Source organism: Priestia aryabhattai B8W22 (genome assembly GCF_000956595.1).
Classification (GTDB): Bacteria; Bacillota; Bacilli; order Bacillales; family Bacillaceae_H; genus Priestia; species Priestia aryabhattai.
This window is the reverse complement of sequence record NZ_JYOO01000013.1, coordinates 57,672-115,342: the sequence shown is the minus strand read 5'-3', so window position 1 is coordinate 115,342 and position 57,671 is coordinate 57,672. Positions and strand designations below refer to the sequence as shown.

Genomic DNA, 57,671 nt, shown 5'->3' with positions numbered 1-57,671 from the left:
AGAATATATCAAACAGTCAAAGGCACTTTTAATATCTGGAACGGCTCTTGCGCAAAGTCCTTCTCGTGAAGCCGTGTTTTTAGCACTAGAACACGCACGAAAGCATGAAGTTGTTGTATTTTTTGATATCGATTATCGTCCATACACGTGGGAATCGGAAGCTGAAACGGCAGTCTATTTTAATTTAGCCGCTGAAAAATCAGATGTGATTATTGGTACGCGAGAAGAGTTTGATATGATGGAAAAATTATTAAACTATGAAGAATCTAACGACCAAGTAACAGCAGAACGATGGTTTTCTCATCATGCTCAAATCGTCGTGATTAAGCACGGTGGAGAAGGATCTATTGCTTATACAAGAGACGGCGAGTCTCACCGCGGAGGAATATTTAAAACAAAAGTTCTTAAAACGTTTGGCGCTGGTGATTCTTATGCTTCAGCCTTTATTTACGGATTGATGCAAGGGCTTGAAATTCCACAGGCAATGCGATTGGGCGGTGCCTCAGCTTCGATTGTAATTTCAAAACACAGCTGTTCAGATGCTATGCCAACAAGTATTGAGCTCTTCAACTTTATGGAGACAGCAACGGAAGTTTTGCAGGAAGCTTAATAGATAAAGGAGAAATCTTAAAAGATTAAAGGAATAGAAGCTTATTAAAATCAGATAAAGGGAGAGATATTCTATGACACAAACAGCAGTAAAAACAGTAAAAAACTATATTGGTGGACAATGGATTGAATCAACTGCATCAAAAACAGAACCTGTGTATAACCCAGCGACAGGTGAATTAATCGCACAGGTGCCTCTTTCTACAAAAGAAGATGTAGATCAAGCGGTGCAAGCAGCAAATAAAGCTTTCAAAGGATGGGCAAAAACAGCCGTGCCTAAACGTGCACGAATTTTGTTCAAGTATCAGCAGCTATTGGTAGATAACTGGGATGAATTAGCAAAGTTAGTGACAGTTGAAAACGGAAAAAGCTTTAACGAAGCGCGAGGTGAAGTGCAGCGCGGAATTGAATGCGTAGAGTTTGCTGCTGGAGCTCCTACGTTAATGATGGGTAAACAGCTTCCTGACATCGCAACAGACATTGAATCTGGCATGTACCGCTATCCAATTGGCGTTATTGGAGGCATTACGCCGTTCAATTTTCCAATGATGGTTCCTTGCTGGATGTTCCCGCTTGCGATTGCTTGCGGCAATACATTTGTGTTAAAGCCGTCTGAGCGTACACCGCTTTTAGCTGCAAGGTTAGCTGAGCTGTTTGAAGAAGCTGGTTTGCCAAAAGGCGTGCTAAACATTGTAAACGGCGCGCACGATGTGGTAAACGGTCTTCTTGAACATAAATTAGTGAAAGCTATTTCGTTTGTAGGTTCACAGCCTGTAGCTGAGTACGTGTATAAAAAAGGTACGGAAAACTTAAAGCGTGTTCAAGCTTTAGCCGGTGCTAAAAATCATTCAATTGTATTAAATGATGCAGATTTGAACGTAACAACAAAACAAATTATCGGAGCCGCTTTTGGTTCAGCAGGTGAACGTTGTATGGCAGCATCTGTTGTTACTGTACAGGAAGAAATTGCGGATCAGCTAATTGAAAGATTAGTAGAAGAAGCCAACAATATCGTAATTGGCGACGGCTTAGAAGAAAACGTCTTCTTAGGACCGGTTATCCGTGAAAATCATAAAGAGCGTACGCTTAGCTATATCGAATCAGGCGTGCAAGAAGGTGCCCAGCTAATCCGTGACGGTCGTACAGACGCAGCGGTAAATGGCAGCGGATACTTTGTTGGACCAACGATTTTTGATCGTGTTACACAAGAAATGAAAATTTGGCAAGATGAAATTTTTGCACCTGTGCTGTCTATTGTGCGTGTGAAAACATTAGAAGAAGCTATTGAAGTAGCTAATAACTCTCGTTTTGCAAACGGTGCTTGCATTTACACAGATAGCGGCGCAAGCGTACGTGAATTCCGTGAAAATATTGAATCCGGCATGTTAGGAGTAAATGTAGGAGTGCCGGCACCTATGGCGTTCTTCCCATTTTCTGGTTGGAAAGACTCTTTCTACGGTGATCTTCATGCAAATGGTACGGATGGAGTGGAATTTTATACAAGAAAGAAAATGGTAACAACGCGCTGGTAAGTGATTCGTTAAAAATCGCATCTCATTTAAAAAGGAAGTATCAGGAATTAAAGATATTCCTTATGCTTCCTTTTTTAAAATCGTAATCTAGTACTAGAAGGGAGAAAGAAGCATGGAAACGATTAGAATGACCACAGCACAAGCATTAGTGAAGTTTTTAAATCAGCAGTATGTTGAATTTGATGGAAAGCAGCACCAGTTTATTAAAGGGTTTTTTACAATTTTTGGGCACGGGAACGTGGTAGGTTTGGGACAAGCTTTGGAAGAAGACCCAGGAAATCTAGATGTCTATCAAGGGCGCAATGAGCAAGGAATGGCCAATGCAGCGATGGCTTTTGCCAAACAAAAACATCGAAAGCAGATTATGGCTTGCACATCTTCAGTGGGCCCAGGCTCAGCAAATATGGTTACAACGGCAGCCACCGCTTCAGCTAATAACATTCCCGTTTTGCTGCTTCCCGGTGATGTATTTGCAACTAGACAGCCGGATCCCGTTTTGCAGCAAATTGAACAGTCATATGATTTATCTATTTCTACAAACGATGCTTTTCGTCCAGTAAGCAAGTACTGGGATCGCGTAAGCCGACCTGAACAATTGATGACAGCTATGATTAATGCAATGCGTGTGTTAACAAACCCTGCAGACACGGGAGCTGTAACTATTTGTTTGCCTCAAGATGTGCAGGGAGAAGCATGGGATTTTCCAGCTTACTTCTTCCAAAAGCGCATTCACCGCATTGAGCGCCGTCTTCCGACTAAGGACAGTCTATCAGATGCGATTCAATTAATGAAAACAAAGAAAAAGCCAATCATCATTTGCGGAGGAGGCGTTCGGTATTCAGAGGCAGCACAAGAATTAAAACAATTTGCTAGTGAGTTCCATATTCCATTTGGAGAAACTCAAGCTGGGAAAAGTGCCGTTGAAAGCGACTATCGCTATAATCTTGGCGGAATTGGTGTAACAGGGAATTTAGCTGCTAATACAATTGCTAAAGAAGCGGATTTAGTAATTGGAGTAGGCACACGATTTACTGATTTTACAACAGCATCTAAACAGCTTTTTCAACATCCGGAAGTACAATTTCTTACCATTAACACGTCTGAATTTCATGCAAATAAACTTGATGCTGTGAAACTTGTAGCTGATGCAAAAGAAGGTCTGCTTGCTCTTAGCGAAGAGCTAAAATCAATTGGTTATCAGTCTGGTTATACAACAGAAATTACAAGTGCTAAAGACGCATGGGACATAGAATTAGAGCGTCTGCATAGCATACGTTTTACCGGTGCAGATTTTGTTCCAGAAATACAAGGTCATTTAGATGAAAGCTTAGCTGAATATGTAGAATCACTTGGTACTCAATTAACGCAAACAGAAGTGATTGGAGAGGTGAATAAGCTCCTTGATGACAACTCCGTCATCGTTGGTGCAGCAGGAAGTCTTCCAGGCGACTTACAGAGAATGTGGAAGTCTAATAAACCTAATACCTATCATATGGAATATGGATATTCATGTATGGGATATGAAGTATCAGGCGCACTTGGAGTTAAGCTAGCGGAACCAGCTAAAGAAGTGTATGCGATGGTTGGAGATGGAAGTTATCAAATGCTTCATTCAGAGCTTATTACAAGCCTTCAAGAAAGAAAAAAGATAAACATTTTACTGTTTGATAACTCCGGATTCGGATGCATTAATAATCTTCAAATGTCAAACGGTATGGGGAGCTTTGGCACAGAGTTTCGCTATCGAAACGATGAAACAGGAAAACTAAACGGAAACGTGATGAAAATTGATTTTGCAGCCAGCGCCGCAGGGTACGGTGTAAAAACGTATCGCGTAAGTTCTCTTGAAGAATTAAAAACGGCGATAGAAGATGCACAAAAACAAGAGGTTTCTACGCTAATCGATATTAAAGTGCTGCCAAAAACTATGACGAACGGTTATGAATCATGGTGGCATGTAGGAGTAGCAGAGGTATCTAAAAATCAGCATGTACAGGAAGCTTATGAAGATAAGGTGAAAAATCTTGAAATGGCAAGAGTTTATTAAGAAGCAGGAGAAAATGAGGTTGTTGAAGAGAAACATTCGATAAATATAAAAGAGGTTTTCATTTCATATAAGGGAGAGGAAGAGATGTTCAAGGAAAATACGGTCAAACTGGGGATTGCTCCAATTGCTTGGACAAATGATGATATGCCTGAACTGGGAGCTGAAAATACATTCGAACAGTGTATCAGTGAGATGGCTTTAACCGGTTTTAGAGGAAGTGAGGTCGGAAACAAATATCCGCGAAATGTTTCAATCTTAAAAAAGGCATTATCGCTTCGGAATTTGGAAATTGCAAGCGCGTGGTTTAGTACATTTTTAACAACAAAGCCGCTGGAAGAAACGGTAACGCCATTTATTGAACATCGCGATTTTTTATACCAAATGGGAGCAAAAGTAATTGTTGTGTCTGAACAAGGGCACAGCATTCAAGGGCTGATGGATGTTCCTTTATTTAAAGAAAAGCCTGTGTTCACGCCAACAGAGTGGAGCAGACTTACAGAAGGCCTGCACCATCTTGGGAAACTGGCACGAGAAAAAGATATGCATATTGTCTATCATCACCATATGGGAACAGGTGTACAAACAACAGAAGAAATTGAGCAGCTAATGGAGCTTACCAATCCGGAGCTTGTTTCGCTGCTATTTGATACCGGTCATCTTGTCTTTTCAGGAGAAGAACCTCTTCATATCTTAAAAAAATATCTGCACCGTATTAAACATGTTCATTTAAAGGATATTCGTCAAGAAGTAGTTGATCGGGTCAAAGAACAAGACCTAAGCTTCTTGCAAGCGGTAAAAGAAGGAGCTTTTACTGTTCCAGGTGACGGAATTATTGGATTTGATGAAGTGTTTACTACGCTTGCCGCTTCTGATTATAACGGCTGGTTTGTCGTAGAAGCAGAACAGGATCCAGCGCTTGCTAATCCTTTTGAATATGCGCTAAAAGCGAGAAATTTTATTAAAGAAAAAAGCGGTCTTTAATTTCGAATGTAAAAGACTTAATGCCTTTTATATGCTTATCAAGTGAAAGGAGGAGGGGAAATGAAGCCAACCATTTATAGTGTGGCTGAAGAAGCAGGTGTATCAATTTCTACCGTATCAAAAGTCATTAATCAAACTGGTCATATTAGCGAAAGAACAAGACAAAAAGTAATTGAGGTTATGGCGCAGTTGAATTATCATCCAAGCGTCGTAGCATCTGCTTTAACAGGAAAACCCACTAAAACGATTGGGCTTCTCGTACCCGACATCTCCAACCCTTTTTTTGCCGACTTGGCGAGAAGCATAGAAGACCGAAGTCATGAGCAAGGTTTCCATGTAGTAATGTGCAATACCGATAACGATGCGGAAAAAGAGAAGAAGTATCTATCGCTGTTAATTCGTCAAAGAATCGATGGTTTAATTGTAGCATCTGCTTTTCGCAATGCTAATCTTTTAAAAAATATGCTTAAGCAAGATATACCGATTAGCGTTATTGCTTCAGAAATTCCTCACATATCCGTTAATACAGTGACAGTGGATGACTACAAAGGGAGCTCTTTGGCGACTGATTATTTGCTGTCTTTACATCATGAAAAAATTGCAATTATTACAGAAAATGCAAAAAGTAATCACGCTCGTTTAGATGCTTTTCGAGACGCCATGCAAGAAAACGGAATCATCGTGTCACCTCAACATGTTATTACGACCGAAGCAAGTATTCAAAAAGGATATGAAAGTGCTAAGCGGATTTTTTCAATGAAGGAGAAAGTGACGGCTATTTTTGCTTGTAACGATTTACTGGCTATCGGCGTTATGCAGGCGGCAAAAGAATTCAAAATTGATGTGCCGAAGGACTTATCAGTGATTGGCTTTGATAATACCGTTCTTTCTACTACTATTACGCCCATGTTGACGACGGTAGCACAGCCGACAAAAGAAATGGCTGTAAACGTAGTGGATTTGCTGGTTAGAGAAATGGAATACCCAACGATGCATAAAGAACATTTGCTTCTTGAGCCGAAATTAATTATCCGGAAATCAACGGCTCCGTTACGAAGAGACGCTACAGCATCTGCAAATAATTGAATACAAGCAAGAGTATTGCTGTTAATAAAAACTCATCATAGTCACATATTCAAAAGAATCTATAGAGTCTATAAAGAAAAAATGAGTGATTAGTAAATTCTGATTGCGCTACTACATAAAGGAGGAAGTTAAGCATGCTAGTTAAATTAGGTGAATTAAATAAAGGATACAACGTACTTACAGAAATGGCCGGTCAGCACAAAGATATGTTGATGGATATTGGGATCTATAATATGTCTCAAGGAAAAGAGGAAACCTTGCTAGACAGCAGCAGTGAAACGGCTATTCTTTTACTAGAAGGAAAGGTAAAGCTAGAGTGGGAAGGACATTCGAAAGAAATTCAGCGTCAGTCCCTTTTTGAAGAAGAGCCTTGGTGTTTGCACGTTTCAAAAAATGTGGAGGTTAAAATTACCGGGCTTGCCGATAGTGAAGTACTAGTTCAAAAAACGGATAATGAAAAAGAGTTTTCATCAAAATTATATACGCCTGAAGATTGTCAAAACACAGTGGCTGGTGAAGGAGTATGGGAAGGTACTGCTCAGCGTGTAATTCGAACAATTTTTGACTACAATAACGCTCCTTATTCTAACCTTGTTATTGGAGAAGTGATTTCTTATCCAGGAAGATGGTCGAGTTATCCGCCTCATCATCATGACCAGCCCGAAGTGTATTACTATCGTTTTGACAAGCCGCAAGGATTTGGCTGCGCAATGGTTGGAGAAGATGCGTACCGTGTAGTTGATAATAGTTTTATTACAATTCCTGGTGAATTAGATCATCCTCAAGCAACGGCTCCTGGCTATGCGATGTACTTCTGCTGGATGATTCGCCATCTTGATAATAATCCGTGGACAGACCGTATTATGGAAGAAGAGCATAAGTGGTTATTAGAGCCGGGTGCAAAAATTTGGCCTGAAAAATAAATAAAGATCTTTATACGAAATGGGTTTCAAATGTTGAAAAACCCCTAATAAAAAATAATTATGCGTAAAATAATAGTTTATTTTTGTAAAATATGTTTTTATATGTTAAAGTATAGCTTGTATTAATATTCAGGCGATGATATCGCTCTTTTTGGCAGATTCCTTTTTTAGGAGTCTCTTTTTTTTCTAAACAGAAGCAAGAGATCGTATGTCAATCAAGAAAAGGAGATAAGCGTAGCCGCTTATCTCCTTTTCTTTTTAGCATTATCTAACGCTAGGTTCTTTTTCACTACTTTTTCTAAAGCAACCTCCACGTGAACATTTTTTTCATCGATGTCATTCACAAGCACGACGGTTCCTTTTCGTCCCTTAATCTTTAAATCATCACCCGTAGAAGGAATGTTTTCCCGCAGCTGGCTTAATAGAAGCTTTCTGTTTTCAAAAAAGTGGACAGCCACCATTTTATCTCACCTAATTTCATATGATATGTGTGATACAAAGATGTGTATATGAAATCCTTCCTATACATTATGTCGTCAAGGGTGGTTTTAGAACACATTGGATAGACAATTGTTTCATCAATTTATGAAATAAATAGAATGACATAGTTATAAATCTCCTATCCTTGGACATACTTATACTACTAATCTAAAAAGGGATGTGGATGAAAATGAAGGTAGCTATCGGATTAAGTGTATTTACGGTCGTTACAGGAGCAATTGCTTTAGGGGCAGTTTACTTTTTAGCAGGTATCTTTTCTTTTTTCTTAACGGTTTTTTCATAAAAAAATCCACCAAGAGGTGGATTTTTTTATTTAGCAGCGGCTTTTGTTTCATGAGGTGAATTGCCGATAAATCCAAATTTCCCGCCGACAACTTCTTTTACTTCGTGGATGACAATAAAAGAATTCGGGTCAATTTGCTGGATTTTCTTTTTAATTTTTAATAGCTCATTCTTTTTAATAACAACGTAAATGATACGTTTATCTTTATTGGCGTAGTAGCCATATCCGTAAAAGATTGTGGCTGCATTTCCAAATTCACTGGTGATGACTTGCGCGATGTCTTTATATTGATCGGACATAATCGTCATTGCTTTTTTGTTGTGGAAACCTTCGATAACAATATCGACGATTTTGGCGCAAAGATAGACGAATATAAAAGTATAGAGCGTGTTGTTGACGCCAATGGCAAAAAACGATGCTAAAATAATGACGCTGTCCATGTAGAACATACTTTTAGAGATATTATAGCCTTTTGTGTAGTTTAATAAATAAGCTAAAAGAGTTGTACCGCCGGTAGATCCATCCGCGATAAAAATGAGTGCCAGTCCTGTTCCCATGAGTAAGGCGCCGAATACAATTCCTAAAATCATGTCGTGAACGTGAAAGGGAATATAGCTGACCAGACCTAAGAAAACGGACGTCATGACAGCTCCTAGAATCGTATAAAGAATGGTTTTTTTAGTTAGGAATTTATAAGCTAAGGCAATGAATACAAGGTTCACAAGAAATGTGCTGATACTTGTAGGAACATGAAATAAATAATATAAAACAAGAGCGATACCAACCGTACTTCCGTCACCTAATTTATTTGGAATAACAAAAAAATCAATCGATGCAGCAACTAAAAGCGCTCCGGCAATAATTAAAATGATGTCTTTATAGATTGTTTTCAATATGCAAACCTCCTTGATCATTAGGATATTTTCACGTAGATAGTCTTTCACAAATGATAAAATAAAAAACGTCTTAGAAATTGTCTAGTTATAAAACTGATCAACTTCTAAGACGAAGAATTACGATACGTGTATATGTCTTGATCCTGCTTTTCTATGCTTTGATGTCACCGATTATATAAACCTCTGACCGCTATGTCAACGCTATAAGAGATGTTCAACTTTTCAAAAAATAGAAGGCGGTTTCCTTCATAAAAAAAGAATCCTTTGCGACGGCGCAAAGGATTTTCAAATTTATTGGAATAGGGGGAATACGTTATTAGAATTGCCATTTTCATAAATTAATATACCTTTATTTTTAAAAAATTATTTGTTAATGACGATTGAAAGTTTGTAATTCACATGCTGATTTAGCTCTGTCAAAAAATCATTTAATTCTTCATTTGAATGAAATTTGCATTCTAGTAAGTAGCAGCCATCGCCGCTGATTTTAAAGTTGTTGATAACGTACTTCTGCTGACTTTCTATAAATGTAAGGTAGGGGTGGTGATGAATGCTCTGTGTATAGATATTTAAAAATGCATGGACGGTGTAGCCAAGTTTTCGTTCATCAATGTTAATTGTGTAGCCTTTTATAACGCCTTCATCTTCTAATTTTAATACTCTAGCAGAAGCGGCTTGTCCGGTTAGATGCACTTTCTCTCCTAATTCTTTCATCTTCATACGTCCGTTTTTTGACAGCTCTTCTAGTATGCGTTGATCTGTATTATCTAATAACATCGCTACAAATCCTTTCGTATGTCTAATCAAAAGGGTTAACTACTCGATTTCAACCATGTATACGGATATGTCTTCTATTTTATACTAAAGAAAAGTAAGAAAAAAGAGCAGTCAATGTTCAAGATATAGAAAGCGACATTAGTTTGTAAACAGCTAGATTGACGAAAGCTTAAGCTTGCTGTATGATTCTTTGAGTGTTTACGTGGTTCGTAACCATCCCACGTTAAAAAACTAAGGAGAGAATAGTAAGATGAATATAAGAACACTTTGCGTCAACGGACTTTTAGCGGCTATGTATATTGCTGTTAGCATGTTAATTCAGCCGTTTGGCTTCACCAACATCCAATTTCGTATATCAGAAATGTTCAATCATTTAATTGTGTTTAATAAAAAGTACGTGTACGGCATTGTACTAGGGGTATTTCTCACGAATTTGTTTTTTTCACCAATGGTCGCTTATGATCTGGTGTTTGGGGTAGGACAATCTGTACTATCATTATTTATTACCATTTTTTCTATGCGATACATTAAGAGTATGTGGGCTCGTATGCTTATTAATACACTTGTGTTTACGTTTACGATGTTTATTATTGCGTTTGAACTGCACCTAGCATTTGATTTACCATTTTTCTTTACATGGTTAACAACAGCTGTTGGTGAGTTCGTTGTTATGCTTGTTGGAGCACCAATTATGGCGGCAATTAATAAACGTGTACAATTTAATAAGCTAGTTGGATAAAAAGATGCGAATGTGATAAATCTCACAGCCGCATCTTTTTTTCTCTGTTATTCTATAGATGTAGTGATAAACCCCTTATTATTGAAGAGCTTTTCACGCATGGACAAATTACCCATATCTAGCATGTGAAAAGAGCAGGTCGCATTTGCGTTCTGCTTTTTTTGCGTAAGGAAATAGCAAGTATTCGATTAGATTGTTTTGAAAGAAGGAGTGACAAATCTCACAGCGCACTCTTTGTTCTTTTGTTACGATATACATATAGTTGGCAAACTCCTTATCGAAAAGTTTTTCGCACAACAACACATTACCTATGCGTAGCAATTAAAAAAGCAGACTGAAGAGGTTTGCTTTTTTAATTGTTTGTTTTTACCATTAAATAACTTTTTTGAGTTATAATTGTAAAATAATCTTTGTTACGAGAGAGGGGATTATTTTTTTGAATAGAAAGTTAGGAATTCTCGTTTTATTAGCGTTAGCCATCTTATTTGCCGGGGGTTCAAAAGAAGAAGACAACATTCCTTTAAGAGAACTAGAAAAGATACATATTAACGTCATCAAAGAACAAAAAATGAAGCAAGGGATTTCATATGAATTGGAATTCGTAAACAAGAGCGATTTGACCATCAAACAAAACGACGTATTTTTATCGTATCCACTAAAAATAAAAAACGGTTATTCTGAAAATAAATTTAAGGTGTTAGCGGAAGGTAATAAGTTAAATATTAAGCCAAAACAAAAGGTGAAGTTAACTGCTTTTCTTCCTTATAAAGGGACTAATAAAGAAGCGTTAGCTATTGATGAGCCTGACGTAAAGTGCATAGGATATTGGAATAAGGTCGATGACTACCATCAATTTTCTTTTGGAGGATCTTTGAAGCGAGAATAATAGAAAGTTATTTGTTAAATAGTGGAACTTAAAAGGTGTGAAATCGTATATAAACCAAGGGGGAGATTTCATTGAAGAGATACGGACTGTTTATCATTAGCTTCATCGTGTTGCTAGGTAGCTTTCAACTGCTATCAGGCATGATTCTTACGCTTTGGTATGTTCCAGAAAGCGCAGATATGTAGAGTTCAATTGAAGGTTTATCAAATGAAGTCATTTTCGGCAGTCATTCACCTAGCTTTGCTTTTGCAATTCCCATTGTAGCAGCTACAGCCGCTTTTTTCATCTCTAAAAAATGGGTTAGGAAAAGTGCATAAGGGATTTATAAAGGTGGTGAATGAACAGTGAGTGTAGATACGGATAGGTTAGTTAGTTTCTTTATTTTATGGGGAACACCGGCTGTTTTTAGTATAATAGAGTACTTTAAACTGAGTAAAACTGAAAAAAAGAAGTTATCCGAGACTTAACATCTTTAAAATCTATTGTAACAACAGGATTTATATTGATTGGAGGAGTGTTGGCGAGTTTAGGCAGGTTGTTATCTCTGCTGTCTCTGCACCTTATAGGTACTTTTATTTTAGTCATTGGTGGTGTCGTTGGCGCTATTGAAGCATGGAAGGTAAAAAGAAAGAATAGTATTGTTATCCTTGTTTTAATAGTATCTATGATTGCTTTTACATTTATAATATAAATTCTGCATATAACAAGAGCTGCTCAAATTATGAGCAGCTCTTATCAGTTTCTTACTTATTGTGTTTCAAGCTGCTGATCTTTTTTCTTTAACGTAAGAGCGAGCAGGAACGAAACGATGGCGAAAGCGATGGCTACATAATAGACGGTATGGACCCCGCTTGTCATACTTTTTATTTGTAACAGCGTTTTATTTGTTTCATTTGATTGTTGAATAAAGTGCTGAGAAGCCATAGTCATAATACTTGTATACAAAGCGGGTCCGATCGCACCTGACACTTGGTTAATCGTATTTGAAATGGCTGAACCGTGAGCGTGAAGAGGTTTAGGTACTTGATTTAAAGCAAGCGTCATCACGGGCCCTATGCTTAAACCTACCCCAATTGTAAAGGCGGCGTATAAAACAGCTGCGGTCATCGTAGTTGTTTCGCTTGAAATGGTAGTGAACAAACTTAAAATAAATGTTAAAAGGATTAAGCCTGTTAAAAGCAGCGGTTTAAATCCAATTTTATCAAACAAACGTCCTCCGACCATAGCTGTTAGAGCCAGCGTTACTCCTCCTGGAGGCATAAGAAAACCTGATGGTAGCAACTCTATACGGATCAGTCAATCTAGACGTTTAGGTCTTGTATAGGAGTGGAGATTGACGTTAGTTTGACAGGTGTAAGCATTGCTTGAGATGTTAAGAATAAGATTATAAAGTATTTTGGAACTATACTTCTATTACTGTTAAAAAAATATGATCCAGTAATGAAATTAAAAGAAGACGAGAAGCGTATAGCATGTTACGATAGGGACGGTATAGAAATTGACACATATCTGTTTCTAATAGAAGAGACAAATTTTAAAATTTTTAAATGTAAGGTTGTGATTCACCTGAGACTGAATAAATTTATTAGCGAATCTGGCAAAGCGTCAAGACGCGGGGCAGATAAGTTAATTAGTGAAGGAAGAGTAACCGTTAATGGAAAGGTTGCAAAAATCGGAGATCAAGTTGAGCCTGGCGATGATATTCGAGTAAGCGGCCAACAGCTTCGGATTGCTCGAAATAATGTATATATTGCGCTTAATAAACCAGTCGGCATTACAAGTACGAGTGAAAAAAAAGTAAAGGGAAACATCATTGACTTAGTCAATCACCCTTTGCGTATTCACCATGTCGGACGACTAGATAAGGATTCAGACGGCTTAATTTTACTTACAAATGACGGCGATATTATTAACGAAATTTTACGTGCAGAAAACAAGCATGAAAAAGAATATATTGTTGCAGTAGATAAGCCCATTACACCGGAGTTTATTAAAAACATGTCTGAGGGAGTAAAGATTCTAGGTACAAAAACGCTTCCTTGTAAAGTGACACAGCTGTCTAAGTACGAGTTTCAAATTATTTTAACACAGGGCCTAAATCGTCAAATTCGCCGTATGTGTGAAGTGCTGGGATATGAAGTATACCGTCTTCAGCGCACGCGTATTATGAATATCCATTTAAACAACTTACCTGTTGGGCAATGGAGAGATTTAACGAAAAAAGAGCGTACGCAGCTATTCAAAGAATTAGACTATGAACCTAAAGAGTGGTAAATCAAAAGACACCAGCCTGTTAGACTGGTGTCTTTTTTTATTCGCATACAACTACTTGTCTAGAAAATACGCTTTTGCGCGCTACGCAGCGATCTGAAATAGAAAAGCCAGCTTCATGAATCATATGGTCAATCGTATCTACTGTAATCACGACTACTTTATCCGCAAAGCGGCGAGCGTGTTTCAAAATAGAAAGCTGATCTTCAGGCGTCGCGTGGGTGTAGAGATTGTAAGGCATGTCGATGATAGCTACATCATAGTGAGTTGTAACATCCGAAATCGGTCCAGTTTTGACATCACCGCTTAAGCCGAAATGCGCAATATTTTCACGAGATCCGTCGGTCACAAGTGGATTGATATCGCGTCCTACAATATCAATGCCCATTGAAAGAGCCTCTACTAGGACTGTACCAATACCACAGCATGGATCAATCGCTTTGATTCCTTCAGGCTTTGGAACGGCAATGTTAGCTACAGCTCTTGCAAGGCGGGTACTGAGTGCCGTAGAGTATTCACGCGGTTTCTTCAAATGATGCAGCCATACAGCTTCGCTTTTTTGATATTTTCCAAAATACCAGCGTCCTTCAAATGTAACAATGCCAAACAAATGGTCAGGGTTATGCAAGTCTGCTTCTGCTACAAAATGCCAACCCACATCACGTTCAATAGCACGCTGACCTTTATAACTTATTTTTTGATCTTTTTCCAAGTCATTAATTTTCATAAAAATGAGTTTGAATGTTTGATCTCCAAGGTCAATATCTTCTACTTGTTTGCAAATATCTGCAAGGTCATCTGATTCATACATAATATCTAATCGCTCTTTGATAAAAGGGCTTCTGCTTGGATCAAGTTTAACGGCACTTTTTATGATAGGTTTCTCAGTTTCAATTTCAAAAAGAGAGCGTCTCTCTAATTGACATAGTGAGAGTTCCTCTTCGCTGCATGCGTATGTGTAGATATACTGGGGCAGCTGCGTATGGTTATTCAATATCGTATCATCCTTTATCGTATCTAATTATCCTTCTTCTCAAACAATAGCGAGAAAAGAAGAGAAAAGCAACGAATTTAAATATATTTGGCCGTGAATACTAAATTGAAGCGCTACATAGTCCACTTATTTGACAAAACATGCTAAAATAACTGATGATAACCTGCATGTGCTGCTGTTTATACAAAAGAACTGGATCAAAGTTTCTCAAAAATCATTTACACACTGCTGACATTTTGATGAATAGGAGAGGCTACGTGATGTCTAAAAGTGATCATGAAAAGCAACAGATGAGTCGGGCTGATATGAAAAAACAAGCCAAAACATCCTCGCAAAACCTTGTGATGAACGTACTCATTGCCATTGTATCTGTATGTATTTTAGCTCTTATTATAAATGTTTTTATACTAATGAAATGAGCCGTTATGCTGCTCATTTCTTTTTATTAGGTTCAGCTTTTATTGAAGTTTTTGAGGTCTCTTTCAGTAGAGAGCACATTTTGAATAGCATATCTTTTTTTTACAAATGATAGTTGTGATATGATGAAGCAATAATACATTAGACAAAAAGCTGGAGGTTACTTAGTATGCCATTACTCAGATTTGATGTAATAGAAGGAAGAGACGAAAAAGAGTTAAAAACATTACTAGACGCTGCTCACCGAGCAATGCTAGAAGCCTTTGGCGTGCCAGAACGTGATCGTTATCAAATTGTACACCAGCATCCTGCTCATGAAATGATTATTGAAGATACAGGTCTTGGCTTTGAGAGAAGCAAGGATTTGGTTATTATAAGTGTGACGAGCAAACAGCGAACAGAAGAGCAAAAACAAGCTCTTTACAAATTAATTGTAAAAGAGCTGGGAGAAAGCTGCGGTATTCAGCCAAACGACATTATGATTTCAATTGTTGAGAACGGTAATGCTGATTGGAGCTTTGGCATGGGGGAAGCTCAATTCTTAACTGGGAAATTGTAAAACGGTTTATTATCTAGAGAAGCCCTTATTTCTAAGGGCTTTTTCTCATTTTGTCTATAAAAATATTATTCTCTTAGTCACATCTTACTCAAAATTAAATACAGACATCTGTCAAATGAATGATACAATAAGCTTATATGCCGTTTTGAGTGGGAAAACCAAAAAAAGTTCGGCGTACTAACTTCAGAACAACAATAATTTTACATAAAGATGTAAAGATTTAAAGGTTAAAAGAGAAATGTATAAAATCTGTAAAACAAAAGAACAGTTACGCGTTAAATATAGGAGTAAAAGGTTCTTCACGTGTTTTTTCGGATAATAAGAGAAAGTAATTTTGATCATTGAGGAGGAACTTAGAATGTTTGGATTTGATGCAGATGTATCGCCGTTAGTGCGAATTAAAGTAATTGGAGTCGGCGGTGGAGGAAATAACACCGTTAACCGTATGATTGAACATGGTGTACAAGGGGTAGAATTTATTGCCGTTAATACGGATGCTCAGGCGCTTAATTTATCTAAAGCAGATGTGAAAATGCAGATTGGTGCAGCATTAACGCGAGGATTAGGTGCAGGAGCTAATCCAGAAGTAGGAAGAGAAGCAGCCGAAGAAAGCAGAGAACAAATTCAAGAAGTACTGCAAGGCGCAGATATGGTATTCGTAACAGCTGGCATGGGGGGAGGCACTGGTACTGGAGCAGCTCCGGTTATTGCCCAAATTGCCCGTGAACTAAATGCTTTAACAATTGGAGTAGTTACTCGCCCTTTCAAGTTTGAAGGAAATAAACGTACGAAGCAAGCAGTAGGCGGTATTACTGCGATGAATGAATCGGTAGATACCCTTATTGTGATTCCAAACGACCGCTTGCTTGAAATTGTCGATAAAAAGACGCCTATGCTTGAAGCATTCCGTGAAGCAGATAATGTTCTTCGCCAAGGTATTCAAGGTATTTCAGATTTAATCGCTGTTCCGGGGCTGATTAACCTTGACTTTGCTGATGTAAAAACAATCATGTCTAATCAAGGATTTGCGCTTATGGGTATCGGACGAGCTTCCGGATCAGATCGGGCAATTGAAGCAGCGAAAAAAGCGATTTCTAGTCCGCTGCTAGATGCATCGATTGATGGAGCAAGGGGCGTGCTGTTGAACATTACGAGCGGCAGCAGCCTGAGTCTTTACGAAGTACAGGAAGCAGCAGATATTGTCACGTCCGCTTCTGATCAGGACTTAAATATGATTTTTGGGTCCGTGATCAATGAAGATTTAAAGGACGAAATGATGGTAACCGTTATTGCCACTGGATTTGATGATGAAGACATTTCACCATCAGCTTCTACTTCTAGAGTTTCAAGAGCACGCTACTAAATTAAATAACAAGCTTTTATGGTGGTAATTGTTTTTCAATTGCCTTAAAAGGGAATCCGGTGCAAATCCGGAGCGGTCCCGCCACTGTAACAAGGAGCCTTATGTCAAGAAGCCACTGTCTATTTAGAGACGGGAAGGCGGTATAAGGCAGTGACTTGAAGCCAGGAGACCTGCCATAAATCGCAGCACACAATAACCTACGAGGATAGGGAGGTGTTTTGGCAGAATCAAAAATACGATAAACAAGGGATACGTTTATCTAGATTTGTTGTGAAGGCAAGCACTTCTTTTTTAAGAAGTGCTTTTTTGTGTATTTAAAATAGAAGGTGGAAAAATGAATGACAAATAATAAAAAACTTGTATCTATATTACTTTTTGTTTTACTTTGTCTTACTGCTTGCACGTCTCATGAAGAGAGTATGAGTATGAAAAAAGGAGAGAAAACGGATAAAAGCGCTACATTTTTATTTAATTTCACACCTGCAACCCTTGACCCCCATACCGATGATGATTACACGGCAGTTCGTGCCGGAGTGGGAGAGACGCTTGTTAAGATTAGCGACGATTTAAAACTAAAGCCTTGGCTTGCTGAAAAGTGGGAAACAAAAGATAACGGTCTTACGTGGACATTTGCAATAAGAAAGAACATCACGTTTCAAAATGGAAAAGCGCTGGATGCAAGCGCCGTGAAGTCTTCTCTTCAAAGAGCAATAAATCAAAGCTATGCGATGAGAAACGCTTTAAAAATCAAAGAAATGAAAGCAAACGGTCATATGCTCACAATTACGTTAAAAGAACCAATCCCTAAATTTCCTTCTGAATTAGTGCATCCAAATACAGCTATTATAGACGTTCATGCTTCTAATATAGCTAAGAAGCCCACTGGTACGGGCCCATTTCGCGTCTTGTCTTTTGATCAAGGAAATCAAGTGAAATTAGGGAGATATGAACATTATTGGAATGGGAAAGTGAAATTGAAAAACGCGATTTTTGCATTTAACGAAGATGCTAATGCGCGAGTTGCTGCTCTTCAATCTGGAACAGCCGATATTATTTATCGCCCGCCTTTAGAAAGCTTGAGCACTTTACAAACAGATCCGTCTTTTAAGGTAAGTGGAGTACCTAGTGTGCGTACCCATTTATTGCTTTATAATCAAACCAATGACGCATTAAAAGATGAAAATGTAAGAAAAACTATCGATGCTTTATTGAACCGAAAAGAAATTGTCAGCAGCATAATGAACAATCAAGCGGCAGCGGCTCGAGGGCCATTTTTACCCCAATTTCCTTTTGCTGATAGTACTGCTAATGATCAAAGAGGTATCGTATCTGCTAGAAAGTATTTGGAGAAGGCAGGTTATCAAATCAAAAATGGAAAAGCAATCAGAAACGGAAAGCCATTATCGCTCTCTCTTGTCACATACAGTTCTTTGCCAGAACTTCCTTTGATTGCTCAGCTTATACAGTCTAATGCGAAAGAGTTAGGAATCAATATTAAGATTCATCTCGTTGAGGACAGCGATGAATATTTAATGGCAAAAGATGATTGGGATTTAGCATTGTACAGCCTTATCACAGCACCTAGAGGGGATGCCAGCTATTATTTAAGTACGAACTATTTGCCCGGCGGTGGTTTAAATGCCAGCCGGATTAATGATGATAAGCTAACAAAAATGATTCACCAGTTAAATTCCACAGTAGATGACGCAAAACGAGATCAGTTAGCCAAACAAGCAACCGCCTTGATTAATAGAAAAATGCTGACGTCATCGATTGTACACCCAAACATTGTTGTTGCTTATAATCAAAAAGTGAAAAACTGGACAACAAATCCAAGCGAGTATTATATGCTGACTCAGCATTTAGATGTAACCTCATAGTCAATATTGAGGCATAGATAGGGAAAAGAGAACGTATAAAATGACAGATAAAAGGACGTGACAGTAACCGTGCAAGAAGTACAAATGTATCAAATTAAAGAAGTAAGAGAAAAGGATGCTGAAGTGGTTCAGTTTGTCATGAATATGCGAAATGAACTGTTTCCTATGCTGGAAAAAAATCAGCTTCCTGTGGATTTGCTTCATTTTAATGAACATTATGTTCAAGCGAAAGGCGCTGCTTTTTTTGCAGCTGTTACGGAAAGTCAACAAGTAATTGGGACCATTGGTTTATACGCTTACGATGGACGGTTTCATGCATTAAAAGAGCGATATGAACATAGAACTGCAGCCGAGATTGTAAAGTGCTATGTGGATCCAGCGTACCGACGTCTAGGCATCGGACAGCAGCTGTTAAAAGCGGTTGAACAATTTGCCCAAAGTCATTTTTATGACACGCTGTATCTGCATACTCATCCTTTTTTACCTGGAGCTATTCCTTTTTGGGCTTCACAAGGCTTTATCAAAAGGCTAGCTGAACAGGATGAACCATGGAATACGCTGCACATGGACAGAAAAATACAATGAGTCATAACGTAACGAGATAATACAGTAATTACCATGGAATCTATATACGGGCTCGTGCTATAATGAACGTAACTTACATTTATAGCCTGTAGGGCAAGTCCTTACAGAAAAGAACCACGTTTCGAATTGGCTGAAACGTGGTTCTTTTCTATGAAAAACAAATAAAAAAATATTTTTGAAAATATATATATGAAATCGCTTTCAATATAATGAAATATATTATATAATTACTAGTGTTGTGTTGTACTTTGTTAGTGTTAAATCAATATCCTACATGTGTGAGCCGATTGCCTTATGGTAGTCGGCTTCCTTTTTATGGTAGGATCCTAAAAGGAAATAGCATTCGTTAAAATGGCTGTAATCGTCATGATGATAGTTGTCCCAAAGGCCCATTTAAAAAGGAACTTTTGATGCTCGCCGAAATCTACTTTAACCAGTCCGATCAGAATGAAAGTAGCAGGCACTAAAGGGGATAGAGGAAACCCAGTTGTGGAATGTCCCAATAAAGCTGCTCGTCCTATTTCTACCGGTTCTACGCCAAAATTAGCGGCTGTATGGCTAATAACAGGCAAAATGCCAAAGTAATAAGCATCAGGTGAAAACACAAAGCTAAGAGGAAGGCTCGTTATTGCTACAACTAAGGGTAGGTGAGAGCCTAGCCATTCAGGAGTAAGACTGACAATTGTATTGGCCATAGCGTGCATCATTTTTGTTTCTGTAAAAACGCCTGTAAAGATTCCTGCTGCAAAAACTAATGTACTAACCATTACAAAGCTGTTTGCATGACTTAAGATTCTTTCCTGCTGCTCTTTTGGATGAGGAAAATTAACAAATAAAGCAATGGCAAAGGCAATGGCAAATAAAATGGGAATAGGGAGTATGTCTAAGATCAAGAGAGCCATTAAGCAAAGTGTCAATAAGGCATTAAACCAAAAAAGTCTAGGCGGCTTTGCAGGTGGCTCATGAGCTGAAAGCTGTTCAGCAAAAGCCATGGATGCCCCTTTTAAATGAATGGTTCCTAAGCGCGCTTTCTCTTTTTTTCCAAGTAAGTATGCTGAAAATAAAGTCCACATCAATCCGGCTGCCATAGCTGGAATCAGAGGGTTAAATAAATCTGATACTTCTAATTGTAGACTTGCTGCCGCTCTTACTAGAGGACCTCCCCAGGGAATCATATTCATAACACCCGCGCTTAAACTAATAACACACGCAAGTATTAGTCGGTTCATTCCTAATTTTGTGTACAAAGGAAGTAAGGCAGAAACCGTAATTAAAAATGTAGAAGAGCCATCTCCATCCAAGCCAACGAGCATTGTAATAACGGCAGTTGCCATTACAACTTTTAAAGGATCTCCTTTCACAATGTTTAGGATACGAGAAATCATAGGATCAAATAAACCGACGTCAATCATTAATCCAAAATATAAAATAGCAAAAACGATCATGATGGCCGTAGGAGCTACTTTCAAAATACCTTTCATCATCATATCTCCCATATCAGCACTAAAACCTCCAATTACCCCAAAGAAGATAGCGACAAAAATAAAAGCAACAACCACGGACAAGCGTTTACTAATAACAAGAAAAAGAAACGTTACAATCATTCCAAACCCTAACAAAGAAAGCATTATTCATCACCTCTTAAAAAAGTTAGAAAATTCTATTAATTTATATTATAGCATTAGAATTAATGTTAAAGTTTGGTATTTTTAAATAAGATAGCTTCAAACTAAAACTACAAACTAAAAAAGCCGCCTTATAGGCGACTGATTTAAGCTAGGTCAGCTGTTATGGACTGCTTTTGAAGATGATCAGAAAGCAGGCTGTAGGCGATAATCTTCTTTTTGTATTGTTTCACGACGTCGACATGATCATGATAGCTGTATACGCATAATCGAACATCGTTTTTCCCTTTTTTCGTATCGATAACAAGTGGAGTTTCACTGTCTTCTAGGCGTTTATAATAGTCCTTATTTCCTTCATGGACATAATATTGTTTTAAAAATGTTGCTTTATTAAAATAATCAATCACTTGAATTTTATCTTTGCCTTCTAAATGTTTCCCATCAACTGTGACAGTAGCGTTTTGATCATCAAGTGTTGGATGTAATTGGAACTTGCTCAAGAGCCATTTGACAACTGGAGTTGGAAGACACGTTACTAATATTTTGAGCGCACTTATAAGAATAATGGAAAGTAGTACAATCCATGTCATAGTTAATCATCTCCGCTTAAATTAAATAAGATTACATACTTATTTTACCACAGAGAACATGATTGCTTTTTGTACATTATGTGAACCTTCTTTAGTGAAAAGATGTATATGAAATGCGTTTATTTATGCATATTTAGGGAAATATAAAATTATAACAAATACTACATATAAAAAAGGAGAAAAAATTATGTTGTGGACGATTATTGGACTTTTATTTATTTTTTGGTTATTAGGATTAGTTTTTCATATTGGCGGCGGCATCATTCACATTCTTCTTGTCATTGCAGTGATTGTGCTGATCGTAAAACTTGTGAAACGAATTTAGATATAAAAGGCCTTTCCTTAGGGAAAGGCTTTTTATGTGGAGAGATTATAAAAACAAGCTGTATTTCGATATAAAAAATCATATGTTTCCGTTACAGAAACCCTTTTGAGACGTGCTATTTCCTGAACGGACTGATGCATCATTGATGGAACAGTTGTCTGGTTTTGAAAAGGTCCTTCAAATGGCCACGGACCATCTGTTTCAATCATCAAATAGTCAAGAGGGTAATCCGTGGCAAGCGCTTGGGTTTTAGGCTTATATACAATATCAGGTGTAACGGAAATATAGTAACCGTTGTTTTTCATTCGTTCAACGGTTTTTTTAGCTCCTTTGAACCAGTGGAAGTGAGCTTTAGACACAGAATATTTTTCTAGTAAGTCGCACACGATCTCAGCATCTTCATATACAGCATGCAGAATTAACGGCTTTCCCCACTTTTTTGAATGAATAATAAAAGCTTCAAGCAGCTCCAAATAGGGCTCTAGAGAAAGAGTATATGTCTGCCTTAAGTAATAAGGTAGGCCAACCTCACCAACAGCGATCATTTCTTCATTGTTTTGATCAATCCAAGCAAGCAGCTCCGCTAATTCATTTGAAGAAGGCAGCATTTGTTCAGGGTGAAATCCGTAGGCGGGTTTCACGCAGGAATATAACTTGCTGATTTTTTGATTAAGTTGGCATGAGTGTAATGTAGAAGATACAGAAATAAGCGCTTTTAACGAAGGATCCTGCTTAATTACGTCTTTCCAGCTTTTCGGTTCATATTGATCGAGATGAATATGAGAGTCAATGATTAGTTTCATAATTCCCATTCCTTCCAGCCCAATTTGTTTAGAGATAATACGTAAAAAAAATGTATAAGTCTGCTATGCTTTCATCTCATTCTTTATTTGCTTTTTAGTTGCGTTTCCCCGTTTGGTAATAGATGAACACGTATAAATAATAAGAGCTAACCAAATGAAACTAAAAGCAATAACATGAGCTTTTGTCAGCGATTCATGGTATAGAACCACTCCTGCTAGTAAAGACAAGGTTGGTGAAATATATTGAAGAATACCAAGCATTGATAATGATACTTTTTTAGCACTTTTTGTGAATAATAAGAGTGGTAGAGCTGTGACCATTCCACTTCCCATTAATAAAAGACTTGTTGAAAAAGAATCAAAAAACTGCAAGTGTGATTGAAACGTGAGGTAGCCTATGTACACTAATGCAATAGGAGAGATGACCATCGTTTCAAGAGTTAATCCAATTGTTGAATCAGCTTTAATCTTTTTCTTTGCCAACCCATATAATCCAAAGGTAAGAGCTAAACTAAGTGAAATCCACGGAACTACACCATAATGAAGACTGAGTGTTAATACTCCGATTCCTGCTAGTATAAAGGCAAAAATTTGAGTCACGCTTAATCTCTCTTTTAAGAAAATGATACCTAATAAAACACTTGTTAGCGGATTAATATATTGGCCAAGGCTTGCCTCTACTATTTTCCCCTCGATGACAGCCCACATAAAAATGCCCCAATTGGCACTAATAAGTACAGATGCAATAAAAAGGGACCAAAATAAGGATGGTTTTTTCACTATTTGTTTTACAAACGTAATGTATGTACGCCATTTCTTTGTCATTAATAAAAGAATAAGCATAAAAATAAAAGACCAAAAAACGCGCTGAGCTAAAATCTCACCTGGTGCTACGTGGTGAACCAGCTTCCAATAAATTGGCGTGAGTCCCCACATAAGATAAGAAAGGACCGCATACGTCACACCATCTTTGTCATGATTTAAGTTCATTTAAAATCTTCTTCCTAGCATAAGATAAATTTGGTAGTAAGAGTCATAGATTAACATAAAAAAGCAGCATAAACGATTATATCACAGAGAAAAACGATTCTTTACATGTTGAATGGCTCAAAAAATCGCTATGCGCAAGACCATTGCTTTTCCATATCTAAAATAAAACCAAATCGCATGTTCCTACTAAGGTAAGTGCTTACAAAAGTGCGCATGATAAGCGTTCCTTCAGCTTATATTCAAGTGGTTATGAAAAACAGTTGATTTCCCCATTAGAAACTGTCAAGCTTAAGGAAGAAAAAAATCTTAGAGGAAAGAATATATAGGTGACGAATATGATCGAAATAAAAGTGTCTGCAATAAGCGACGGAGAATTTAATAGAGGTGTATTTGCTAAGCAGGATATAAAAAAAGGAACGCTTATTCACGAAGCTCCTGTTATCGCTTATCCTAATAAAGAGCATGATTTTATTGAGAAAACAACACTAGCGGATTATGCTTTTGAATATGGAGTGAATCATACGGCTATTCTTTTGGGGTACGGTATGCTGTTTAATCACTCGTATACACCCAATGCTACGTATGAAATTAATTTTGACAATCATACCTTTGATTTTTATGCATATACGGATATCCAAGCAGGAGAAGAAATTCTCATCAACTATAATGGAGATGAAGATGATCAAGAGCTCCTTTGGTTTGATCGTGAAGATGAAGAAGAACAAAAGTAAAAAGTTAAGCCCATCGAAAATCGATGGGCTTTTTATTATGCTTTTTTATCTGGATACATAGTAGAATTCAAACGGATGAATTGGTAAATATGCGTAATAATAACTTTTAAAACGGCATATCCAGGGACGGCTAAAATGATACCGATGATTCCGAATAAGTTTCCGGCGGTTAGAATGACAAAAATGACTGTAATCGGGTGAATGTCTAGGCTTCTTCCCATAATTTGCGGAGATATTACTTTCCCTTCAAGCAATTGAACAACTGCCCAGACAATGGCTAGTTTTACAAGCATGAAAGGAGAGGTAATAAACGCAATAATAATGGCTGGGATAATGGCGATAATAGGACCAAGGTAAGGCACAACATTGGTTACCATGGCGATAATCGCTAGAAGTAATGCATAATCTAACCCAATAATCAGATAGCCAATGAAAAGCAGTACACCTATACAAATCGCAACAAAAATTTGTCCGCGAATATATGCGCTTAATGCGTGGTTCATGTCGGCTAAAATGAATTTTGCTTCAGAACGAGAGCGGTTTGGAAGCAGTTTTACAATGTAATTAGGCAGATTTTTCCCATCTTTTAATAAGTAGAAAAGAATAAAGGGTAAAACGGCAACCGATAATATAATTTCAGTAATGGTGCCGACAAAGTTCACAATACCGCTTGAAAATCCAGAAACATATTTACTCAAGTGTTTTGATGCATCTTTTGAAATCTTATCTAGGTCCGTGTTAGCCGACTGAAGACCCTGTTCGACATATCGGTTATTTGAAAGATTCGTCACCGCATGCTGAACGTCATGCGTCAGCTCTGGGATATTATCAATAAGGCGGTCAACTTGATTTTTTAGAGGCGGAATAACCGATGAAATAATAATGGCTAATGCGCCGATAATCACTATGTATAAAACAAGAATGGAAATAATTCGTTTTACACCTTTTCGTTCTAAAAAGTCAACAAGCGGATTAAATAAATAAAAGCAAATTCCTGCTAAGATAATCGGCAGTGCGATTGTTTTAATAAAAATAGAGATAGGAATTAAAATAAATCCGATTTTTGATAACGAAAAAATAGTCATGCTGAGAATAAAAATAATAATTGTATATACAACAAATTTATTATTTAAGATTTTTTCTCGGAAAAAAGTTCCTTTCTGAGGTCTAGGTTCCAAGCTGTTCAACTCCTTTTAAAAATAAATGTATAGTTATCATACCCTGATTTAGCCTAATTTAAGAGGTTTTTTTACAAAGAAGTGTGCATACTAGTAGAAAATCTTCTAGAAAGAAGGGGTGAAATCATTGAAAGAACACAAACAGCCATCGTATCGTGATTTCTCTACAGTAGAAAAAAGCCACGAGTATATAACCGCTGAAGAATTTCCAGACGGTCCCTTCGGCTCTCCGGTTAATCAAAAACTGGGGAAATCTACTTCATGGGAAGAAGGGCAGCGAACGTATAGCGCATTTAATTATGAAAACAAAAACCTTCATGAAAAAGCTCAAAGGTTATTCCCAGGGGCCCACCCTGTACATGATAACCCAAAGGAACATGAACAAAATCCAAGTTAATGTCTTTATTATGCTCTGAATATATTGCCCTATCTTTTTGCTGAATTATATTGACAATAAGAAATTTAGCCTGTAATATAAAACGTAACTTATCACTGTTTCTACAGGATTCGACAAAATTTGATTTGCTTAAACTTGTGATCTCAACTTCTATTTACAGCTATTAGAGCGCTGTAAGTAGAAGTTTTATTTATGTTATCGATGAAAAAGAAAAAGCAGGTCTGCTTCAGCAGACCTGCTTTTTTTATTATTGAACAGCGTCAAATTTATTTACTTTCCACTGTGAACCAGATTTATAGAATGTGACAGTGCGTTTTACGCTGCCTCCATCTACAGTTGGAACTGTGAATTCATAAGAGCGAACTGTTGCTGTTTGATACACAAGTTTTGTTTTTGCTTTTGACCATTCTAACATGCTGAATCCGTCGCCGATTGGGTGTGCAAGTTTGCCGTTATATGTGATATAGCCGTAATTTGTTAGTCCTTTTTCTACTGCACTATTTGTAAATGTTTCAGATAAGTAGCTTGATAGCTCAGCTTTTGTATCAAATTCAGGGCAAAGGTACACGTACTCAGTTCCTTTATATTCAAATGTACGTTCTGTACATGGTTTGTTTTTATAACCGTGCAGAGCACTCCAGAAATGATTGCTGGCACTAGCTGCAATTTTGACAGCATTTGCATCCGTTAGTGTTGTAGATGTTGTTTGTGCTGTAACTCCAGTGCTTAGTGTAAAGAAAATAGCGATTGATGATAAAACTAGTCCAATTTTTTTCATTTCTAACTCACTCCTAATTAATTAACCTTATTTATGTAACAATTATGTGTTTTATATTTCTTTTGTTACATTTATATTACAATAAATCTGTAATAAAAGAAAGTGTTTTGTCTTTTTTTCTTAAATTTTTTTAGATTTTTACTAGTTTCTGAAGTAGATATAATAAATAAATTGCGAATAAATGTTGATTTACCAGGGCTTTTAAATCGATTTTTCTATTTTTTATTCGTTTTGTTACAAACAATCTTTTTGTAACAAAACTGTAATAAAAGAAGCTGAATACTTTTACGATACAGAAAAATAAAGATAAAACGGTGAAAAAGAGATTCCAAAAGTTTATTTTCCTTTTTTTGGGCATATTTCTTTTGCGGTTTTGAGCTTTTTAGTAGAGTAGATTAAGAGGAGGCGAAATCATGAAAGCCATTATACATAGTGAGAAAAGCGGGATAGCAGGCATGAATTACAGAGATTTTCAGGAGATGCCCCCTGAAAGAGGAGAAGTAAAAGTAAGGTTAAAAACAGCAGGTTTAAACCGGAGAGATTTATTTGTTATGAATAATCGAGGCAAAGGAGATAAGCCGTTTATTCCCGGTTCAGACGGTGCAGGTATTATAGAAGAAGTGGGAGAAGGGGTAAAAGGTTTAAAAACTGGAATAGAAGTGATCATTAATCCAAGTCTGGAGTGGGATCGTATAGAGGACATTCCGTTTACGCCTAAAATTTTAGGTGGTCCATCGAATGGAACGTTTGCAGAGTATGTAATCATAAAAGCGGATAATGTTGTGCAAAAGCCGCCTTATCTATCTTGGAAACAAGCGGGAGTTCTTTCATTATCGGCTTTAACTGCGTATAGAGCTCTCTTTACAAAAGGGCAGTTAAAAAAAGGAGAACATCTGCTTATTCCTGGTATAGGGAGCGGAGTCGCGACTTATGGCTTGTTATTCGCAAAAGCTATCGGAGCTGACGTAACGGTTACTTCTAGAAGTGATGAAAAAAGAAAGCAAGCCCTAAAGTATGGAGCTGATTGTGCATTAGACAGTGGAAGTAACCTAACAGAAGAAATCAACGATAGAAAAGTAGATATCATACTTGATAGTGTAGGCGCAACTTTATTTCCGTCTTATTTTGAAATATTAAAGCCAAATGGAAGAATTGTTAATTTCGGGGCGAGTTCTGGAAATGAAGTTGAATTGCCTCTAAGAACCATTTTTTATCCTCAATTCAATATACTTGGTACGTCTATGGGAAGTCAGGAAGAATTTGTGGACATGATGGATTTTATAGAGAAACATCAAATTAAACCAATCGTCGATAGATTTTATCCGTTGTCTGAGGCAGTTGCAGCTTGCGAACGATTAGATAAAGGAAAACAATTTGGCAATATAGGTTTACTTATTTCAGAATAAAAAGATCCCCAGCGCTAACTGGGGACCTTTTTATATAATCAAACGTTTGTTTAAATGAAAAAAACAAGGTAATAACAGGATTTTTAGCAGTTTTGTATCATAACCACCAAGCTAACAAAAAGGTGACAAATCCCCCTAGTATCAAAAATCCCATGCTGTATTTGAGCGTGTATTTGAACAGTTCACCTTCTTTTCCGGCTAAACCTACTGCTCCAGCAGCGACAGCAATTGATTGAGGAGAAAGCATTTTAGCCATCACGCCGCCGGCAGTATTAGCCGCTACAAGAATAATTGGCAAGACATTAATTTGCTGTGCTGTAGTTAGCTGCAAGTTGCCGAACAGCGCATTATTCGATACGACAGACCCCGTTAGAAATACGCCAATCCAGCCAAGAAATGGAGATAAAAATGGAAAATAAGCAGCTGATGTAGCGAGTGCCAATCCAAGTGTAGAAGACTGTCCTGAATAATTTGAAATAAAAGCAAAAGCAATAACCATCATTATCGTCATAATAGGTCTTGATAGTTCTTTTACGGTTTCCAAAAGAGTAGTCCATGCCACCTTTGGCGATACGTTAAGCAAGAAAACTGAAAGGATACAAGCGATAAGAATTGCTGTACCTGTTGCTGCAAATACGTCTATTTTTAAGACAGCAGCATAAGGCGTAGGATCCTTTACTAAAGGAGCTGCTTTAATTACATGATTGTGTAAAAATGGGACGTTAATAAGCAGGTTCATATGTTCAAGCATCGTTTTGACAAAAGAAACGCTCCAAGCCGTAACGAGTATCGTTAATAGAATAAAAGGAGACCAAGCCTTTAAAATTTGTTTTGGTGACAGGCTGAAGCTTTTAGCTGCTGCCGGGCTTGTTCGTTTAATATAAAAAGCAAGAGCAAGCAAACTCACAATAGAAGATGTGATGTTTGGAAGTTCAGGGCCGATGTATGTAACAGTTAAGTACTGCGTCAGTGCATAGGAAATGGCTGTGATGCTCGTTGCTTTCCATACGTCTTTTAATCCTTTTATTCCATCCATAATAAAGACAAGTAAAAAAGGGATAAGAAAAGAAATAATCGGAAGCTGTGTGCCAAGAAAATGAGCAATTTCTTTTGGATCAATGCCAGATACTTGTCCTGCGACAATGACAGGAATCCCCATGGCGCCAAACGCTCCTGAAGCTGTATTAGCAATTAAACATAGCGCAGCTGCTTTTAACGGTTTGAATCCAAGCCCAACTAGAAGCGCTGCTGTAATGGCAATTGGAGCTCCAAATCCCGCTGCTCCTTCCAAAAAAGCATTAAAGGAAAAAGCAACAAGCAGCATTTGCAAGCGGGGGTCATCGGTTATTGAAATAATAGATTGTCTAATGGTAGTAAACTGTCCGCTTTTGACAGTTAGCTTGTATAAGAACACCGCGCCGATAATAATATAGCTGATGGGCCAAAGTGCATACAGAAACCCATAGCCTGTGGCTCCTAAGACCATTGAGGCAGGCATATCATAAAAATAAATAGCAATAATCATAGAAAGAAGTACCGTAATACTGGCAGCAATGTGTCCTTTTAATTTCAAAAGAGTTAAAGCAATAAAGAAAAAGATGATGGGGATGAGTGCAATTAGTGCAGAAAGCCAAATGTTATTTAACGGATTATATACCTGAGTCCACGTCATATTCATACACCTCTACTACATATTTAAAACAAGGGAGCGGGGGAGTCCCCCGCAAAAATCTTTTGATGTTACACAAAAGCTCTGTCGCGAGTTTGCTTAAGAATGCTAGCAGAGTGCTCGAGCTGCTGCTGTTCGTGAGGAGTTAAATTCAATTCAATAATTTGGCGCACGCCGTTTTTATTAATAATGGCTGGTACGCCTATATACACATCAGAAATACCATATTGTCCTTCTAATAAAGCAGATACCGTTAAAATAGAATTTTCATCATCTAAAATAGCCTTGGTGATGCGTACAAGTCCCATCGCAATTCCGTAATAAGTCGCTCCTTTTCGATTAATAATATGGTAAGCCGCATCGCGGGTTTGTTCGAATAGATGCTGCATATCCGGCTCTTTTTCAATAGCGGCAGTATTAATAAAATGTTCGAGCTTCACACCGCCAATTTGCGCATGGCTCCACACAGGAAATTCCGTATCTCCGTGTTCGCCCATAATATAAGCGTGAACGTTGCGAGAATCTACTTCGAAATAGTCGCTCAGCAAGTAGCGGAAGCGAGCTGTGTCAAGAATCGTTCCTGAACCAATTACCCGTTCGTTTGGTAACCCTGATACTTTTTGTGTAACGTGTGCAAGAATATCCACTGGATTTGTTGCGACTAAAATGATGCCGTCAAATCCGCTGTTCATAATATCTTTTACAATGCATTCAAAAATTTTAACGTTTTTTTCAACTAGATCTAAGCGCGTTTCCCCTGGAGCTTGATTAGCGCCCGCTGTAATAACTACTAAATCAGCGTCAGCACAGTCTTTATAATCTCCAGCCCAGATTTTCATTGGTGTGGCAAATGGCATTCCATGATTGATATCGCGTGCTTCGCCTTCTGCTTTTTCTTTGTTCATATCGATTAACACTAATTCATTGGCAATACCTTGATTCACCATTGAAAAAGCGTAGCTTGAGCCAACAAAACCAGTTCCGATAACGGCAACTTTTCGTGTTTTTGGTGTGAATTGTGTTTTCATTTGTATCATCCTTTGAATTTTATTTTGTGATGTATTTCACAATGTTAGTGTAACAAGAATAGATACCCTCGGCTGTGATAAAAATCACACCCTTTAAAAAATAGTAAACAATTTTACAGGGCAATTTTAAAAAAAGGTCCTTCTACATGAAGTGCCACATTCAGAAAGATCTTAAACGTTTAAAGTGTTGAGTAAAGGCAACTTGTTTTGCAGAAAGCTAAAGAGTTTAACGTTCTCTATTTGTATGTTAACAGCCAATAATGTTTCTATAGACCCACACGAAATCCATTTGTTACACTAAGTTTGCTTATTTTGAATAAAGGAGTTGAAGGGATGGAGAACTACTATGAGCAAGCCCAAAAAGGCGCTTGGGTTAGTATCTTATCATATATCTTTTTATCAGCATGTAAACTTACTATTGCAGGTGTCACCGCTTCCTCTGCATTAAAAGCCGACGGTCTTAATAATGTCACAGATATTATTGCATCAATTGCCGTCTTAATCGGTTTAAAAATCTCTAAAAAACCTCGCGATAATGATCATCCTTACGGACATTCCAGAGCGGAACATATCTCTTCACTTATTGCTTCTTTTATCATGATGGTCATCGGACTAGAAGTATTGGTCGATGCGGGTCAGTCATTATTTATGGATAAATCTGAAGCGCCTAATTTACTGGCTGCTTGGGTAGGTCTTGGAGCCGCTGCCGTTATGGGTGGTGTCTACCGATATAATATTAAGCTTGCTAAAAAACTTGATAGCCAGTCTTTATATGCGGTTGCTAAAGATAATTTGTCTGATGCACTTGTGAGCATAGGGGCTGTTGTGGGAATTTTCGGCTCACAATTCGGCCTGCCCTGGCTGGACGTGGTAGCTGCTTTTGCTGTGGGGATTATTATTTGTAAAACAGCCATCGAGATTTTTAAAGAAGCGGCTCATTCTTTAACGGACGGATTTGATGAAGAAAAGTTAGGGCACTACAAAGAAAGCATTGGGCTTGTAAAAGGGGTAAAAGAAGTAGAAGATGTGAAAGCGCGCAAGCTTGGTAATCAAGTCGTGATTGATGTAACGGTTAAAGTAGATCCTCATTTAAATGTTATTAAAAGCCATGAAATTGCTGATCAAATTGAACATATGATGAACGATGAGCATCAGATTAAAGATACGCTTGTTCATATTGAACCTGATGCATACGAAAAGCAAAAATAAAACCAGCACGTTCTTTCGCTATGAAAGGATGCGCTGGTTTTATTTTGCGGGAATTTGAAATAAATCACAAAAACTTCTTCAAAAATGAAAATAAAAAGCCGTTATTAGTAATATAAAGATTTTTGTAGAAGGGTGAGGGAATGAAGAGGTTGAGTGCAAAGCTCGTAGTATTTTTTAGTATTTTTATAGCTAGTTTATTATTAGTTGTTTCAGGGGCTGTTTATCAATTTACCAAAACACAGATAGAAAAAGATGTAGAAGTTCAGTCTCAAAGTCAAGTGAAAGAGCTAAAAGAAACGATTCATACGTACTTAGACATGTATAGTCGTTCTTTGCTGACGTACAGTGAGAACGATGTAATCGTTAATTTTGTTAAGCAGGAAGGAAATGGAACAAATCAAGAGAAAAATCCTTATTTTACATGGAATACAGTTCAAAAAGAGTTTACACAGTTTAAAGAAAAGTATCCTAATTTAGTACTTGAATACATAGGTACAAAAAATAAAGGAATGTATTCTGTTCCTAAGCAAGAGTACGGATCAGGTTATGACCCGACTTCAAGAGTTTGGTACAAACAAGCAGTGGCATCACCTGATCAATTAATTTATACGGATCCATATGAGGATGCAGCAACAAAAAAGACGGTCGTGACGATTGCAAAGGCTATTTTAGATCCAGCTACTAAAAATGTGCTGGGCGTTATAGCTACTGATTTAGACTTAGATGCATTAAAAAACATTGTAGGCAAAGCAGAAGTAAATCACGGTGGGTATGCATTTTTATTTGATCAAAATGGCACAGCGCTCGTTCATCCAACAGAAGCTGGAAAAAATTTAATGAATCAGCCATTTATGAAAAAAATGTACGAAGCAGACCGGAATAGAGATTTCATGAAGTATACCTTTCAAGGTGAAGAGAGAGTCATGGCATATGATACTCTCGAAGGAACGAATTGGAAGATAGGAAATGCCTTTATTTATAATGAAATGCTCTCAAGCGCTCATCATTTACTGACTGTTATTGTCTGGATTGCGTTAATTGGCATCTTATTATCAGTGGTGTTAACCATCTTTTTCTCAAGAATCATTACAAATCCAATTCGCCGCTTGAAAAATGAAGTAGCCAAAGTAACAGCTGGCGATTTAACAGTTCAGGTGAAGACGAAGTCAAAAGATGAAATTGGTGAGCTTACTCATTTATTTAACGACATGGTAGCTAAAATGAAAACATTGATTGGCACGGTTCAGACGTCTGTTGAGACAGTAAAAACGTCCGTTGAAGACTTGAGTGCTGTATCTGAAGAAGCAACTGCATCCAGTGAAGAAATTGGCCGGGCTATCCATGAAATTGCCAGCGGCGCCACGCAGCAGGCTTCTGATGCTGACTCTACTAATCACAAAACGATGAGTTTATCTTCGCAAATTGAAGAAGTCATTGAACAAAATGCCCAGATTAATAAAATGACGATTGAAGCTGTAACCATCAATGAAAAAGGTTTAAAACAAATGCAGCTGCTTCGCAACCAAACCACTGAATCGTCTCAAACGATTCACGCTGTTCAAACTGTAATGGAAGAATTAACAAGTAAGATGAAAGAAATTGAATCTATTATTTTCACGATTAATAGTATTTCAGATCAGACAAATTTGCTTGCACTAAATGCTAGTATTGAAGCAGCACGTGCAGGAGAACATGGCAAAGGATTTGCGGTAGTAGCTGAAGAGGTGCGAAAGCTTGCTGAACAGTCCTCTCAGGCCACTGAACAAGTTCGCCATACGATTGCAGCGATTCAAGGGGAAGTCGCAGCTGCGCGTGAAGAATGCAACCGTACAGAAGAGCTTTCAAAGTCTCAAGATTTTGTGGTAGGAGATACAGAACAAGCTTTTCATGAAATTGCAACCACGATTGAACAAGTGGCGGCGGCTGTCGAACATGTGACAAGCAGCATGGACAGTATTGATGAGCATAAGGAAGACGTGGTAGCGGCCATTCAAAGCATAGCAGCTATTGCACAGCAATCAGCTGCGGGAACTGAAGAAATTACGGCTTCTACAGAAGAACAAATTAGAGCTATTTCTACTGTTTCTCAATCGGCTGAACATTTGCAAGAGATTAGTGAAGAATTGGCGAACTTGATTCGTCAATTTAAAATTAAATAAAAAAGAGCGCCAATAACATATTGGCGCTCTTTTTTATTTAATAGGAAAACAAGTTGCTATCGGTAAAAAAACCTGCTGATCTGGAGGTGCAACAGCTGACACGCGCTGATGAGTAAATGGATGTATAAAAGAAAGCTTAATGGCGTGTAAAGCTTGCTGCTGTTCTTTCAATTTCTTTCCTCCATAAAGCGTATCACCAAGTAATGGATGGCCAATGTGACTCATATGAACACGAATTTGGTGAGTGCGTCCGGTCTCTAGCGAAAGTTCAATAAGCGTTTCATTTTTTGCCGTATTACGCTTCAACACCCGATAAGATGTTTTGGCAGCTTGTCCCGTTCTAGATACTCTTCTTCTCGTAGCGTGATGACGATCGCGTCCAATAGGTTCATTAACGATTCCTTCTTCTTTTTTTATGATTCCTTGGACGAGGGCAATATAAGTACGATTAATTTTACGTTCAGCGAGCAGCTGATCAAATACAGAGCTTGCTACAAAGTGCTTCGTGAATAAGATAGCACCCGATGTATCACGATCTAAACGGTGAACGTGTCTAGGCTTTGTTTTAAGGCCAATTTTTTGAAAATAAGCAGCTACAGCATTTAAAAGAGTTTTTTGATCTTGCTCTAATGAAGGGTGAGTATCTAGGTTTATTGGTTTATTTACGATTAGTACGTGCTCATCTTCAAACAAAATCTCAATCTCAACATTGTAAGGTGTTATTTCATTAAGCTCCGCTTCAAAAAAAGGAAGTGACACTGTATCATTTTCCTGAAGCGTGTTTCTCCATGGTAAAGGTTCACCGTTTAGAAGCACATTTTTATTCATCCGAAACTGATGCAGCGTTTTTTTGGGAATACGCCATTTTGTTTTTAAATAATCTTCAATCGTTTGACCTGCATCATTTTTGCCGATTTTATCTTCTAGCCATTGGCCGTGTATATTCATATTTGATCCCTTCCTTACATACTAGTAAATATCATTTGATCTTTAAAAAGAACTTGTAAATAATTAGGAGGAAATAACTACCTGAAGTTCTCGTTTTATGTTTATGTTATGCTAAATAAAGAGACATAAGTTAAGAGAAAAAAAGGGGGGGTAACCATGAAAATTGCCCAAGCAGCTCCGCCAGAAATGGAGAAATACATAGAAGAGTTGACTGAACAGCTTTGCTATGATTTGTTACCTCGGTATGTATCCGTAGATAAGCTTAATCCTGATGAATTATTAAATCCAGATTATTGTACAGACCATTTATATAATGGCTTACTCGATGAAGCATTGCAAGTCATTAGTAGCCTTCAGACAATAATTGCCGTGATTGAAGCAATTCAACATCGGCCGATTGAAGAAAGCGACTGCGAGCAATTCGAAAAAAATATTGCAATTTTAAAAAAATACGGGTTCTTATTTCCTGTTGCTATTGAATGTTTTGCAAAAGAAAACAATTTGATTACTTATTCGTATGAATCGTTTTATAATTCATACATAAATTGAAAGAAAAAAAGCATGATTATCCCATGCTTTTTTCTTTTTTTAATGAATTTCGGCTTTCAATTGGATAAAAAAAGAACTTGTGATATCGTTAAATTCGGATAAAGTTCTTATAGAAACATGAAATCAAATACTATTGCTTTTCATATAACAAATAAATTTCCAGATGTATAATGGACTGTAAATTATGTAAATCATACTAAATAATGTTATGATTAGACAGGTCGTATAAACGGAAGCATTTATCTTTCATAAGATTACAAAACGTTTCAATCTTATTACATATGTTTAAAATTAGCCTAAATGGTTTCTTTTTACGTCTATATCATATACAATGCCCCCTAGATGATTTTTTCGAATAGCTAATAATCGTTTGGGATTATGAAAGGAGATTAATCATGAAAAAACTGATGTATACATTGCTCATTGGGTTAATTGCTGCAGCTTTAACAGCATGCGGTTCAAACGATGATGCAAAGCAATCAAAGAGTGATGATCAAAAAACTGCACAAACTGAGCAGCAAAAAGAGGCTCAGAAGAAGCAGGAAAAACAAGCAAAAGAAATGCAGAAAAAATTAGAGAAACAAAAAGTAGATGAAAAGAAAACCGTAGCGGTTGTAAACGGTAAAAAAGTTTCTGGTGAAGAATATAATGCAGCTCTTGCTACATCACAAAATCAGTACCAACAAATGGGACAAGACCCAACTTCTAAGGAAGCAGCTAAACAAGTAAAGCAACAAACCATTGACAATTTAGTGGGTCAAACGCTGCTATTACAAGAAGCTGAAAACAAAGGCTATAAAGCAACTGATGAAGAAGTAAATAAAAAGTTCAAAGAAACGAAAAAGCAGTTCAAGACAGATAAACAGTTTAAAGCGGCTTTAAAAGATGCAGGATTAACTCAATCACAATTAAAGTCTGAACTGGCTGACAGCATTAAATATCAGCAGTACGTAGATAAAGATATCCAAACACCTGAAGTAACAGATAAAGAAATTCAAGATTATTACGATCAATTTGCAAAGCAAAGCCAAAGTCAAGCCAGCGGCGGTAAAGAACAATCTCAAATGCCAAAGCTTGAAGACGTAAAGCCTCAAATTAAGCAGCAGCTTGAACAACAAAAGAAACAAGAAGCATTAGAGAAAAAAGTTGAAGAACTTAAGAAAAATGCAAAAGTTGAAGTGAAGCTTTAAATACAAACGAAACGGCCCTTTAAAGGGCCGTTTTTATTATGTACATTTATTGCTTCTTGTCAGTAAAAAGGAGTGTGTGAAAGATTTTATTGTATTTTGACTTATAAGGTAAAAAGTGTTCTGACGGTTTGCCTTTCATCCTATACTTTTCTTATATAGATATAAGAGAAATTGGGGGAGTCGATAAATGAAAAAGGTGGCTGTTTTTTTTGTTGGGCTTGTTTTTTTACTCGCAGGGATGGGTCTGACAGGCAAGGCTTCTGCGGCGTCAAATCAACTTATTATCATTAACAAATCTACTAACACCCTAGCTTTTTATGATGGAGGAAAACTAGTAAGGACGTTCAAAGTTGCGACAGGGAGGCAGATGAGCTATACACCGGAAGGTACCTTTAGCATTGTGAATAAAATTAAAAACCGCCCCTATTATAAAGACAATATTAGGGGAGGAGATCCTAGGAATCCGCTAGGTGATCGCTGGCTAGGATTAAATGCGCGCGGAACATATGGAACGACGTATGCTATTCATGGAAATAATAATCCAAGTTCTATCGGGACCTACGCAAGTTCAGGGTGTATTCGTATGTATGATGAAGAGGTACGCTGGTTATTTGACCACGTTCAAACCGGTACAAAAGTGGTTATTGGTCAATTTCATTCTCAAAGTTTTGATTCAATCGCTGTTAAAAACAAATACAAAATAAGCAGTACTCCAGTTGCCCAGAATCTTTGTAAAACGAAAAAGCTCTCAAAAGGCCAAATTGGCTTTGTAACGATTCAATCACCGATGGTTTTGTTAAAAGAAGAAAAAGGAAAATGGGTAAAGATTCGTACGTTAAATCGCGGTGAACGCTATAATGTATATAAAATAGACGGCATTAAAGTCTCTTTAGGACCAGGATTTATTGAAAATTACCCCAATAAAAAAACATCTATAAAATTAGATATATGCAAATAAAAAATGAGGCTGGGACAAAAGGATTTTAGCCTAAGTGAAAAACGAACCACTGATCAACATGTTTGATTCGTGGTTCGTTTTTTTATTATGGTGAACGCAGGTTTCATCTGTTTCGTTCTTTCTAGCAGTTGGTGGGAGGGCAAGGCGAAGACTCCTGCGGGGAAAGCGTACGCGACGAGGAGGCTCATCGGCCGCCCGTGGAAAGCGAAGTCTTGCACGGAAATCAACAGCGTTGTCACAATCTAAAGACGAGCTAATGTATCCATTTGTTCGTCTTTAGATTGGATTTATTTTGTTATGTCTCAACCTCATTTTTTGAATTTTTAATAATGTTTATTATAATAAAAAACAGGGAAACTAATTGCCTAATGAAGAGAGAGAAAGGGTTGTTTTAACGTATGTCTACAATAGATTTATCAAAATTCGAGAAAAAAATGATTATTCGTAACATCAAACCGGACGATATAGATGAAATTTTAGCACTTCAAAAGCTATCATTCCCCGGAATGGATCCGTGGAAAAAAGAACAGCTTGAAAGTCATCTGGCCATTTTTCCAGAAGGACAAATATGTGCAGAGTACGACGGGGAAATTATCGGATCTTGTTCAAGCTTGATTGTGAACTTTGATGAGTACGATGATCAGCATACGTGGGACGATATTACAGACGAAGGATACATTACAAATCATAACCCGGAAGGCTACAATCTGTATGGAATTGAAGTAATGGTTCATCCAAAGTATCGCGGCATGAAAATAGGACGCCGCTTATATGAAGCACGTAAAGATTTAGCACGTGAATTGAACCTGAAAAGTATCATCATCGGAGGAAGAATTCCTAATTACCATAAGCATTCAGCTGAAATGTCGCCTAGAGAGTATGTAGAGCAAGTGATTCATCATAAAATTTATGATCCAGTCCTATCTTTTCAGCTAATGAACGGATTTACGCTTATGCGTATAAACCCTGGTTATCTTCCTGATGACCTAGCTTCTAATAAGTATGCAACGTTGATGGAATGGAACAACGTAGATTACGTTCGCCGCTCAAAACGCCATTTTAAAACATCATTCCCAGTGCGTATTTGTGTTGTTCAGTATATGATGAAACAGATCAATTCATTTGAAGAGTTTGCAACACAGGTAGAATATTATACAGATGTTGCTTATGATGCAAAAGCTGACTTCTGCGTATTCCCGGAAATTTTCACAACTCAGCTAATGTCTTTCTTGAATGAAAAGATTCCAAGCAAAGCGGTTCAGCGCGTAGCAGAATATACTGAAGAGTACATTGAGCTGTTTACTAACTTAGCGGTTAAATATAACGTAAATATTATTGGAGGATCTCACTTCGTCGAAGAAGATAATGGAGATATCTTCAACATTGCCTATCTATTCCGCCGAGATGGAACAATTGAAAAGCAGTACAAAGTGCACATTACACCTAATGAAAGAAAGTGGTGGGGAATTAGCCCAGGAGATAAAGTTGAAGTGTTTGATACAGATTGCGGTAAAATTGCGATCCAAATTTGCTATGACATTGAATTTCCGGAGCTTGCTCGTATTGCTACAGATAAAGGTGCAAATATTATTTTTACACCATTCTGTACGGAAGACCGCCAAGGCTATCTGCGCGTAAGATACTGCTCTCAGGCCCGTGCGATTGAAAACCAAATTTATACGGTTATCGCAGGTACAGTTGGAAACCTGCCTGAAACAGAAAACATGGATATTCAGTACGCTCAGTCTGCTATTTTTGCACCATCTGACTTTGAATTTGCACGAGACGGCATTGTAGGAGAATGTAATCCTAATATTGAAATGGTGGTTATTGGAGATGTAGATTTAGAAATTCTTCGTCGCCAGCGCCAATCAGGAACGGTTCGTCAATTAAAAGATCGACGCCATGATGTTTACAATATTAAATATAAAAAATAACGTATTTTCTAAAAACATCATGCAAATGCATGGTGTTTTTTATTTCAACTTTTGCCATAATAAAAACTATTACAATGAATTTTGTGTATTAACCATGGAAAAGAGGGGAAAACATGAGTTTTCATGGACAATCGGTATTACCCGCTGTTCGAGATATGAAGCAATTGGAAAATTTTTTAGCAAGTAATTACGAGTACGGAGTTCTTTTAGACAATCAAGTGGGCATGCTAAAAGGAATTATGAGAGAGGTTCATAAGCATGAAAAGAAGCTAATCATTCATTTAGACTTAATTCATGGCTTAAAGCACGATGAGTATGCGGTTGATTTTTTGTGTCAGGAGTTTAAGCCTGCGGGGATTATTTCGACAAGAACAAACGTCATTTTAAAAGCTAAACAAAGAGGGATCTATGCCATTCAACGGGTCTTTTTATTAGACAGTACGGCTTTGAAGAAAAGCTACGAGTTAATGAAGAAAGTAAAACCCGATTATATTGAGCTTCTTCCTGGAATTGTGCCCACTTTAATCCAAGAAGTCAAAGCTGAAACAGGCATTCCAGTGTTAGCTGGAGGTTTAATACGAACCGAAGAAGAAGTTCGTAATGCTTTGGGAGCCGGGGCTTCTGCTGTTACAACATCAAATAGAGAATTGTGGAGTATTTCAACTTAAAAAAACTGTTTGACAACGCTTTCATCATCTAGTAAACTTCTAGATAAGTTAATAGATGTGAGGGAGAATAGGAGATCCACGGTATAGCCTTTTAATGATTTTATTAGGGGGATGTATTGTGGATTTTCTTGTTTTCTTATCATTTTAATTGTTTTCATACAAAGGGGAGGTTATTTATATGCAAGCATTCTTAGGAGAAATAATTGGAACAATGATTTTAATTATCCTTGGCGCTGGTGTATGTGCGGGCGTCAATTTAAAAAAATCGTTTGCTGCTAATTCAGGATGGATCGTTATTACAATGGGATGGGGAATGGCAGTAGCGATGGCAGCATATGCGGTTGGTAATATGAGTGGGGCACATTTAAACCCAGCGTTAACTGTAGCGCTTGCTATTACAGGTGATTTTCCGTGGTCACAAGTACCGATGTACATCTTAGCTCAGTTTATTGGAGCCATTCTTGGCGCAACAGTTGTTTATTTACACTATCTTCCACACTGGAAAGAAACAAAAGATGCTGGTACAAAATTAGGCGTATTCGCAACGGGACCAGCAATTGCTAACCCATTTGCAAACGTTTTAAGTGAGGCAATTGGAACGTTTGTATTAGTGGTAGGAATCTTAGCGATTGGAGCAAATAAATTTACAGATGGATTAAATCCTTTAGTAGTAGGATTTTTAATCGTAAGTATTGGTTTATCATTAGGAGGAACAACAGGTTATGCCATCAACCCTGCTCGTGATTTAGGACCTCGTATTGCTCATGCTATCTTGCCGATACCTGGCAAAGGCAGCTCGAACTGGAAATACGCTTGGGTGCCAGTAGTGGGTCCTTTAGTAGGCGGATCAATTGGCGCAGTATTTTATCAAGCGGCATTCTTAAATAAAATGTCTAGCAGCTTATGGATTGTTTTAAGCATTACGGTGATTGTTTTAGCTGTTATCTACGCTGTTTCTAAACAAAAGGCAGCACAAATTCAATCAGCAGTAGTACCAAAAAAATGAATGCGCTTTACCATCTAACTATGTACAATAAAGAAACGACACTATACAGAGAATAGGGGATATTGATATGGAAAAATTTATTTTATCTTTAGACCAAGGAACAACAAGCTCACGAGCAATGTTATTTAATAAAAAAGGTGAAGTTGTACATGTAGCTCAAAAAGAGTTTACACAGTACTTCCCAAAACCAGGTTGGGTAGAGCATAATGCTAGTGAAATTTGGGGTTCTATCCTAGCAGTTATCGCATCTTGTCTATCTGAGTCAGGTGTTCATGCTGATCAAATCGAAGGGATTGGAATTACCAATCAGCGTGAAACAGCAGTAGTATGGGAAAAAGCAACAGGAAAGCCAGTATACAATGCAATCGTATGGCAGTCTCGACAAACGTCTGGTATTTGTGAAGAGTTAAAAGCAAAAGGATTAAACGATACGTTCCGCGACAAAACGGGATTATTAATTGATGCATACTTCTCTGGAACAAAAGTAAAGTGGATTTTAGATAACGTAGAAGGTGCACGAGAAAAAGCAGAAAACGGTGAATTGTTATTCGGAACAATCGATACATGGTTAATTTGGAAGCTATCAGGCGGAAAAGCGCATGTAACGGATTACTCAAACGCATCTCGTACGCTTATGTTCAATATCTATGATTTAAAATGGGATGATGAACTGCTAGATATTTTAGGAGTACCGAGATCCATGCTTCCAGAAGTAAAGCCTTCTTCTGAAGTATACGCTCATACAGTAGATTATCACTTCTTCGGTCAGAGTATTCCAATTGCGGGAGCAGCAGGAGATCAGCAAGCCGCTTTATTTGGACAAGCGTGCTATGAAAAAGGAATGGCGAAGAACACGTATGGAACAGGTTGCTTCATGCTCATGAATACGGGTGAAAAAGCAGTTAAGTCCGATCACGGTTTGTTAACTACATTAGCATGGGGGATTAACGGCAAAGTAGAATATGCGCTTGAAGGCAGTATTTTTGTAGCAGGATCTGCTATTCAGTGGCTTCGCGACGGTTTAAGAATGTTTAAAAATGCGGCTGAAACTGAAAACTATGCAACGCGAGTAGAATCTACAGACGGCGTATATATTGTGCCAGCTTTCGTAGGACTTGGAACACCTTATTGGGATAGCGATGTACGGGGGGCGATGTTTGGATTGACTCGCGGTACAAAAAAAGAACACTTTATCCGTGCAACGCTTGAATCACTAGCTTATCAAACAAGAGATGTATTAAGCGCAATGGAAGCGGACTCTGGAATTACATTAAAAACATTGCGTGTAGACGGAGGAGCAGTTAAGAATAATTTCTTAATGCAGTTCCAAAGTGATGTGTTAGACGTTCCGGTTGAGCGTCCTCAAGTGAATGAAACAACGGCTCTTGGGGCAGCATATTTAGCAGGTCTAGCGGTCGGATACTGGAAAGATTGCGATGAAATTGCGAAGCAGTGGAATATGGAAAAATCTTTCGAACCAAATATGGAAGAAGAAAAGCGTGAAGAATTATATAGCGGCTGGAAAAAAGCTGTACATGCAACAATGGCTTTTAAGTAATTATTTGATGAAAACCCTTTAATTAAAAGCGCATGTATGATATAATTTACTCAAGTTAATAAATTGGTTGGAGAATCGGAGAGACCACAGATCCATATGTAGGTATACTATATATGTGATTTGTGGTCTCTCTTTTTGTATATTGGAAAATTTTGATATCTTTGAAAAATGAAAGGGGAATGACGTATGTTTTCAAGTCAAACACGTTCGAATAAATTGGTAGACATGACACAAAATCAATACGATTTACTAGTAATTGGTGGGGGAATTACTGGGTCAGGTATTGCACTTGATGCGACTCATCGAGGCATGAAAACAGCATTAGTTGAAATGCAGGATTTCGCAGCAGGAACATCTAGTCGTTCAACAAAGCTTGTTCACGGCGGTCTACGCTATTTAAAACAGTTTGAAGTTAAAATGGTAGCCGAAGTTGGTAAAGAACGTGCCATCGTATATGAAAACGGCCCTCATGTAACGACTCCGGAGTGGATGCTGTTACCTTTCCATACGGGTGGAACATTCGGTAAATTCTCAACTTCAATTGGACTGCGCGTTTATGATTTCTTAGCTGGTGTAAAACGCTCAGAGCGCCGCAAAATGTTTAGCGCAGAAGAAACGCTTAGCCGCGAGCCATTGGTGAAATCTAAAGATTTAAAAGGCGGCGGTTACTATGTTGAATATAAAACAGATGATGCACGTTTAACGATTGAAGTAGCTAAAGAAGCTGCCGCAAGAGGAGCAGACTTAGTCAATTACACAAAAGTGGAAAACTTCATCTACGATAAAGGAAAAGTAGTAGGGGCTGTTGTTCGTGATCAGCTTACGAATAAAGAATATAATATCTATGCAAAAAAAATCGTCAACGCTGCAGGTCCATGGGTGGACACGCTGCGTGAAAAAGATAATTCAAAAAAAGGCAAGCAGCTTCAATTAACAAAAGGAATTCACTTAGTTATTGATCAAGAGCGCTTTCCGTTAAAACAAGCCATTTACTTTGATACACCTGATGGACGTATGGTATTTGCGATTCCGCGTGATGGAAAAACATACGTAGGCACAACAGACACGGTCTATAAAGAAGACGCTAGACATCCGCGTATGACTGTAAAAGACCGTCAATATGTTATCGATGCGATTAACTATATGTTCCCAACGGTTGATATTACAGTAGACGACGTAGAATCAAGCTGGGCGGGTGTTCGTCCACTTATTCACGAACAAGGAAAAGATCCTTCTGAAATTTCGCGTAAAGATGAAATCTGGACATCAGAATCAGGTTTAATCACAATCGCTGGAGGGAAATTAACTGGGTATCGTAAAATGGCTGAAATTGTCGTAAATCGCGTAGCTGAAGATTTTAAAGCAGAAGGACGCGAATTTGAAAGCTGTCAAACTAAACATTTACCGATTTCTGGAGGTAATGTGGGAGGTTCAGGAGGGTTCCCGACGTTTGTAGAGCAAAAAGTCAAAGAAGGCATCAAACTAGGGTTATCACGTGACGCTGCTGAAAAGCTTGTGAAACGCTATGGCTCAAACGTAGATAAAGTATACCGCTATATGATTGAACGTCCGGATCAGCTAAAAAACAGCGACCTTCCAGCTAGTGTATTTTTGCAAATTCAATATGGCATAGAAGAAGAAATGGTTTCAAAACCAGTGGACTTCTTCATTCGACGTACGGGCGCTTTATTCTTTGATATCAACTGGGTAAGAAGCTGGAAAAAACAAGTGATTGCTCATATGGCCGAAGAGTTAAAGTGGACGCCTGAGCAAACAAAAGCTTATACGGATGAATTAGAACAGCACCTTCATGATGCAGTTGTACCAGTAGATGAAAAAGTTAACCGTATGACAGGTATTTCATGATAAAATAAAAAAGTACCTCAAAATTTGTCAATGCAGCCATAATATAATAGCAGGAAGTCAAATTTTGACGAAGAAATATAATATGACTGTTAAAAAAAGAGAAAGACGATTACTCGTTTTTCTCTTTTCATACATATTTACATTTATATAAGGGGGCTTTTTTTTATGAGTTGGAAAGAAACGTATACATCTTGGATTAATCATCCAAATTTAGATCCTGAATTACGTCAAAATTTGGATGCGATCAAAGGTGATGAAAAACAATTAGAAGATAGTTTTTACAAAACATTGGAATTTGGAACAGGCGGAATGCGCGGGGAAATTGGAGCGGGTACAAACCGTATGAATACGTATACAATCCGAAAAGCTTCCGAAGGCTTTGCTGAGTACATTAAACAAGCTGGCGAAGAAGCTATCAAGCAAGGCGTAGTCATTGCGTATGATTCTCGCCACAAATCGCCTGAATTTGCGATGGAAGCAGCAAAAACATTAGCAAGTCACGGAATTAAAACGTATGTATTTGAAGAGCTAAGACCAACACCTGAACTTTCATTTGCAGTGCGTGAGTTAAACGCATTTGGAGGTATTGTTATTACAGCGAGCCACAATCCTCCTGAATATAATGGATACAAAGTATATGGTCCAGACGGTGGTCAGCTGCCGCCAAAAGAAGCTGATGAACTAGTTGGCTTTGTAAATGCTGTGGAAAATGAACTTACATTAGCTGTTCAATCTGAAGCGGAGCTAAAAGAAAAAGGTCTTATTGAAATGATTGGTTCAGCGATTGACGAAGCATACAATGAGAAACTAAAAACGATTTTAATTAACCCAGAGCTAGCTTCTGAAACAGGTAAAGACTTAAAGGTAGTTTTTACACCTCTACATGGTACAGCTAATAAGCCAGTTCGCAACGCGCTTCAATCCATCGGTTACGAAAATGTCACGGTTATTGAAGAACAAGAACTTCCTGATCCGAATTTCTCGACGGTTAAATCTCCGAATCCTGAAGAGCCGGCTGCATTTGAATATGCTGTTCGTAAAGGAAAAGAAATTGATGCAGATATCTTAATCGCAACGGATCCAGATGCAGACCGTTTAGGAATTGCTGTCAAAGATCCAAGCGGCGAATATGCGTTATTAACAGGAAACCAAACGGGTGCTTTATTGCTTCACTATTTGCTTTCTCAAAAGAAAGAAAAAGGCGTGCTGCCTGCTAATGGCGTTGTGTTAAAAACGATTGTAACGTCAGAAATCGGCGCACAAATTGCTCGTTCATTTGGATTGCAAGTTGTTGACACTCTAACAGGTTTTAAATTTATCGGTGAAAAAATTAAGCAATATGAGCAAACGGGCGAGTATACATTCCAATTTGGTTATGAAGAAAGCTACGGCTATTTAATTGGTGACTTTGCACGTGACAAAGACGCTGTACAAGCAGCCATTCTAGCAGTAGAAGCTTGTGCTTATTATAAAAAGCAGGGCATGACTCTGTATGAAGCGCTTCAGCAAGTGTTTACTAAATATGGTTTCTATCGTGAAGGTCTGAAATCTTTAACGCTTAAAGGAAAAGAAGGATCTGAGCAAATTCAGCATATTTTGGCTACATTTAGAAATGAGCCTCCTACTGACATTGCAGGATTAAATGTTTCGGTTGTAGAGGATTATACATTAAGTGAGCGCCAGCATATTAAAGCAGGAAAAGTAGAAGAGATTACATTACCAAAATCAAATGTATTAAAATATATCTTAGAAGACGGTTCTTGGTTCTGCCTTCGTCCGTCTGGTACAGAGCCAAAGGTGAAGTTCTATTTTGGCGTCGTGTCAGAAGATGAAGCAACGAGCATTGCCCATTTAGAAGCTGTACAAACAGCTGTAATGGGTGAAGTGGAGCGTGTACTAGATAAAGTGAAAACGGTATAAAAATAAAGCCTGCTCAAACTTGAGCAGGCTTCTTTTATGATACTTTATTTGATTGCGTATTTGACAAATACGAAGAAGATCGTAGGGCTTTATAAATTCGCGGAGCAAGCATAGCCCCAAGAACAGTGAAAATAAGATCCTTTACCGCAAACCACGACATAATCTTCCAAGCCGCTGCATATGTCATTGCAGGAGCTTCAAGCCAATAATTAACCGCTACATACATATACGTAGTACCAATTAAATAAATAACTGCAATACCAACTAGCGATGAAATTAAAAAGATAGAAAAAGTCGGCTTGCCGCGCATTTCCATAATTTTTCCTGTGATAAATGCAGCGACAATATAAGAAAGCAAAAAGCCGCCGGTGCTTCCAAATAAAATACCGATTCCTGCTTTAAATTGAGCAAATACCGGAGCGCCGGCAACGCCAATTAATACATATACAATCATCGAAATAGAACCCATTCGGCTCCCCAGTAAAAGTCCTGCTAATATAACAAAAAAAGGCTGAAGTGAAAGAGGCACGCCGCCTACTTGTAAAAAAGGTGCCCAAGAAGTAATGTTTGCACCAATAGCCATAAGAGCTGCAAACATACCGGCTAATGTTAAATCTAATGTGCGAAACCTTTTAGTACTCATATATGTTCCTCCCAGTATGTACTGAAATATCTTAGCGTATGTACTGAAGATTGTACGTCGAATTCGTTTTTATGTCAACGATAAAAATAAATGTGTTTACATATTGTTATTTGATGTTTTTTGAAATAAAGTATGCATATTTTTAGTGCAACATAAAAAAATAAAGAAGGGAATTCATCCCTTCTTTGTCCAAGTGTGTGTATCAAAAATACTAGTACAATGATTCTTCCAGAAGCTCCGGGTTGTGCTCCGAATATTCCGTTGCATGATCAATGTAGCGTAGTAAAGAATAGAGCTCTTCTTGAATGATGCGGTAGTTTCGTTCAAAATTGTAGGCGTGCAAAAAATGTTCAATTTTTTTTGAAAGAAAATCGTCGTCTGTTCGAACCATTAAAATTAATAAGTTATCCCATTGTGAACGGTGTGTATAATATAAAGCTCGATCATAATCAATTACATCCATTAATAACGTTCCTCCTTTTGAGGAGTTGAAATTAGTGTATGATATTTGCGGGAATTCTTACGCTGTAAATGTTGGGCAAAAGACCAGTGCATAATTAAAAGAGGTTGTAGTCATTATGTAAGAAGAATAAACGTACAGCACCGGATAAATGATAAGAAGAGCAAAGAATAATACAGCGTAACAGTTATATTACATCCATTATTTAAGACAACTAAATAAAAATCCCCTTTTCTTGAAAAAATAAAGCTTCTTTTTGATGAAAACACATGAATTGACATGTTTGTACATAGATTGAAGTAAGGAGTGAAAGGGGGAGCTGTCGTGAAAGAAGCAGATTATAAGCAATTATACCGTGCGATTGATGAAATTACGGAAATAGCTAGCGGTTTCGGTTTAGATTTTTATCCGATGCGCTATGAAATTTGCCCGGCAGATATTATTTATACGTTTGGTGCATATGGGATGCCAACTCGTTTTTCACATTGGAGCTTTGGAAAACAATTTTACAAAATGAAATTACACTATGATCTTGGATTGAGTAAAATTTATGAATTAGTTATCAATTCAGATCCTTGTTATGCATTTTTATTGGATTCCAATGCGCTTATTCAGAATAAATTAATTGTAGCTCACGTGTTAGCCCACTGTGACTTCTTTAAAAATAACAGCCGTTTTGCCAACACTAAACGGGATATGGTAGAAAGTATGGCAGCGACCGCTGATCGAATTAAAGAATACGAAGTAAAGCACGGTAAGCGTGAAGTAGAAAAGTTTTTGGATGCTGTCTTATCGGTTCAGGAACATATTGATCCGTCTCTTATGCGTGCCAAGCTTTCTTGGAGCATAGATGATGTAGAATCATCAGAAGAAGAAATCATTTCTCCTTATGATGATTTATGGAATTTGGATTATAAAGAAAAGAAAAAACCAAAACCTCCAAAGTCTTTTAAAAAATTTCCGCCTCAGCCTGAAAAAGATATCTTATTATTTATTGAAGAATACAGCCCTTATTTAGAGGATTGGCAGCGGGATATTTTAACGATGATGCGAGAAGAAATGCTTTATTTCTGGCCGCAGCTTGAAACAAAAATTATGAATGAAGGCTGGGCTTCTTTCTGGCATCAGCGCATTATTCGAGAAATGGACTTAACGAGTGATGAAGCGATAGAATTTGCCAAGCTAAATGCAGGGGTTGTGCAGCCGTCTAAGACGGGAATCAATCCATATTATTTAGGATTAAAAATCTTTGAAGACATTGAAGAACGCTACGACAATCCAACAGAAGATATGATTCGCCGGGGCGTGGAGCCTGGGTCAGGAAGAGAGAAGATGTTTGAGGTACGTGAGGTTGAATCAGATATTTCCTTTATCCGCAATTACTTAACAAAAGATTTAGTCATGCGGGAGGATATGTACTTATTCCAAAAACAAGGCAAAGACTATAAAATCGTCGATAAAGAGTGGACAGAAGTTAGAGATCAGCTTGTTAATATGCGCGTAAACGGAGGATTTCCTTACATCACAGTAACCAATGGAGACTATTTAAAAAATGGAGAGCTCTATTTAAAACACTGGTATGAAGGAATCGAATTAGATGTCAAATACTTAGAAAAAGTGGTACCGTACGTTCATCAGCTTTGGGGCCGACCCGTTCACTTAGAAACGGTAATGGAAGGAAAGCCAATCGCCTTTACGTATGATGGAAAAACAGTGCATAGAAAACATTTGTAAAAAAGAAGACCGCTTAAACAGCGGTCTTTTTGTGCTTCTGTAACTTATCCATATAAATTGAAAAAATAAAATTACTATGCAATAATCGAATGAGAATTACTTTCATTTAGAAAGGAAGATAAGATGTTTGTTGTAAACGCAAGTTTTGAAACAAAAAAGAAATTTGAAGAACAGCTCAGGCAAAAAGCTAAGAAAAACAAAACAGAAATTGAGGCAGCAAAAGGAAATTTATCGTTTGAATGCTGGAAAAAAGATTCCGCAGATAAAGTTGAATATGTCTTTGTATCCAAGTGGGAAGACAAGCAGTTCTTTCAAGCATGGATCTCAAGAGAAGAACATGTGAACGAACATAAAGAAGCGAATAAAAAGAAAACGAAAGCATTTCCTGAAGCTATGGAAATCAAGAAAACGCTGCGTTTTTATGAGGCGGTAGAAGAAGACATTCTTTCCTAAAAAAGCACGCTTGACTTTCATAAATGTTGTAACTATAATGATTACAACAAATTAGGAGTGAGAGCAATGAAAATTAGCAGTCGATTCACCGTGGCCGTTCACATACTGTCTTTAATTAAAGTAGATAGCAGTCATCCTAGTACTTCAGAGTGGATTGCTAGCAGTGTAAATACAAATCCTGTTGTTATAAGACGGGTAATTGGGATGTTAAAGAAAGCTGGACTTGTGGGCGTAAAAGCCGGAGCTGGCGGAGCTTATCTATTGAAAGATTTAGAAGAGATAACGTTGTTAGACGTTTATCGAGCGGTGGCGGCAGTGGAAGAAGGAGAATTGTTTCAAATGCATGAAAACCCGAATGTGGGGTGTCCTGTAGGAGCCAATATTCAAAGTGTCCTTGAATTGATTTTAAAACGTTCTCAAGATGCCATGGAACAAGTCTTAGCTGATGTGACCATGAAAGAATTAGTGACGGATTTAATAGCAAAAATAGATGCATGACAATATGCTTCTGTTCGTAAAAAACGGAGAAACCCAGGTTTCTCCGTTTTTTTATAGCTTCACAATTGTTCGTCCTCGAGCTTGTCCTTTTAATAAAGTAGGAAGAACCTCAGGGAGATCTTGTAAAGAAATTTCTTTCTGAATGAAAGGTTCAAAGCTTTCAGGCTTAAAGTCATTAGCCAGTCTATTCCAAATCTCTTTTCGAGCAGGCATTGGACAGTAAACGGAATCGATGCCGAGTAAATTAATCCCTCTTAAAATGAAGGGAAAGACGGTTGTTGGCACTTTGCCTCCAGCTGTTAGCCCGCTGACCGCTACAGAGCCTCCGTACTGAATTTGACTGAGAACAGAAGCTAGAGGCTCTCCGCCCACAGGATCCACCGCAGCGGCCCATTTTTGCTTGCCTAATGCTTTTAATTTGCCGTTATAAACGTCTTCACGCGTTAAAATAGAGGAAGCGTCAAGATCTTTCAAATAAGCTGCTTCCGAGCTTTTTCCCGTACTTGCTTCCACTGTGTAGCCTAATTTTGAAAGAATGGCAACCGCAAAGCTTCCTACACCTCCCGTAGCACCTGTTACAAGCACAGAGCCATTAGATGGACTAGTATGGTTTTCCTCTAAGCGATGCACAGATAAAGCAGCTGTAAAGCCAGCTGTTCCGATAATCATTGCTTCTTTTAACGTTAAATTTTCAGGAAGAGGCACAACCCATTCGCTGCGTACGCGCGCATACTCACTGTAGCCTCCAAAGTGCGATACGCCAATGTCATAGCTTGTTGCGATGACACGATCACCTTCTTTAAAATCAGGGCTGTCAGAAGATACAACGACTCCTGCTAGGTCAATCCCTGGAACAAAAGGATAGCTTGTCACAATATTGCCGTTTGCGATGCTGGCTAAGCTATCTTTATAATTCACCCCTGAATAATGCACGCGAATGAGTACATCGCCTTCTGGCAAATCGTTTAGCGTCAGTTCTTGGACAGAAGCCTCCACTTGTTCTTCACCTGTTTTATCTACCATTAATGCTGAAAATGATTGCCCCATTTTATTTCTCCTTTCTATACTGAGATGTATATATCTATACATAGATTACCTTATTTCTATACCCATTATAGAAAATAGTAAAAGAAGTTCCTAATACTTTGATTACGAAAGAGGCCATTTCATTATAAAATAGCGGTATAGCTATTAGGTAGCAATACATAGAAAAGAGGAGAAGAGAAATGAGCACAAACATATATTTTAACCATGATGCAGGGATTGATGATTTAGTATCCCTTTTTTTACTGCTGCAAATGGACGATGTAAAGGTAACGGGGGTATCTGTTATTCCTGCTGACGGATACTTAGAGCCAGGTATCAGCGCAAGCCAAAAAATTATTGATCGTTTTGGAAGTTATGATGTCGAGGTAGCCAAATCTACTTCACGCGGTATGAATCCATTTCCAAAAGAATGGCGCATGCATACGTTCTATGTAGATGCACTGCCGATTTTAAATGAAAAAGGGGAAGTGCAAACAAAAATAAGTCAGCTGCCTGCTCATGATCATTTAATTGAAACATTGCAGCACACAGCCGGAAAAACGACTTTATTATTTACAGGACCGCTAACTGATTTAGCAAGAGCACTTGAAAAAGCGCCGGAAATAGAAGAGAAAATTGATAAGTTAGTGTGGATGGGAGGTACATTTCAAGAAGTAGGAAATGTGCAGGAGCCTGAACATGATGGAACGGCTGAGTGGAATGCTTTTTGGGATCCAGAAGCAGTAGCAAAAGTATGGGAAAGCAGCATTAAAATTGAGATGGTTGCTTTAGAAAGCACAAATCAAGTTCCATTAACGCCGGCTATTCGCCAAATGTGGGCTTCACTTAGAAAGTACGAAGGAGTAGACTTTGTAGGGCAGTGCTACGCGGCTTGCCCGCCGCTTGTGCACGTTGAAACCAATTCAACATATTATTTGTGGGATGTACTCACAACAGCGTTTACAGGGAATTCAACACTTGTGAAGGTGAAAACCGTTTCGAGTATTGTGCATACAGAAACACCAAGCCAAGGAAGAACGGAAATTTCTGAAGAAGGACGACCTGTAGATGTCGTATATGATGTCACAGCTGAAGCATTCTTTACGTACATTACAGATTTAATGAAAAAAGCAGTAGCTAAATAAAGAAAAAGGTTGCACATGAAAGTGTGCAACCTTTTTAATGAATCATATTCAAGAATTGACGTGTCCGCTCTTGTTGAGGATTTGAAAATATTTGATCCGGTGTACCTCTTTCCATGATGACACCTTGATCCATAAAAATAACTTCATCTGCTACTTCGCGGGCAAAGCGCATTTCGTGAGTTACCACCACCATCGTCATTCCTTCTTTCGCCAGGTCTTTCATCGCTTGGAGAACGTCTCCTACAAGCTCAGGATCAAGAGCTGAAGTAGGCTCATCAAACAGCATAACTTTTGGGTCCATCGCCATTGCTCGAGCGATGCCAACACGCTGTTGTTGTCCGCCTGATAGTTGGAAAGGATAAAAGTCAAGCTTATCTCCTAAGCCAACTCGTGTTAATAATTCTTTCCCTCTTTTTTCTGCTTCTTGAGTAGAAATGCCTTTTACAATTACAGGACCTTCCATAACATTTTCAAGCGCACTTTTATGAGGAAACAAGTTATAGTTTTGAAAAACCATACCTGTTAGGCTTCGAAATGAAGTAATGTCTTTTTTACGAACAGGTTTGGTGAAATTCATGCTTTTTTTATCAAGTTCAATTGTACCGTCTGTTGGGATTTCTAATAGATTTAAGCAACGTAAAAAAGTAGTTTTACCCGATCCAGAAGGACCAATTAATACAATTACCTTGCCCTGTTCAACTTCTAAATCAATCCCTTTTAATACTTGCAAATCACCGAATGATTTATGCAAATTTTTGATATTAATCATATGAAAAACTCCTTTAGCTACTCGAAACGGTTATTTAGATACGTAACGATCTAGTCTTATTTCAATGCGTCCTTGGATAATGGATAAGATTGTGCACATAATCCAGTACAAGAGCGCTGCTTCACTATAAAGAAGTAAAAACTCATAGTTAGTCGAAGCAATTTCTTGAGCTTTACGGAACATCTCAGAAACCAGAATAAGCGATGCAAGTGACGTATCTTTAATAAGGCTAATAAAAGAGTTAGATAATGGCGGAATCGATACACGTGCTGCTTGCGGTAAAATAATCCGTCTTAACGCTTGGGAATAGGTCATACCAAGTGAGTAGCCAGCTTCCCACTGTCCTTTAGGAATAGATTGAATCGCTGCTCGGATAATTTCAGATGCATACGCACCTACACTTAATGAAAATCCAATAATAGCAGAGATAAATGGGTCAATTGTTATATCTAAATTGGGTAAGCCGTAGAAAATAATAAATAATTGCACAAGCAGCGGTGTACCTCGAATAATCGATACATAGATGCGCGCAATTATATTTAAAACTTTTATAGATGATAAACGGGCCAAGGCTGTTAAGACAGCTAAAATGATACCGAGTACAAACGTGATTAATGTTAGTGGAATAGAATATTGAATAGCTCCCTTTAGCATTGGTAAGAGAGATGATTGAGCGATTGAAATCAATTGATTCAATCGCTCTCCATCAGGAAAAATATTATTTAGGAGAAACATCTTCGCCAAACCATTTCTTAGAAATTTTTGCGTATGTTCCGTCTTTTTTCATATCTTTCAATGCTTTGTTTACTTCATCCACTAACTTACCGCTGTCTTTTCTAAACATAAAGCCGCTTGCAGCACCATCGGATTTTTCATCCGCGATTTTGATAGGTGCGTTAGGGTGCTTTTTCTTATAGTCAAGGAACGATAATTTATCGTTGATTGTAGCATCAACACGGTTTGCGCTCATTAGTTCTACTGCTTGAGCAAAACCTTCAGCACTCGTAATGTTTGCACCATAAGATTGAGCCATGTCTTTGTAGTTACTTGTTAATGACTGCGCTGATTTTTTTCCTTTTAAATCTTTAAATGATTTGATATCTTTTTCATCTTTACGAACAATTAATACGGCGCCTGACTGGATGTATGGGTCAGAGAAATCGTATTTCTTTTGACGATCTTCACGAATACCCACTTCATTAGCAATCATGTCAAAGCGTTTAGCATCTAATCCGGCAAACATGCCATCCCACTGTGTTTCTTTGAACTCAGCTTTTACGCCAAGACGTTTAGCTACTTCTTGAGCCAATTCTACATCAAACCCAGTTAGCTTTTGTTTGTCATCATGAAAAGTGAACGGAGGGTATGTACCTTCAGTTCCAATTGTTAATACGCCATCTTTTTTCACTTTATTATATAAATCCTCTTGTGAAGATTTATTGTCTCCATTGTTTGCTTCATTTTTTGAGCTAGAACCGCATGCGGCAAGCACAACTGTGAAAGCTAATAGTAGCGACAAAAGTGCAGCAAATTTCTTCATTTTCTAAACCCCCTAGTATTCTGATAGGAAATGATACTCTGTGATACTAAACAAGAACACAGCAAAAGTCAACAAAAAAAACTTATACGATTAATGTGACTTAAAATAAGGGAAATATACCTTCTATACACGGTTTGTCATAAGGATACAGAAAGGTTTTAAAATTTGGATTAAGTGGATTTTTAAGGGAGATTTGAGGAGTAAAAAGGAAGTTTCATGCGACGATTTTCTCTTTCATTTTTTCATGACTTTTGGTGCAATAAACATATAGTTAAATGTTAAGGTAGAAATAAATTCCTTATGGTACACTTAAAGAAGAATTTATGAAACGGAGCGATATGATGAAAGCCATAAACTTAATCTCAATTGCCTTTGGTGCTATCGCTGGTACATATGCACGTTATTTGCTGAATCTTTCCTTATTATATACGGGCTATCCAATAGGAACGGTAATTGAAAACCTATTAGGAAGCTTCATACTAGGCCTATTAACAGGATTTTTTGCGTGGAAAAAGCCAAAAGAATGGATAAAGCTTGGACTAGGAGTTGGCGTGTGCGGCGGTTTTACAACGTATTCAACGTTTGCAGGAGACGTCATTTCTCTCACTCAGCACCATTTATTTTGGGGAGCCATTTATGTCATTGTCTCTTTAGTAGGTGGAATACTTCTTGCTTTAGCAGGCTATCTATGCGGTGAAGCGGCAGGGGAAAATTTAGTGAAAGTACATGAGGTGAAGTAAATGAGCATAGTGAGCTTGGCACTTGGCGGGGCAGCTGGAGGAATATGCCGTTATCTTTTGGGTTTAAAAGTTACAAAAACAGTTTCAAACCCTCCTTTTCCAGTATCAATGCTGTTTGTAAACTTGCTCGGTGCGTTTGGGCTTGGTCTTTTTTATGGTAGTTATTATGGAAAGGTTCCGAGTCATGCTTATGATGATTCAATATTTTTAATGATTGGCATTGGTTTTTTTGGTGCCTTTACCACTTTTTCAACGTTTAGTGTGGAAACCGTACAGTTAATTCGAGAAAAATCTTATCGGAAAATGTTGGCGTACGTGGGGATTTCAGCATTTGGAACAGTTGGTTTATTTGCAGTCGGTTTACTGGCAGGAACGTTTTTATTTAAGTAAAGAGAACGTTTCTAGTAGGGAAAAACAAAAAGACGGAGAAGTAGAGAATGGATAGAAAAGCAGAAGTTTGGAAATACATTTTGTTGATTGTAGCTGTTGCAGGTCAGATCATCGGTTTTTTATTTTTATTTATAAATGTTGTGGCGGCATTTATTTTTTACGGTTTTTATATTCTAACTTTTATTATGTTACTCCTGCTGTTTATATGGGATCGGAAAAAGGAAAAAGACAAAGAAGAATTTGACGACTATACCGATTACTAACCATATAAAAAGCAGAATAATGCGGTGCGCCGGGTCTCTTAGTAAAGAAGCTTAAAAGATACATCTATAAAAGGAAGAGAGCCGTAAGAGCATAAAGAGATATTGTATTTACATCTAGTTGTGTTATAATTTTAAGTGCAAAAACAAAATCAATAAATAGCAATCACTAGGGGAGCTTTTTGAAGCTGAGACGAATGTATTTCGGACCCTTTGAACCTGATCTGGTTTGGACCAGCGTAGGGAAGTGGCGATCATGTTTACATAACGAATACATGCTAACCACTCTACGTTGTAGAGTGGTTTTTTGTATGTAATAAAGCCCTCTGCACAAGATGAAGTGATTGAAATTTCTCTTTATTCTGAATGGAAAGGTTTCGATCATGTGGATATTCCTAAATTTCATGTCATTACAACAGATAAGCAGCCAATCGAAGAGCTTCAAAAAACTTTAACGGCTATCGCGCCTTTTGCGGGTGCCATTCATATTAGAGAAAAAGAGAAAACGGCAAAGCAGATTCAATGTTTACTAGAAAGCCTGCCATTTTGTCGCTCTAAAATTATTGTGAATGACCGAGTTGATGTAGCGCATGCTTTAAAAGCAAAAGGCGTACAGCTTGCCTATCATAGTTTAGACGTTTCGTTTGTTATAGACGCATTTCCTTCTCTTATTGTTGGAAAGTCAGTTCACTCTGTGGAAGAGGCTTTAGAAGCTGAAAAAGATGGTGCTCACTACATTCTATACGGACATATTTATTCAACACATTCAAAAAAAGGATTAAAGAGTCGAGGGATAGCAGCACTAAAAGAAGTAGTAGACGCTGTGCGGATACCGGTTATTGCCATTGGAGGAATTACTCCTGTAAATGCCAAAGAGGTACTTCAAACAGGAGCACACGGTATAGCTGTGATGTCTGGTGTCATGCTTGCGCAAGATCCCCTCAAAGCGATTAAACAATATTCTCATATATGGACATCTGGAGGTGGAGAAAATGAAGCAGCATTATGATGTACTGTTAATCGGAGGAGGTATAATCAGCTCTTCTATCGCTTATCATTTGTCAAAACAAGGAGCGTCAGTAGCTATTCTTGAACGCAATCAAATTGGTTGTGAAGCTTCAAGTGCAGCCGCTGGTATTTTAGGTGCTCAAGCTGAAATTGATGAAGAAGGTCCTCTTTTAGACCTTGCTATTAAG

The 57,671-nt window shown here is 37.8% G+C and carries 58 protein-coding genes, 1 pseudogene and 3 riboswitches (2 of these 62 cut by a window edge); of the genes and pseudogenes, 39 read left to right on the top strand and 20 right to left on the bottom strand.

Annotation, left to right across the window (positions count from 1 at the left end):
* The 6 genes from iolC to N178_RS12315 all read left to right on the top strand — a co-directional run.
* Positions 1-610 carry the 3' portion of a 5-dehydro-2-deoxygluconokinase gene (gene iolC / locus N178_RS12340; RefSeq protein ID WP_045292480.1) on the top strand. Its footprint begins 398 nt before the window's first position, so 610 of the gene's 1,008 nt are visible here — the last part of the coding sequence; its start codon lies beyond the left edge, outside the window; the stop codon is at positions 608-610.
* A 73-nt stretch (positions 611-683) separates the two neighbouring features.
* Entirely contained in the window at positions 684-2,141 is a 1,458-nt protein-coding gene (locus tag N178_RS12335; protein WP_045292478.1) for a CoA-acylating methylmalonate-semialdehyde dehydrogenase, read from the top strand.
* Positions 2,142-2,253: 112 nt separating this feature from the next.
* The gene (gene iolD / locus N178_RS12330; RefSeq protein ID WP_045292477.1) at positions 2,254-4,188 is read left to right on the top strand and encodes a 3D-(3,5/4)-trihydroxycyclohexane-1,2-dione acylhydrolase (decyclizing); all 1,935 of its coding nucleotides are present in this window, start codon (positions 2,254-2,256) and stop codon (positions 4,186-4,188) included.
* Between the two features lie 84 nt (positions 4,189-4,272).
* A complete protein-coding gene (gene iolE / locus N178_RS12325; protein ID WP_045292476.1) occupies positions 4,273-5,169 on the top strand; it encodes a myo-inosose-2 dehydratase in 897 nt (298 codons plus the stop codon).
* Positions 5,170-5,229: 60 nt separating this feature from the next.
* A complete protein-coding gene (locus tag N178_RS12320) occupies positions 5,230-6,255 on the top strand; it encodes a LacI family DNA-binding transcriptional regulator (protein WP_045292475.1) in 1,026 nt (341 codons plus the stop codon).
* 134 nt (positions 6,256-6,389) lie between these two features.
* A complete protein-coding gene (locus N178_RS12315) occupies positions 6,390-7,178 on the top strand; it encodes a 5-deoxy-glucuronate isomerase (RefSeq protein ID WP_045292474.1) in 789 nt (262 codons plus the stop codon).
* Between the two features lie 242 nt (positions 7,179-7,420).
* Here the strand turns inward: N178_RS12315 and N178_RS12310 are convergent, their stop codons facing one another.
* The 3 genes from N178_RS12310 to N178_RS12300 all read right to left on the bottom strand — a co-directional run bounded on the left by N178_RS12310 (position 7,421) and on the right by N178_RS12300 (position 9,635).
* The gene (locus N178_RS12310; RefSeq protein ID WP_013055227.1) at positions 7,421-7,639 is read right to left on the bottom strand and encodes a hypothetical protein; all 219 of its coding nucleotides are present in this window, start codon (positions 7,637-7,639) and stop codon (positions 7,421-7,423) included.
* 349 nt (positions 7,640-7,988) lie between these two features.
* The gene (locus N178_RS12305) at positions 7,989-8,855 is read right to left on the bottom strand and encodes a YitT family protein (RefSeq protein WP_045292473.1); all 867 of its coding nucleotides are present in this window, start codon (positions 8,853-8,855) and stop codon (positions 7,989-7,991) included.
* A 366-nt stretch (positions 8,856-9,221) separates the two neighbouring features.
* Positions 9,222-9,635, bottom strand: a complete 414-nt coding sequence (locus N178_RS12300) for an Lrp/AsnC family transcriptional regulator (protein ID WP_045292472.1) — start codon at positions 9,633-9,635, stop codon at positions 9,222-9,224.
* A gap of 196 nt (positions 9,636-9,831) precedes the next feature.
* Positions 9,832-9,876, top strand: a riboswitch (PreQ1 riboswitch).
* 9 nt (positions 9,877-9,885) lie between these two features.
* On the opposite strand from N178_RS12300, the gene N178_RS12295 reads away from it, so the two are divergent.
* From N178_RS12295 to N178_RS27550, 3 genes are all read left to right on the top strand, one after another.
* Positions 9,886-10,374 (top strand): QueT transporter family protein, encoded by a 489-nt coding sequence (locus N178_RS12295; protein WP_045292471.1) that lies wholly within the window; start codon positions 9,886-9,888, stop codon positions 10,372-10,374.
* A 436-nt stretch (positions 10,375-10,810) separates the two neighbouring features.
* On the top strand, positions 10,811-11,260 hold the full coding sequence (locus N178_RS12290; protein WP_045292470.1) for a hypothetical protein: 450 nt from the start codon (positions 10,811-10,813) through the stop codon (positions 11,258-11,260).
* A gap of 502 nt (positions 11,261-11,762) precedes the next feature.
* Positions 11,763-11,951 carry a hypothetical protein gene (locus tag N178_RS27550; protein WP_237758460.1) on the top strand — a complete coding sequence of 63 codons (189 nt, stop codon included), beginning with the start codon at positions 11,763-11,765 and terminating at the stop codon, positions 11,949-11,951.
* Positions 11,952-12,007: 56 nt separating this feature from the next.
* Here N178_RS27550 and N178_RS12275 read toward each other — a convergent pair whose 3' ends face one another.
* Positions 12,008-12,541 (bottom strand): MFS transporter, encoded by a 534-nt coding sequence (locus N178_RS12275; RefSeq protein WP_272946330.1) that lies wholly within the window; start codon positions 12,539-12,541, stop codon positions 12,008-12,010.
* Between the two features lie 276 nt (positions 12,542-12,817).
* Here N178_RS12275 and rluF point away from each other — a divergent pair, with 276 nt between their 5' ends.
* A complete protein-coding gene (gene rluF, locus N178_RS12270) occupies positions 12,818-13,534 on the top strand; it encodes a 23S rRNA pseudouridine(2604) synthase RluF (protein WP_170836846.1) in 717 nt (238 codons plus the stop codon).
* A gap of 37 nt (positions 13,535-13,571) precedes the next feature.
* On the opposite strand, the gene N178_RS12265 is transcribed toward rluF, so the two are convergent.
* Complete coding sequence (locus N178_RS12265; RefSeq protein ID WP_045292469.1) at positions 13,572-14,525, bottom strand: TRM11 family SAM-dependent methyltransferase; 954 nt, start codon at positions 14,523-14,525, stop codon at positions 13,572-13,574.
* Between the two features lie 260 nt (positions 14,526-14,785).
* Here N178_RS12265 and N178_RS27020 point away from each other — a divergent pair, with 260 nt between their 5' ends.
* From N178_RS27020 to N178_RS12245, 5 genes are all read left to right on the top strand, one after another.
* Entirely contained in the window at positions 14,786-14,944 is a 159-nt protein-coding gene (locus tag N178_RS27020) for a hypothetical protein (RefSeq protein ID WP_014461742.1), read from the top strand.
* 167 nt (positions 14,945-15,111) lie between these two features.
* Complete coding sequence (locus N178_RS12260) at positions 15,112-15,501, top strand: tautomerase family protein (RefSeq protein ID WP_045292468.1); 390 nt, start codon at positions 15,112-15,114, stop codon at positions 15,499-15,501.
* Between the two features lie 358 nt (positions 15,502-15,859).
* On the top strand, positions 15,860-16,864 hold the full coding sequence (ftsZ, locus tag N178_RS12255) for a cell division protein FtsZ (protein ID WP_014461739.1): 1,005 nt from the start codon (positions 15,860-15,862) through the stop codon (positions 16,862-16,864).
* A gap of 2 nt (positions 16,865-16,866) precedes the next feature.
* A riboswitch (cobalamin riboswitch) is annotated at positions 16,867-17,056 on the top strand.
* A 146-nt stretch (positions 17,057-17,202) separates the two neighbouring features.
* The gene (gene nikA, locus N178_RS12250) at positions 17,203-18,744 is read left to right on the top strand and encodes a nickel ABC transporter substrate-binding protein (protein ID WP_045292467.1); all 1,542 of its coding nucleotides are present in this window, start codon (positions 17,203-17,205) and stop codon (positions 18,742-18,744) included.
* A 69-nt stretch (positions 18,745-18,813) separates the two neighbouring features.
* A complete protein-coding gene (locus tag N178_RS12245) occupies positions 18,814-19,329 on the top strand; it encodes a GNAT family N-acetyltransferase (RefSeq protein ID WP_052942389.1) in 516 nt (171 codons plus the stop codon).
* A gap of 326 nt (positions 19,330-19,655) precedes the next feature.
* Here the strand turns inward: N178_RS12245 and N178_RS12240 are convergent, their stop codons facing one another.
* Together N178_RS12240 and N178_RS12235 are read right to left on the bottom strand one after the other, a co-directional pair.
* A complete protein-coding gene (locus N178_RS12240; protein WP_045292466.1) occupies positions 19,656-20,957 on the bottom strand; it encodes a CitMHS family transporter in 1,302 nt (433 codons plus the stop codon).
* 143 nt (positions 20,958-21,100) lie between these two features.
* Positions 21,101-21,544 (bottom strand): YfmQ family protein, encoded by a 444-nt coding sequence (locus N178_RS12235; protein WP_045292465.1) that lies wholly within the window; start codon positions 21,542-21,544, stop codon positions 21,101-21,103.
* A gap of 187 nt (positions 21,545-21,731) precedes the next feature.
* On the opposite strand from N178_RS12235, the gene N178_RS26580 reads away from it, so the two are divergent.
* Positions 21,732-21,869, top strand: a complete 138-nt coding sequence (locus tag N178_RS26580; protein ID WP_013055244.1) for a lmo0937 family membrane protein — start codon at positions 21,732-21,734, stop codon at positions 21,867-21,869.
* A 32-nt stretch (positions 21,870-21,901) separates the two neighbouring features.
* Here N178_RS26580 and N178_RS12230 read toward each other — a convergent pair whose 3' ends face one another.
* Both N178_RS12230 and rarD read right to left on the bottom strand, forming a co-directional pair.
* Complete coding sequence (locus tag N178_RS12230; protein ID WP_045292464.1) at positions 21,902-22,672, bottom strand: TatD family hydrolase; 771 nt, start codon at positions 22,670-22,672, stop codon at positions 21,902-21,904.
* Positions 22,673-22,735: 63 nt separating this feature from the next.
* On the bottom strand, positions 22,736-23,662 hold the full coding sequence (gene rarD, locus N178_RS12225) for an EamA family transporter RarD (protein WP_045292463.1): 927 nt from the start codon (positions 23,660-23,662) through the stop codon (positions 22,736-22,738).
* A 335-nt stretch (positions 23,663-23,997) separates the two neighbouring features.
* On the opposite strand from rarD, the gene N178_RS12220 reads away from it, so the two are divergent.
* Positions 23,998-24,393, top strand: a complete 396-nt coding sequence (locus N178_RS12220) for an SET domain-containing protein (protein ID WP_013055247.1) — start codon at positions 23,998-24,000, stop codon at positions 24,391-24,393.
* Between the two features lie 35 nt (positions 24,394-24,428).
* Here the strand turns inward: N178_RS12220 and N178_RS12215 are convergent, their stop codons facing one another.
* Entirely contained in the window at positions 24,429-25,571 is a 1,143-nt protein-coding gene (locus N178_RS12215; protein ID WP_013081622.1) for an AI-2E family transporter, read from the bottom strand.
* 127 nt (positions 25,572-25,698) lie between these two features.
* On the opposite strand from N178_RS12215, the gene N178_RS12210 reads away from it, so the two are divergent.
* Entirely contained in the window at positions 25,699-25,968 is a 270-nt protein-coding gene (locus N178_RS12210) for a hypothetical protein (RefSeq protein ID WP_045292462.1), read from the top strand.
* A 247-nt stretch (positions 25,969-26,215) separates the two neighbouring features.
* Here N178_RS12210 and N178_RS12205 read toward each other — a convergent pair whose 3' ends face one another.
* Positions 26,216-26,746 (bottom strand): IseA DL-endopeptidase inhibitor family protein, encoded by a 531-nt coding sequence (locus N178_RS12205; RefSeq protein WP_045292461.1) that lies wholly within the window; start codon positions 26,744-26,746, stop codon positions 26,216-26,218.
* A gap of 413 nt (positions 26,747-27,159) precedes the next feature.
* On the opposite strand from N178_RS12205, the gene N178_RS12200 reads away from it, so the two are divergent.
* Entirely contained in the window at positions 27,160-28,152 is a 993-nt protein-coding gene (locus N178_RS12200) for a zinc-binding dehydrogenase (protein ID WP_045292460.1), read from the top strand.
* Between the two features lie 97 nt (positions 28,153-28,249).
* Here the strand turns inward: N178_RS12200 and N178_RS12195 are convergent, their stop codons facing one another.
* A complete protein-coding gene (locus tag N178_RS12195) occupies positions 28,250-29,830 on the bottom strand; it encodes a lactate permease LctP family transporter (RefSeq protein ID WP_045292459.1) in 1,581 nt (526 codons plus the stop codon).
* Positions 29,831-29,892: 62 nt separating this feature from the next.
* Entirely contained in the window at positions 29,893-30,849 is a 957-nt protein-coding gene (locus tag N178_RS12190) for an L-lactate dehydrogenase (RefSeq protein WP_013081626.1), read from the bottom strand.
* 333 nt (positions 30,850-31,182) lie between these two features.
* Between N178_RS12190 and N178_RS12185 the strand changes: the two genes are divergently transcribed.
* Together N178_RS12185 and N178_RS12180 are read left to right on the top strand one after the other, a co-directional pair.
* Positions 31,183-32,058: a cation diffusion facilitator family transporter gene (locus N178_RS12185; RefSeq protein WP_045292458.1), complete on the top strand. Its 876-nt coding sequence runs from the start codon at positions 31,183-31,185 to the stop codon at positions 32,056-32,058.
* Between the two features lie 140 nt (positions 32,059-32,198).
* A complete protein-coding gene (locus N178_RS12180) occupies positions 32,199-34,217 on the top strand; it encodes a methyl-accepting chemotaxis protein (protein WP_045292457.1) in 2,019 nt (672 codons plus the stop codon).
* Positions 34,218-34,254: 37 nt separating this feature from the next.
* On the opposite strand, the pseudogene N178_RS12175 reads toward N178_RS12180, so the two are convergent.
* Positions 34,255-35,165: pseudogene (locus N178_RS12175) on the bottom strand (RluA family pseudouridine synthase).
* A 156-nt stretch (positions 35,166-35,321) separates the two neighbouring features.
* On the opposite strand from N178_RS12175, the gene N178_RS12170 reads away from it, so the two are divergent.
* From N178_RS12170 to N178_RS12130, 9 genes are all read left to right on the top strand, one after another.
* Positions 35,322-35,714, top strand: coding sequence for a DUF5365 family protein (locus N178_RS12170; RefSeq protein WP_045292455.1), 393 nt, complete (start codon positions 35,322-35,324; stop codon positions 35,712-35,714).
* A gap of 395 nt (positions 35,715-36,109) precedes the next feature.
* Positions 36,110-36,904 carry a SurA N-terminal domain-containing protein gene (locus N178_RS12165; RefSeq protein ID WP_045292454.1) on the top strand — a complete coding sequence of 265 codons (795 nt, stop codon included), beginning with the start codon at positions 36,110-36,112 and terminating at the stop codon, positions 36,902-36,904.
* Between the two features lie 187 nt (positions 36,905-37,091).
* Positions 37,092-37,862: a L,D-transpeptidase gene (locus N178_RS12160; RefSeq protein WP_045292453.1), complete on the top strand. Its 771-nt coding sequence runs from the start codon at positions 37,092-37,094 to the stop codon at positions 37,860-37,862.
* Between the two features lie 398 nt (positions 37,863-38,260).
* Positions 38,261-39,799: a carbon-nitrogen hydrolase family protein gene (locus N178_RS12155; RefSeq protein ID WP_013055260.1), complete on the top strand. Its 1,539-nt coding sequence runs from the start codon at positions 38,261-38,263 to the stop codon at positions 39,797-39,799.
* A 113-nt stretch (positions 39,800-39,912) separates the two neighbouring features.
* Positions 39,913-40,467: a glycerol-3-phosphate responsive antiterminator gene (locus N178_RS12150; protein WP_013081633.1), complete on the top strand. Its 555-nt coding sequence runs from the start codon at positions 39,913-39,915 to the stop codon at positions 40,465-40,467.
* A 178-nt stretch (positions 40,468-40,645) separates the two neighbouring features.
* A complete protein-coding gene (locus N178_RS12145) occupies positions 40,646-41,473 on the top strand; it encodes an MIP/aquaporin family protein (protein ID WP_045292452.1) in 828 nt (275 codons plus the stop codon).
* A gap of 67 nt (positions 41,474-41,540) precedes the next feature.
* Positions 41,541-43,031 carry a glycerol kinase GlpK gene (gene glpK, locus N178_RS12140; protein ID WP_045292451.1) on the top strand — a complete coding sequence of 497 codons (1,491 nt, stop codon included), beginning with the start codon at positions 41,541-41,543 and terminating at the stop codon, positions 43,029-43,031.
* A 186-nt stretch (positions 43,032-43,217) separates the two neighbouring features.
* A complete protein-coding gene (locus N178_RS12135) occupies positions 43,218-44,897 on the top strand; it encodes a glycerol-3-phosphate dehydrogenase/oxidase (RefSeq protein ID WP_016762944.1) in 1,680 nt (559 codons plus the stop codon).
* Between the two features lie 165 nt (positions 44,898-45,062).
* Positions 45,063-46,817, top strand: a complete 1,755-nt coding sequence (locus N178_RS12130) for a phospho-sugar mutase (RefSeq protein WP_045292450.1) — start codon at positions 45,063-45,065, stop codon at positions 46,815-46,817.
* A 34-nt stretch (positions 46,818-46,851) separates the two neighbouring features.
* Here N178_RS12130 and N178_RS12125 read toward each other — a convergent pair whose 3' ends face one another.
* Positions 46,852-47,460 carry a biotin transporter BioY gene (locus tag N178_RS12125; RefSeq protein WP_045292449.1) on the bottom strand — a complete coding sequence of 203 codons (609 nt, stop codon included), beginning with the start codon at positions 47,458-47,460 and terminating at the stop codon, positions 46,852-46,854.
* A gap of 211 nt (positions 47,461-47,671) precedes the next feature.
* Positions 47,672-47,923, bottom strand: a complete 252-nt coding sequence (locus N178_RS12120; RefSeq protein ID WP_013055267.1) for a YhdB family protein — start codon at positions 47,921-47,923, stop codon at positions 47,672-47,674.
* A 321-nt stretch (positions 47,924-48,244) separates the two neighbouring features.
* Between N178_RS12120 and N178_RS12115 the strand changes: the two genes are divergently transcribed.
* The 3 genes from N178_RS12115 (at position 48,245) to N178_RS12105 (ending at position 50,605) form a co-directional block, all read left to right on the top strand.
* Positions 48,245-49,654 (top strand): SpoVR family protein, encoded by a 1,410-nt coding sequence (locus tag N178_RS12115; protein WP_045292448.1) that lies wholly within the window; start codon positions 48,245-48,247, stop codon positions 49,652-49,654.
* A gap of 123 nt (positions 49,655-49,777) precedes the next feature.
* Entirely contained in the window at positions 49,778-50,107 is a 330-nt protein-coding gene (locus N178_RS12110; RefSeq protein WP_045292446.1) for an antibiotic biosynthesis monooxygenase family protein, read from the top strand.
* Positions 50,108-50,173: 66 nt separating this feature from the next.
* The gene (locus tag N178_RS12105) at positions 50,174-50,605 is read left to right on the top strand and encodes an Rrf2 family transcriptional regulator (RefSeq protein WP_045292445.1); all 432 of its coding nucleotides are present in this window, start codon (positions 50,174-50,176) and stop codon (positions 50,603-50,605) included.
* A 51-nt stretch (positions 50,606-50,656) separates the two neighbouring features.
* Here the strand turns inward: N178_RS12105 and N178_RS12100 are convergent, their stop codons facing one another.
* On the bottom strand, positions 50,657-51,652 hold the full coding sequence (locus N178_RS12100; RefSeq protein ID WP_045292443.1) for an NADPH:quinone oxidoreductase family protein: 996 nt from the start codon (positions 51,650-51,652) through the stop codon (positions 50,657-50,659).
* Between the two features lie 179 nt (positions 51,653-51,831).
* Between N178_RS12100 and N178_RS12095 the strand changes: the two genes are divergently transcribed.
* Positions 51,832-52,776, top strand: coding sequence for a nucleoside hydrolase (locus N178_RS12095; RefSeq protein ID WP_045292441.1), 945 nt, complete (start codon positions 51,832-51,834; stop codon positions 52,774-52,776).
* A gap of 34 nt (positions 52,777-52,810) precedes the next feature.
* Here the strand turns inward: N178_RS12095 and N178_RS12090 are convergent, their stop codons facing one another.
* Genes N178_RS12090 through N178_RS12080 form a run of 3 tightly spaced genes read right to left on the bottom strand, consistent with a single transcriptional unit; the run spans position 52,811 to position 55,085 of the window.
* Positions 52,811-53,545, bottom strand: a complete 735-nt coding sequence (locus N178_RS12090; protein ID WP_045292439.1) for an amino acid ABC transporter ATP-binding protein — start codon at positions 53,543-53,545, stop codon at positions 52,811-52,813.
* A gap of 30 nt (positions 53,546-53,575) precedes the next feature.
* Positions 53,576-54,280: an amino acid ABC transporter permease gene (locus N178_RS12085; RefSeq protein WP_013055275.1), complete on the bottom strand. Its 705-nt coding sequence runs from the start codon at positions 54,278-54,280 to the stop codon at positions 53,576-53,578.
* The gene (locus N178_RS12080; RefSeq protein ID WP_013081647.1) at positions 54,264-55,085 is read right to left on the bottom strand and encodes an amino acid ABC transporter substrate-binding protein; all 822 of its coding nucleotides are present in this window, start codon (positions 55,083-55,085) and stop codon (positions 54,264-54,266) included. The genes N178_RS12085 and N178_RS12080 overlap by 17 nt, the downstream gene beginning before the upstream one ends.
* A 323-nt stretch (positions 55,086-55,408) precedes the next feature.
* On the opposite strand from N178_RS12080, the gene N178_RS12075 reads away from it, so the two are divergent.
* From N178_RS12075 to thiO, 5 genes are all read left to right on the top strand, one after another.
* Positions 55,409-55,825, top strand: coding sequence for a fluoride efflux transporter FluC (locus N178_RS12075; protein ID WP_237758457.1), 417 nt, complete (start codon positions 55,409-55,411; stop codon positions 55,823-55,825).
* Positions 55,826-56,215, top strand: a complete 390-nt coding sequence (crcB, locus tag N178_RS12070; protein ID WP_045292437.1) for a fluoride efflux transporter CrcB — start codon at positions 55,826-55,828, stop codon at positions 56,213-56,215.
* 47 nt (positions 56,216-56,262) lie between these two features.
* Complete coding sequence (locus N178_RS12065; protein WP_013055279.1) at positions 56,263-56,478, top strand: hypothetical protein; 216 nt, start codon at positions 56,263-56,265, stop codon at positions 56,476-56,478.
* 158 nt (positions 56,479-56,636) lie between these two features.
* A riboswitch (TPP riboswitch) is annotated at positions 56,637-56,738 on the top strand.
* 122 nt (positions 56,739-56,860) lie between these two features.
* Entirely contained in the window at positions 56,861-57,484 is a 624-nt protein-coding gene (locus N178_RS12060; protein ID WP_045292504.1) for a thiamine phosphate synthase, read from the top strand.
* Positions 57,468-57,671: the start of a glycine oxidase ThiO gene (gene thiO, locus N178_RS12055; RefSeq protein ID WP_045292434.1), read on the top strand. The gene runs 924 nt beyond the window's last position; 204 of the gene's 1,128 nt are visible here — the first part of the coding sequence; the start codon lies at positions 57,468-57,470; its stop codon lies beyond the right edge, outside the window. Before N178_RS12060 ends, thiO begins: the two co-directional genes overlap by 17 nt.

Bases quoted from the DNA above. Each gene is read 5' to 3' on its own strand.
- N178_RS12335 (WP_045292478.1), top strand. From the start codon at position 684: ATGACACAAACAGCAGTAAAAACAGTAAAAAACTATATTGGTGGACAA.
- iolD (WP_045292477.1), top strand. From the start codon at position 2,254: ATGGAAACGATTAGAATGACCACAGCACAAGCATTAGTGAAGTTTTTA.
- iolE (WP_045292476.1), top strand. From the start codon at position 4,273: ATGTTCAAGGAAAATACGGTCAAACTGGGGATTGCTCCAATTGCTTGG.
- N178_RS12320 (WP_045292475.1), top strand. From the start codon at position 5,230: ATGAAGCCAACCATTTATAGTGTGGCTGAAGAAGCAGGTGTATCAATT.
- N178_RS12315 (WP_045292474.1), top strand. From the start codon at position 6,390: ATGCTAGTTAAATTAGGTGAATTAAATAAAGGATACAACGTACTTACA.
- N178_RS12310 (WP_013055227.1), bottom strand. From the start codon at position 7,639: ATGGTGGCTGTCCACTTTTTTGAAAACAGAAAGCTTCTATTAAGCCAG.
- N178_RS12300 (WP_045292472.1), bottom strand. From the start codon at position 9,635: ATGTTATTAGATAATACAGATCAACGCATACTAGAAGAGCTGTCAAAA.
- N178_RS12295 (WP_045292471.1), top strand. From the start codon at position 9,886: ATGAATATAAGAACACTTTGCGTCAACGGACTTTTAGCGGCTATGTAT.
- N178_RS27020 (WP_014461742.1), top strand. From the start codon at position 14,786: ATGTCTAAAAGTGATCATGAAAAGCAACAGATGAGTCGGGCTGATATG.
- N178_RS12260 (WP_045292468.1), top strand. From the start codon at position 15,112: ATGCCATTACTCAGATTTGATGTAATAGAAGGAAGAGACGAAAAAGAG.
- ftsZ (WP_014461739.1), top strand. From the start codon at position 15,860: ATGTTTGGATTTGATGCAGATGTATCGCCGTTAGTGCGAATTAAAGTA.
- nikA (WP_045292467.1), top strand. From the start codon at position 17,203: ATGACAAATAATAAAAAACTTGTATCTATATTACTTTTTGTTTTACTT.
- N178_RS12240 (WP_045292466.1), bottom strand. From the start codon at position 20,957: ATGCTTTCTTTGTTAGGGTTTGGAATGATTGTAACGTTTCTTTTTCTT.
- N178_RS12235 (WP_045292465.1), bottom strand. From the start codon at position 21,544: ATGACATGGATTGTACTACTTTCCATTATTCTTATAAGTGCGCTCAAA.
- N178_RS26580 (WP_013055244.1), top strand. From the start codon at position 21,732: ATGTTGTGGACGATTATTGGACTTTTATTTATTTTTTGGTTATTAGGA.
- N178_RS12230 (WP_045292464.1), bottom strand. From the start codon at position 22,672: ATGAAACTAATCATTGACTCTCATATTCATCTCGATCAATATGAACCG.
- rarD (WP_045292463.1), bottom strand. From the start codon at position 23,662: ATGAACTTAAATCATGACAAAGATGGTGTGACGTATGCGGTCCTTTCT.
- N178_RS12220 (WP_013055247.1), top strand. From the start codon at position 23,998: ATGATCGAAATAAAAGTGTCTGCAATAAGCGACGGAGAATTTAATAGA.
- N178_RS12205 (WP_045292461.1), bottom strand. From the start codon at position 26,746: ATGAAAAAAATTGGACTAGTTTTATCATCAATCGCTATTTTCTTTACA.
- N178_RS12200 (WP_045292460.1), top strand. From the start codon at position 27,160: ATGAAAGCCATTATACATAGTGAGAAAAGCGGGATAGCAGGCATGAAT.
- N178_RS12195 (WP_045292459.1), bottom strand. From the start codon at position 29,830: ATGAATATGACGTGGACTCAGGTATATAATCCGTTAAATAACATTTGG.
- N178_RS12190 (WP_013081626.1), bottom strand. From the start codon at position 30,849: ATGAAAACACAATTCACACCAAAAACACGAAAAGTTGCCGTTATCGGA.
- N178_RS12185 (WP_045292458.1), top strand. From the start codon at position 31,183: ATGGAGAACTACTATGAGCAAGCCCAAAAAGGCGCTTGGGTTAGTATC.
- N178_RS12180 (WP_045292457.1), top strand. From the start codon at position 32,199: ATGAAGAGGTTGAGTGCAAAGCTCGTAGTATTTTTTAGTATTTTTATA.
- N178_RS12170 (WP_045292455.1), top strand. From the start codon at position 35,322: ATGAAAATTGCCCAAGCAGCTCCGCCAGAAATGGAGAAATACATAGAA.
- N178_RS12165 (WP_045292454.1), top strand. From the start codon at position 36,110: ATGAAAAAACTGATGTATACATTGCTCATTGGGTTAATTGCTGCAGCT.
- N178_RS12160 (WP_045292453.1), top strand. From the start codon at position 37,092: ATGAAAAAGGTGGCTGTTTTTTTTGTTGGGCTTGTTTTTTTACTCGCA.
- N178_RS12155 (WP_013055260.1), top strand. From the start codon at position 38,261: ATGTCTACAATAGATTTATCAAAATTCGAGAAAAAAATGATTATTCGT.
- N178_RS12150 (WP_013081633.1), top strand. From the start codon at position 39,913: ATGAGTTTTCATGGACAATCGGTATTACCCGCTGTTCGAGATATGAAG.
- N178_RS12145 (WP_045292452.1), top strand. From the start codon at position 40,646: ATGCAAGCATTCTTAGGAGAAATAATTGGAACAATGATTTTAATTATC.
- glpK (WP_045292451.1), top strand. From the start codon at position 41,541: ATGGAAAAATTTATTTTATCTTTAGACCAAGGAACAACAAGCTCACGA.
- N178_RS12135 (WP_016762944.1), top strand. From the start codon at position 43,218: ATGTTTTCAAGTCAAACACGTTCGAATAAATTGGTAGACATGACACAA.
- N178_RS12130 (WP_045292450.1), top strand. From the start codon at position 45,063: ATGAGTTGGAAAGAAACGTATACATCTTGGATTAATCATCCAAATTTA.
- N178_RS12125 (WP_045292449.1), bottom strand. From the start codon at position 47,460: ATGAGTACTAAAAGGTTTCGCACATTAGATTTAACATTAGCCGGTATG.
- N178_RS12120 (WP_013055267.1), bottom strand. From the start codon at position 47,923: ATGGATGTAATTGATTATGATCGAGCTTTATATTATACACACCGTTCA.
- N178_RS12110 (WP_045292446.1), top strand. From the start codon at position 49,778: ATGTTTGTTGTAAACGCAAGTTTTGAAACAAAAAAGAAATTTGAAGAA.
- N178_RS12105 (WP_045292445.1), top strand. From the start codon at position 50,174: ATGAAAATTAGCAGTCGATTCACCGTGGCCGTTCACATACTGTCTTTA.
- N178_RS12100 (WP_045292443.1), bottom strand. From the start codon at position 51,652: ATGGGGCAATCATTTTCAGCATTAATGGTAGATAAAACAGGTGAAGAA.
- N178_RS12095 (WP_045292441.1), top strand. From the start codon at position 51,832: ATGAGCACAAACATATATTTTAACCATGATGCAGGGATTGATGATTTA.
- N178_RS12090 (WP_045292439.1), bottom strand. From the start codon at position 53,545: ATGATTAATATCAAAAATTTGCATAAATCATTCGGTGATTTGCAAGTA.
- N178_RS12085 (WP_013055275.1), bottom strand. From the start codon at position 54,280: ATGTTTCTCCTAAATAATATTTTTCCTGATGGAGAGCGATTGAATCAA.
- N178_RS12080 (WP_013081647.1), bottom strand. From the start codon at position 55,085: ATGAAGAAATTTGCTGCACTTTTGTCGCTACTATTAGCTTTCACAGTT.
- N178_RS12075 (WP_237758457.1), top strand. From the start codon at position 55,409: ATGAAACGGAGCGATATGATGAAAGCCATAAACTTAATCTCAATTGCC.
- crcB (WP_045292437.1), top strand. From the start codon at position 55,826: ATGAGCATAGTGAGCTTGGCACTTGGCGGGGCAGCTGGAGGAATATGC.
- N178_RS12065 (WP_013055279.1), top strand. From the start codon at position 56,263: ATGGATAGAAAAGCAGAAGTTTGGAAATACATTTTGTTGATTGTAGCT.